Source organism: Citrobacter sp. Cpo037 (assembly GCF_030332945.1).
In the GTDB taxonomy this organism is placed as follows: Bacteria; Pseudomonadota; Gammaproteobacteria; order Enterobacterales; family Enterobacteriaceae; genus Citrobacter; species Citrobacter portucalensis.
Genome location: NZ_JAOWGW010000040.1, coordinates 57,672 through 115,342 on the forward strand (window position 1 = coordinate 57,672; position 57,671 = coordinate 115,342).

The 57,671-nt window shown below is 53.3% G+C and carries 49 protein-coding genes and 1 pseudogene (2 of these 50 cut by a window edge); 20 read left to right on the forward strand and 30 right to left on the reverse strand.

Annotation, left to right across the window (positions count from 1 at the left end; all coding sequences use genetic code 11):
• The 4 genes from feoA to OGX94_RS03910 form a co-directional block, all read left to right on the forward strand.
• Positions 1–182: the 3' portion of a ferrous iron transporter A gene (gene feoA / locus OGX94_RS03895; RefSeq protein WP_003023519.1), read on the forward strand. It extends 46 nt beyond the left edge of the window; 182 of the gene's 228 nt are visible here — the last part of the coding sequence; its start codon lies off the left edge, out of view; it ends in the stop codon at positions 180–182.
• A gap of 18 nt (positions 183–200) precedes the next feature.
• Positions 201–2,519: a Fe(2+) transporter permease subunit FeoB gene (gene feoB, locus OGX94_RS03900; RefSeq protein WP_003827652.1), complete on the forward strand. Its 2,319-nt coding sequence runs from the start codon at positions 201–203 to the stop codon at positions 2,517–2,519.
• 11 nt (positions 2,520–2,530) lie between these two features.
• On the forward strand, positions 2,531–2,767 hold the full coding sequence (gene feoC / locus OGX94_RS03905; protein WP_003023516.1) for a [Fe-S]-dependent transcriptional repressor FeoC: 237 nt from the start codon (positions 2,531–2,533) through the stop codon (positions 2,765–2,767).
• A gap of 245 nt (positions 2,768–3,012) precedes the next feature.
• On the forward strand, positions 3,013–3,963 hold the full coding sequence (locus OGX94_RS03910) for an Rpn family recombination-promoting nuclease/putative transposase (RefSeq protein WP_103014729.1): 951 nt from the start codon (positions 3,013–3,015) through the stop codon (positions 3,961–3,963).
• 44 nt (positions 3,964–4,007) lie between these two features.
• Here the strand turns inward: OGX94_RS03910 and bioH are convergent, their stop codons facing one another.
• On the reverse strand, positions 4,008–4,778 hold the full coding sequence (gene bioH, locus OGX94_RS03915; protein ID WP_257662215.1) for a pimeloyl-ACP methyl ester esterase BioH: 771 nt from the start codon (positions 4,776–4,778) through the stop codon (positions 4,008–4,010).
• Between the two features lie 37 nt (positions 4,779–4,815).
• Here bioH and gntX point away from each other — a divergent pair, with 37 nt between their 5' ends.
• From gntX to gntT, 3 genes are all read left to right on the forward strand, one after another.
• On the forward strand, positions 4,816–5,499 hold the full coding sequence (gene gntX, locus OGX94_RS03920) for a DNA utilization protein GntX (protein ID WP_257662214.1): 684 nt from the start codon (positions 4,816–4,818) through the stop codon (positions 5,497–5,499).
• A gap of 58 nt (positions 5,500–5,557) precedes the next feature.
• A complete protein-coding gene (gene nfuA, locus OGX94_RS03925; protein WP_003023509.1) occupies positions 5,558–6,133 on the forward strand; it encodes a Fe-S biogenesis protein NfuA in 576 nt (191 codons plus the stop codon).
• A 379-nt stretch (positions 6,134–6,512) separates the two neighbouring features.
• Positions 6,513–7,829: a gluconate transporter gene (gene gntT / locus OGX94_RS03930; protein WP_003023507.1), complete on the forward strand. Its 1,317-nt coding sequence runs from the start codon at positions 6,513–6,515 to the stop codon at positions 7,827–7,829.
• Positions 7,830–7,916: 87 nt separating this feature from the next.
• Here gntT and malQ read toward each other — a convergent pair whose 3' ends face one another.
• Both malQ and malP read right to left on the reverse strand, forming a co-directional pair.
• On the reverse strand, positions 7,917–10,004 hold the full coding sequence (malQ, locus tag OGX94_RS03935) for a 4-alpha-glucanotransferase (RefSeq protein ID WP_257662213.1): 2,088 nt from the start codon (positions 10,002–10,004) through the stop codon (positions 7,917–7,919).
• Positions 10,005–10,013: 9 nt separating this feature from the next.
• The gene (gene malP / locus OGX94_RS03940) at positions 10,014–12,407 is read right to left on the reverse strand and encodes a maltodextrin phosphorylase (RefSeq protein WP_257662212.1); all 2,394 of its coding nucleotides are present in this window, start codon (positions 12,405–12,407) and stop codon (positions 10,014–10,016) included.
• Positions 12,408–13,025: 618 nt separating this feature from the next.
• Between malP and malT the strand changes: the two genes are divergently transcribed.
• The gene (gene malT / locus OGX94_RS03945; protein WP_257662211.1) at positions 13,026–15,731 is read left to right on the forward strand and encodes an HTH-type transcriptional regulator MalT; all 2,706 of its coding nucleotides are present in this window, start codon (positions 13,026–13,028) and stop codon (positions 15,729–15,731) included.
• A gap of 41 nt (positions 15,732–15,772) precedes the next feature.
• On the opposite strand, the gene OGX94_RS03950 is transcribed toward malT, so the two are convergent.
• From OGX94_RS03950 to glpE, 3 genes are all read right to left on the reverse strand, one after another.
• Positions 15,773–16,531: a DeoR/GlpR family transcriptional regulator gene (locus OGX94_RS03950; protein WP_003023499.1), complete on the reverse strand. Its 759-nt coding sequence runs from the start codon at positions 16,529–16,531 to the stop codon at positions 15,773–15,775.
• Between the two features lie 95 nt (positions 16,532–16,626).
• Entirely contained in the window at positions 16,627–17,457 is an 831-nt protein-coding gene (glpG, locus tag OGX94_RS03955; protein ID WP_286568755.1) for a rhomboid family intramembrane serine protease GlpG, read from the reverse strand.
• Between the two features lie 170 nt (positions 17,458–17,627).
• Positions 17,628–17,954 carry a thiosulfate sulfurtransferase GlpE gene (gene glpE / locus OGX94_RS03960; RefSeq protein ID WP_003827629.1) on the reverse strand — a complete coding sequence of 109 codons (327 nt, stop codon included), beginning with the start codon at positions 17,952–17,954 and terminating at the stop codon, positions 17,628–17,630.
• 198 nt (positions 17,955–18,152) lie between these two features.
• Between glpE and glpD the strand changes: the two genes are divergently transcribed.
• On the forward strand, positions 18,153–19,661 hold the full coding sequence (glpD, locus tag OGX94_RS03965) for a glycerol-3-phosphate dehydrogenase (RefSeq protein ID WP_286568756.1): 1,509 nt from the start codon (positions 18,153–18,155) through the stop codon (positions 19,659–19,661).
• Positions 19,662–19,803: 142 nt separating this feature from the next.
• Here glpD and glgP read toward each other — a convergent pair whose 3' ends face one another.
• From glgP to asd, 6 genes are all read right to left on the reverse strand, one after another.
• A complete protein-coding gene (gene glgP / locus OGX94_RS03970) occupies positions 19,804–22,251 on the reverse strand; it encodes a glycogen phosphorylase (RefSeq protein ID WP_003827624.1) in 2,448 nt (815 codons plus the stop codon).
• Positions 22,252–22,270: 19 nt separating this feature from the next.
• Positions 22,271–23,704, reverse strand: a complete 1,434-nt coding sequence (gene glgA / locus OGX94_RS03975; RefSeq protein ID WP_191222068.1) for a glycogen synthase GlgA — start codon at positions 23,702–23,704, stop codon at positions 22,271–22,273.
• Complete coding sequence (gene glgC / locus OGX94_RS03980) at positions 23,704–24,999, reverse strand: glucose-1-phosphate adenylyltransferase (RefSeq protein ID WP_003827621.1); 1,296 nt, start codon at positions 24,997–24,999, stop codon at positions 23,704–23,706. The genes glgA and glgC overlap by 1 nt, the downstream gene beginning before the upstream one ends.
• A gap of 14 nt (positions 25,000–25,013) precedes the next feature.
• Positions 25,014–26,990, reverse strand: coding sequence for a glycogen debranching protein GlgX (glgX, locus tag OGX94_RS03985; protein WP_286568757.1), 1,977 nt, complete (start codon positions 26,988–26,990; stop codon positions 25,014–25,016).
• Positions 26,990–29,173, reverse strand: a complete 2,184-nt coding sequence (gene glgB / locus OGX94_RS03990; RefSeq protein WP_003827616.1) for a 1,4-alpha-glucan branching enzyme — start codon at positions 29,171–29,173, stop codon at positions 26,990–26,992. The genes glgX and glgB overlap by 1 nt, the downstream gene beginning before the upstream one ends.
• A gap of 273 nt (positions 29,174–29,446) precedes the next feature.
• Complete coding sequence (gene asd, locus OGX94_RS03995; RefSeq protein ID WP_003827614.1) at positions 29,447–30,553, reverse strand: aspartate-semialdehyde dehydrogenase; 1,107 nt, start codon at positions 30,551–30,553, stop codon at positions 29,447–29,449.
• 190 nt (positions 30,554–30,743) lie between these two features.
• On the opposite strand from asd, the gene yhgN reads away from it, so the two are divergent.
• Together yhgN and OGX94_RS04005 are read left to right on the forward strand one after the other, a co-directional pair.
• On the forward strand, positions 30,744–31,337 hold the full coding sequence (gene yhgN / locus OGX94_RS04000; RefSeq protein WP_003023480.1) for an NAAT family transporter YhgN: 594 nt from the start codon (positions 30,744–30,746) through the stop codon (positions 31,335–31,337).
• 454 nt (positions 31,338–31,791) lie between these two features.
• Complete coding sequence (locus OGX94_RS04005; protein WP_149335481.1) at positions 31,792–32,238, forward strand: hypothetical protein; 447 nt, start codon at positions 31,792–31,794, stop codon at positions 32,236–32,238.
• Between the two features lie 95 nt (positions 32,239–32,333).
• Here OGX94_RS04005 and gntU read toward each other — a convergent pair whose 3' ends face one another.
• The 5 genes from gntU to OGX94_RS04030 all read right to left on the reverse strand — a co-directional run bounded on the left by gntU (position 32,334) and on the right by OGX94_RS04030 (position 37,420).
• Positions 32,334–33,674 (reverse strand): gluconate transporter, encoded by a 1,341-nt coding sequence (gntU, locus tag OGX94_RS04010; protein WP_003827609.1) that lies wholly within the window; start codon positions 33,672–33,674, stop codon positions 32,334–32,336.
• On the reverse strand, positions 33,674–34,204 hold the full coding sequence (gntK, locus tag OGX94_RS04015; RefSeq protein WP_003023475.1) for a gluconokinase: 531 nt from the start codon (positions 34,202–34,204) through the stop codon (positions 33,674–33,676). Before gntK ends, gntU begins: the two co-directional genes overlap by 1 nt.
• A 141-nt stretch (positions 34,205–34,345) precedes the next feature.
• Complete coding sequence (gene gntR, locus OGX94_RS04020; RefSeq protein ID WP_008786351.1) at positions 34,346–35,341, reverse strand: gluconate operon transcriptional repressor GntR; 996 nt, start codon at positions 35,339–35,341, stop codon at positions 34,346–34,348.
• Between the two features lie 222 nt (positions 35,342–35,563).
• Positions 35,564–36,259, reverse strand: a complete 696-nt coding sequence (gene yhhW / locus OGX94_RS04025) for a quercetin 2,3-dioxygenase (protein ID WP_003023472.1) — start codon at positions 36,257–36,259, stop codon at positions 35,564–35,566.
• Between the two features lie 123 nt (positions 36,260–36,382).
• A complete protein-coding gene (locus tag OGX94_RS04030; protein WP_126956395.1) occupies positions 36,383–37,420 on the reverse strand; it encodes an oxidoreductase in 1,038 nt (345 codons plus the stop codon).
• 427 nt (positions 37,421–37,847) lie between these two features.
• On the opposite strand from OGX94_RS04030, the gene yhhY reads away from it, so the two are divergent.
• From yhhY to OGX94_RS04060, 6 genes are all read left to right on the forward strand, one after another.
• On the forward strand, positions 37,848–38,336 hold the full coding sequence (gene yhhY, locus OGX94_RS04035) for an N-acetyltransferase (RefSeq protein ID WP_003827604.1): 489 nt from the start codon (positions 37,848–37,850) through the stop codon (positions 38,334–38,336).
• Between the two features lie 46 nt (positions 38,337–38,382).
• On the forward strand, positions 38,383–39,267 hold the full coding sequence (locus OGX94_RS04040) for a hypothetical protein (RefSeq protein WP_257662209.1): 885 nt from the start codon (positions 38,383–38,385) through the stop codon (positions 39,265–39,267).
• A gap of 320 nt (positions 39,268–39,587) precedes the next feature.
• Positions 39,588–40,802: a PfkB family carbohydrate kinase gene (locus OGX94_RS04045; protein ID WP_003827600.1), complete on the forward strand. Its 1,215-nt coding sequence runs from the start codon at positions 39,588–39,590 to the stop codon at positions 40,800–40,802.
• Between the two features lie 15 nt (positions 40,803–40,817).
• Positions 40,818–41,579: a glutamine amidotransferase gene (locus OGX94_RS04050; RefSeq protein WP_197385449.1), complete on the forward strand. Its 762-nt coding sequence runs from the start codon at positions 40,818–40,820 to the stop codon at positions 41,577–41,579.
• Between the two features lie 53 nt (positions 41,580–41,632).
• Positions 41,633–42,604 (forward strand): DMT family transporter, encoded by a 972-nt coding sequence (locus OGX94_RS04055; RefSeq protein ID WP_126956401.1) that lies wholly within the window; start codon positions 41,633–41,635, stop codon positions 42,602–42,604.
• Positions 42,601–43,635 carry a phosphotriesterase family protein gene (locus OGX94_RS04060; RefSeq protein WP_218667120.1) on the forward strand — a complete coding sequence of 345 codons (1,035 nt, stop codon included), beginning with the start codon at positions 42,601–42,603 and terminating at the stop codon, positions 43,633–43,635. Before OGX94_RS04055 ends, OGX94_RS04060 begins: the two co-directional genes overlap by 4 nt.
• 44 nt (positions 43,636–43,679) lie before the next feature.
• On the opposite strand, the gene ggt is transcribed toward OGX94_RS04060, so the two are convergent.
• Entirely contained in the window at positions 43,680–45,425 is a 1,746-nt protein-coding gene (gene ggt / locus OGX94_RS04065) for a gamma-glutamyltransferase (protein ID WP_286568760.1), read from the reverse strand.
• A gap of 118 nt (positions 45,426–45,543) precedes the next feature.
• On the opposite strand from ggt, the gene OGX94_RS04070 reads away from it, so the two are divergent.
• Entirely contained in the window at positions 45,544–45,984 is a 441-nt protein-coding gene (locus OGX94_RS04070; RefSeq protein WP_003827591.1) for a DUF2756 family protein, read from the forward strand.
• On the opposite strand, the gene ugpQ is transcribed toward OGX94_RS04070, so the two are convergent.
• The 11 genes from ugpQ to livK all read right to left on the reverse strand — a co-directional run bounded on the left by ugpQ (position 45,981) and on the right by livK (position 56,447).
• Complete coding sequence (ugpQ, locus tag OGX94_RS04075; protein ID WP_257662207.1) at positions 45,981–46,724, reverse strand: glycerophosphodiester phosphodiesterase; 744 nt, start codon at positions 46,722–46,724, stop codon at positions 45,981–45,983. The two genes, OGX94_RS04070 and ugpQ, sit on opposite strands and share 4 nt — an antisense overlap.
• Positions 46,721–47,791 carry a sn-glycerol-3-phosphate import ATP-binding protein UgpC gene (locus tag OGX94_RS04080; protein WP_257662206.1) on the reverse strand — a complete coding sequence of 357 codons (1,071 nt, stop codon included), beginning with the start codon at positions 47,789–47,791 and terminating at the stop codon, positions 46,721–46,723. The genes ugpQ and OGX94_RS04080 overlap by 4 nt, the downstream gene beginning before the upstream one ends.
• A gap of 2 nt (positions 47,792–47,793) precedes the next feature.
• Positions 47,794–48,639, reverse strand: coding sequence for a sn-glycerol-3-phosphate ABC transporter permease UgpE (gene ugpE / locus OGX94_RS04085; RefSeq protein WP_003023450.1), 846 nt, complete (start codon positions 48,637–48,639; stop codon positions 47,794–47,796).
• Positions 48,636–49,523, reverse strand: a complete 888-nt coding sequence (ugpA, locus tag OGX94_RS04090; RefSeq protein ID WP_003837841.1) for a sn-glycerol-3-phosphate ABC transporter permease UgpA — start codon at positions 49,521–49,523, stop codon at positions 48,636–48,638. The genes ugpE and ugpA overlap by 4 nt, the downstream gene beginning before the upstream one ends.
• A 110-nt stretch (positions 49,524–49,633) precedes the next feature.
• The gene (gene ugpB, locus OGX94_RS04095) at positions 49,634–50,950 is read right to left on the reverse strand and encodes a sn-glycerol-3-phosphate ABC transporter substrate-binding protein UgpB (RefSeq protein WP_286568763.1); all 1,317 of its coding nucleotides are present in this window, start codon (positions 50,948–50,950) and stop codon (positions 49,634–49,636) included.
• A 247-nt stretch (positions 50,951–51,197) separates the two neighbouring features.
• A complete protein-coding gene (locus OGX94_RS04100; RefSeq protein ID WP_063941400.1) occupies positions 51,198–51,479 on the reverse strand; it encodes a hypothetical protein in 282 nt (93 codons plus the stop codon).
• A 101-nt stretch (positions 51,480–51,580) separates the two neighbouring features.
• Entirely contained in the window at positions 51,581–52,294 is a 714-nt protein-coding gene (gene livF, locus OGX94_RS04105) for a high-affinity branched-chain amino acid ABC transporter ATP-binding protein LivF (protein ID WP_003827581.1), read from the reverse strand.
• Between the two features lie 17 nt (positions 52,295–52,311).
• Complete coding sequence (gene livG, locus OGX94_RS04110; protein WP_003827578.1) at positions 52,312–53,079, reverse strand: high-affinity branched-chain amino acid ABC transporter ATP-binding protein LivG; 768 nt, start codon at positions 53,077–53,079, stop codon at positions 52,312–52,314.
• Positions 53,076–54,353 carry a branched chain amino acid ABC transporter permease LivM gene (gene livM, locus OGX94_RS04115; protein WP_048215381.1) on the reverse strand — a complete coding sequence of 426 codons (1,278 nt, stop codon included), beginning with the start codon at positions 54,351–54,353 and terminating at the stop codon, positions 53,076–53,078. Before livM ends, livG begins: the two co-directional genes overlap by 4 nt.
• Positions 54,350–55,276, reverse strand: coding sequence for a high-affinity branched-chain amino acid ABC transporter permease LivH (gene livH, locus OGX94_RS04120; RefSeq protein ID WP_003827575.1), 927 nt, complete (start codon positions 55,274–55,276; stop codon positions 54,350–54,352). The genes livM and livH overlap by 4 nt, the downstream gene beginning before the upstream one ends.
• Before the next feature lie 61 nt (positions 55,277–55,337).
• The gene (gene livK / locus OGX94_RS04125) at positions 55,338–56,447 is read right to left on the reverse strand and encodes a high-affinity branched-chain amino acid ABC transporter substrate-binding protein LivK (RefSeq protein WP_003023433.1); all 1,110 of its coding nucleotides are present in this window, start codon (positions 56,445–56,447) and stop codon (positions 55,338–55,340) included.
• A gap of 423 nt (positions 56,448–56,870) precedes the next feature.
• Here livK and panM point away from each other — a divergent pair, with 423 nt between their 5' ends.
• Both panM and OGX94_RS04135 read left to right on the forward strand, forming a co-directional pair.
• On the forward strand, positions 56,871–57,254 hold the full coding sequence (panM, locus tag OGX94_RS04130; protein ID WP_003827573.1) for an aspartate 1-decarboxylase autocleavage activator PanM: 384 nt from the start codon (positions 56,871–56,873) through the stop codon (positions 57,252–57,254).
• Positions 57,239–57,365, forward strand: a pseudogene (locus tag OGX94_RS04135) (hypothetical protein). The gene panM and the pseudogene OGX94_RS04135 overlap by 16 nt, the downstream one beginning before the upstream one ends.
• Before the next feature lie 83 nt (positions 57,366–57,448).
• Here the strand turns inward: OGX94_RS04135 and livJ are convergent.
• Positions 57,449–57,671 carry the 3' portion of a branched chain amino acid ABC transporter substrate-binding protein LivJ gene (livJ, locus tag OGX94_RS04140; RefSeq protein WP_139153507.1) on the reverse strand. It continues 881 nt past the right edge of the window, so only the last 223 of its 1,104 coding nucleotides appear in the window; its start codon lies beyond the right edge, outside the window — the gene reads right to left on this strand; the stop codon is at positions 57,449–57,451.

A 57,671-nucleotide genomic window follows, 5' to 3' on the forward strand; every position in this document is an offset into this window, starting at 1 on the left:
GTGAAATCAGCCCGGCTTATCGTCAGAAACTGTTGTCACTTGGCATGCTACCCGGCTCATCCTTCAACGTGGTACGCGTCGCCCCGCTCGGCGATCCTATCCATATCGAAACGCGTCGCGTAAGTCTGGTATTGCGTAAGAAGGATTTGGCGTTATTAGAAGTGGAAGCGGTTTCCTGTTAATACAGTGAGTCTATAAAAATGAAAAAACTAACCATTGGTTTAATTGGTAATCCTAATTCCGGCAAGACAACTTTATTCAACCAGCTCACCGGCGCGCGCCAGCGTGTAGGCAACTGGGCTGGCGTTACCGTTGAGCGTAAAGAAGGCCATTTCGCCACGACGGACCACCAGGTCACGCTGGTCGATTTACCCGGCACTTATTCGCTGACGACAATCTCATCCCAAACCTCTCTCGATGAGCAGATTGCCTGCCACTATATTTTAAGCGGCGACGCGGATCTGTTGATCAACGTGGTCGATGCTTCAAACCTTGAACGCAACCTCTACCTGACGTTGCAACTGCTTGAGCTGGGTATTCCCTGTATCGTTGCACTGAACATGCTGGATATTGCTGAGAAACAGCAAATCCGTATCGATATCGACGCCCTCTCCGCTCGTCTTGGCTGTCCGGTGGTTCCACTGGTTTCCACTCGTGCGCGCGGCATTGAAGCACTGAAGCTGGCGATCGATCGCTACAAAGAAAACGACACCGTTGAGCTGGTCCATTATGCCCAGCCGCTGCTGCAAGAAGCTGATTCCCTCGCCGACGCAATGGCCAAAGATATGCCGCTCAAACAGCGCCGCTGGCTAGGCCTGCAGATGCTCGAAGGCGATATCTACAGCCGTGCTTACGCCGGTGATGCAGCACAAAACCTTGATGCCGCTGTTGCTCGCCTGAGTGAGACAATGGACGACCCGGCGCTACATATTGCCGATGCACGTTACCAGTGCATTGCCGCTATCTGCGATACCGTCAGTAATACCCTGACGGCAGAGCCGAGCCGTTTCACCACAGCGGTAGATAAAATTATCCTCAACCGCTTCCTCGGTCTGCCGATTTTCCTGTTCGTGATGTACCTGATGTTCCTGCTTGCCATCAACATTGGCGGCGCGCTGCAGCCGTTGTTTGATGTTGGCTCCGTGGCGCTCTTTATCCATGGTATTCAGTGGATTGGCTATACGCTGCATTTCCCGGACTGGCTGACTATCTTCCTGGCCCAGGGCCTTGGCGGCGGGATTAACACCGTGCTGCCGCTGGTACCGCAAATCGGCATGATGTATCTGTTCCTCTCTTTCCTTGAAGACTCCGGCTACATGGCGCGAGCCGCATTTGTGATGGACCGTCTAATGCAGGCGCTGGGACTGCCGGGCAAATCATTTGTCCCGCTGATCGTCGGCTTTGGTTGTAACGTACCGTCAGTGATGGGCGCGCGTACGCTGGACGCCCCGCGTGAGCGTCTGATGACCATCATGATGGCGCCGTTTATGTCCTGTGGCGCACGTCTGGCGATTTTCGCCGTCTTTGCCGCCGCGTTCTTTGGTCAGAACGGCGCGCTGGCGGTCTTCTCGCTGTACGTGCTGGGTATCGTTATGGCGGTGTTGACCGGCCTGATGCTCAAACACACCATCATGCGTGGCGAAGCAACGCCGTTCGTGATGGAGCTGCCGGTATATCACGTACCGCACATTAAGAGTCTGATCATTCAAACCTGGCAACGTCTGAAAGGCTTCGTTCTGCGTGCAGGTAAAGTCATCATCATCGTCAGCATTTTCCTCAGCGCATTTAACAGCTTCTCACTGAGCGGGAAAATCGTCGACAACATCAACGACTCTGCTCTGGCTTCCGTTAGCCGCGTCATTACCCCTGTCTTCAAACCGATTGGTGTTCACGAAGATAACTGGCAGGCAACCGTAGGTCTGTTCACCGGCGCGATGGCGAAAGAAGTGGTTGTCGGTACGCTGAACACGCTCTATACCGCAGAAAACATTCAGGAAGAAGAGTTCAACCCGGCAGATTTCCACCTCGGTGACGAGCTGCTCGGCGCGGTAGATGAAACCTGGCAAAGCCTGAAAGACACTTTCAGCCTGAGCGTGCTGGCTAACCCTATCGAAGCCAGCAAGGGCGACGGTGAAATGGCTACCGGGGCAATGGGCGTGATGGGCGAGAAATTTGGCAGCGCCGCCGCCGCGTACAGCTATCTGATCTTTGTTCTGCTATATGTACCGTGCATTTCAGTGATGGGCGCTATCGCACGTGAATCCAGCCGTGGCTGGATGAGCTTCTCGATTCTGTGGGGCCTGAATATCGCCTACTCTCTGTCGACGCTGTTTTATCAGACGGTCAGCTACAAAGAGCACCCGACCTACAGCCTGGTGTGCATTTTAGCGGTCATCCTGTTTAACATCGTGTTGCTGGGCCTGCTGCGCCGAGCTCGCAGCCGCGTGGACCTCGCACTGCTGGCAACCAACAGGACGGCGAGTTCCTGCTGTTCCAGCACGACTGGCGATTGCCACTAAGGTTATCGACAATGGCATCGCTTATTCAGGTTCGTGATTTACTGGCTTTGCGGGGGCGCATGGAGGCTACACAAATTAGCCACACGCTGCATACCCCGCAGCCCATGATTGACGCCATGCTGAATCAGTTAGAAAAGATGGGCAAAGCGGTGCGGATTCAGGAAGATGCCGACGGGTGTCTTTCCGGAAGCTGCAAAAGTTGCCCAGAAGGTAAAGCCTGCCTGCGCGAGTGGTGGGCTTTACGCTAATCAGATGCTCTTTGCCGGATGGCGCTACGCTTATCCGGCCTACAAATGATGCAAACGTCCCGGCCGGATAGCACGTTTACGCTGATATCCGGCTTTTTTGCGTAATGGATTCCACACAGATTTCATTATTTCAGCAAAAAAGATCTATCCTCCAGCCAGCCACGCATCGTTATTAATTCGTGGATGATTACTGGTAACCTGGGAAGTAGAGTCTCGTCATCTTTTTTCTCAGGTGACGGATCGCCATGAATACTGACACGACTGCTACGCCGCATGACGCGATTTTCAAAACGTTCTTAAACCACCCGGCGACCGCACGCGACTTTCTTCAGCTTCATCTTCCAGCCTCTTTGCAAAAACTTTGCGATCTTAAAACGCTGCAACTGGAATCGGGCAGCTTTATTGAGGACGATTTGCGCGCGTACTACTCTGATGTGCTGTGGTCGTTAAAAACTCGCGAAGGCGATGGCTATATTTACACCATCATTGAGCATCAGAGCACCGCTGATAGCCATATGGCATTTCGCCTGATGCGTTACGCCATTGCGGTAATGCATCGTCATTTGGCTGCAGGCCACAAGAAACTCCCGCTGGTGATACCTATGCTTTTTTATCATGGCTCAGCAAGCCCATACCCCTATTCACTTTGTTGGCTGGACGAGTTTGATGACCCAGAGTCCGCCAGACAACTTTATAGCACCGCGTTTCCACTGATCGATATCACTGTTGTGCCCGATGACGAGATTATGCAGCATCGCCGGATGGCGCTGTTGGAGCTCATCCAAAAGCATATTCGTAAACGCGATTTGATGGGGCTGGTAGAAAAACTGGCCATCCTGCTTGTTAAAGGACACGCTAATGACAACCAGTTGAAAGCCTTGTTTAATTATTTAATGCAGGCTGGTAACACCACACACTTTGGCGAGTTTCTTCATGAAGTCGCCGAACGTTTACCCCAACATAAGGACAAGTTGATGACTATCGCCGAAAGATTACGACAGGAAGGGCACCTTAATGGTCTTCAGGAAGGCCATAGGAAAGGGTTGCAAGAAGGGTTACAAACGGGTCTGCAACAAGGCAAACGAGAGGAAGCATTACGTATTGCATCAACTATGCAGGCTGATGGTATAGACCCACTAACCATCTTCAGAATTACTGGCCTGACCGCTGAGGATCTGGCTACGCGCAGCCATTAATCTTAGGCCCGGCGAGCATGGCACCACCGGGCAACACATCAAATTTATAGTTTCTGTTTTAACGCCACAAGCGCTGCACAGAACTCTGCGGGATGCGAGATAAACGGCGCATGCGCCGCTTTGGCAAACACCAAAGACTCGCTCTGCGGCCACAGTGCATCCAGCATCGGGACGACTTTGCGCGGAACCAGCCCGTCAAGATAGCCGTACAACCGCAGGAAAGGCATTGCCACCGCGCACAGCGGTTCTCGCAGATCGACCGTTTTCAGGATCTCCAGCCCGCCATTGAGCACCTCGACGCCCGGCATGGGTAAAGCCAGCACCGTTTTCTTCAACGCTCGCGCATCCTGACGCGCAGTTTCTGTGCCCATCGTTTGCAACGCCAGAAAACGCTCCACCGTACGCTGGAAATCTTCGCTCAGCTGCTGCTGGAAACCTGCCAGCACCTCTGGCTTGATTCCCGGCCACTCATCCCGCGCGCTAAAGCAAGGGGAAGACGCGACGGTCACCAGCGCCTGAACACGCTCAGGATGCGTTAACGCTACCTGACTCGCAACCAGCCCACCCAGACTCCAGCCGAGCCAAATAGCTTTCTCCGGTGCCTGTTTCAATACCCGCTCAGCCATCTCTTCCAGCGGCATTGCACCGAAACCCTGGCTACGACCAAATCCCGGTAAGTCGACAAGATGCAGCGTAAAATGCGAGCTCAGTTCCTCGCTTATGCAATGCCACACTTGCGCATTCAGTCCCCATCCGTGCAGCAGCACAAGATGGCAATTTCCCGAACCCTGGGTCTGCCACCAGATGTCATTCATCAGTTATTGTTCTCTTTTAGCCTGAAAGGATGCATCTATGCTAACAGTACCGGGATTGTGCTGGCTATGCCGAATGCCCCTGACGTTAGGGCATTGGGGGATCTGCTCAGTCTGTACGCGGGCAACGCGTCAACACGCCAGCCTGTGCCCTCAATGTGGACTCCCTGCCGCTCATACCGTCATTCCCTGTGGGCGCTGCCTGCAAAAACCGCCGCCGTGGCAGAGACTGGTTACCGTCAGCGACTATGTTCCGCCGTTGAGCGGGCTTATCCACCAGCTCAAGTTTTCACGACGCAGCGAAACAGCCTCAGCTCTTTCACGTTTGCTATTGCTGGAGGTAATACAGGCCCGGCGCGCCAGCGGCCTTCTTCTACCGGACAGGCTGGTCAGCGTCCCGCTCTGGCAACGCCGACACTGGCGCAGAGGGTTTAATCAGAGCGATTTACTGTGCCGTCCGCTGGCGCACTGGCTGGGTTGCGACTGGGACAGCCGGACCATCTCGCGGGTTCGGGCAACCGCCACACAGCACCATCTCAGCGCCCGATTACGTAAACGTAACCTGAAAAATGCCTTTCGCCTTGAATTGCCGGTGCAGGGACTCCATATGGTTATTGTGGATGATGTCGTCACTACCGGAAGTACCGTCGCGGAAATCGCGCAGCTGCTTTTACGCAATGGCGCGGCGACTGTCCAGGTATGGTGCCTGTGTCGAACCTTGTAGAGCCTCGATGATGGGCGTATTATAACCAAGTAAAATAGTCAACTATTAGGCCATTACTATGATCCATATTTCCGATGCTGCACAAGCGCACTTTGCCAAACTGCTGGCAAATCAGGAAGAAGGGACACAAATCCGCGTATTTGTGATTAATCCCGGCACGCCTAACGCTGAATGCGGCGTTTCTTATTGTCCGCCGGACGCCGTGGAAGCAACCGACACCGCCATTAAATTTGACCTGCTGACCGCATATGTTGATGAACTGAGCGCACCGTATCTGGAAGATGCAGAAATCGATTTCGTTACCGACCAGTTAGGCTCCCAGCTGACCCTGAAAGCACCAAACGCCAAAATGCGTAAAGTTGCCGATGATGCGCCGCTGATGGAACGCGTGGAGTACATGCTGCAATCGCAGATCAACCCACAGCTGGCTGGCCACGGTGGTCGTGTCTCTCTGATGGAAATCACCGATGAAGGCTACGCCATTCTGCAGTTTGGCGGCGGCTGTAACGGCTGTTCAATGGTAGATGTAACGCTGAAAGAAGGTATCGAGAAGCAGCTGCTGGCTGAATTCCCTGAACTGAAAGGCGTTCGCGATTTAACCGAACACCAGCGCGGCGAGCACTCTTACTACTAACGCCTGAACCTGTAGAGTATCCGTAGGCCCGATAAGACGCCCCCGCGTCGCTATCGGGCATTAATGCCGGGTGGTAGCGTAATCGCTGACTCCGGCTTACGTCCCAACATTTTTTCGCATTTATCCTGCAACAATCCCCCGCATAATTTGACCAGCCTCTCATATTTTAAATTTTGCCTGTCCAGGTGATTTTCAAGCGCAGCATGTTACCCGTATCATTCGTATCAGCACCTAACACACACATAATAGCCAGTTAAACTGATTAGTTTTGAAGGCAACCAGAATTGGTGCTGAGAATACTCTGTTCCCGGTCGGGACAATCGGAATTTGTCATCTAAACACTGACGTTACCCATAACAAAGTAAAGGCCAGGTAAATCATGCCATTAGTCATCGTTGCTATCGGTGTAATCTTGTTACTCCTCCTGATGATCCGCTTCAAAATGAACGGCTTCATCGCTCTCGTCCTGGTGGCGCTTGCTGTCGGATTGATGCAAGGGATGCCACTGGATAAAGTCATCGGTTCGATTAAAGCCGGCGTCGGCGGAACCCTTGGCAGCCTCGCCCTGATTATGGGTTTTGGCGCCATGCTGGGCAAAATGCTGGCGGACTGCGGTGGCGCACAGCGCATCGCAACCACGCTGATTGCTAAATTCGGCAAAAAACACATTCAGTGGGCGGTGGTATTAACCGGCTTCACCGTCGGTTTTGCCCTGTTCTACGAAGTTGGCTTCGTGCTGATGCTGCCGCTGGTATTCACCATTGCTGCCGCTGCTAACATCCCGCTGCTGTACGTTGGTGTGCCGATGGCGGCTGCGCTGTCCGTTACTCACGGCTTCCTGCCACCGCACCCGGGTCCAACCGCTATTGCCACCATTTTCCACGCAGATATGGGTAAAACTCTGCTGTTTGGTACGATTCTGGCAATCCCGACCGTTATTCTCGCCGGTCCGGTATACGCGCGTTTCCTGAAAGGCATCGATAAGCCAATCCCGGAAGGTCTGTACAGCGCAAAAACCTTCACTGAAGAAGAGATGCCAGGCTTTGGCGTCAGCGTCTGGACCTCTCTGGTCCCGGTTATCCTGATGGCAATGCGCGCCGTGGCGGAGATGATTCTGCCGAAAGGCCATGCTTTCCTGACGGTTGCAGAATTCCTCGGTGACCCGGTCATGGCAACGTTGATTGCGGTGCTGATTGCGATGTTCACTTTTGGTCTGAACCGCGGACGTTCGATGGATCAGATTAACGACACGCTGGTGTCCTCAATCAAAATCATCGCGATGATGCTGTTGATCATCGGTGGTGGCGGTGCCTTTAAACAGGTCCTGGTTGATAGCGGCGTGGACAAATACATCGCCTCAATGATGCACGGCTCTAACGTTTCTCCGCTGCTGATGGCATGGTCTATCGCTGCAGTACTGCGTATCGCACTGGGTTCCGCAACCGTTGCAGCGATTACTGCAGGTGGGATTGTGGCACCGCTGATTGCAACGACCGGCGTAAGCCCTGAGCTGATGGTTATTGCGGTTGGCTCCGGTTCCGTCATCTTTTCCCACGTGAACGATCCTGGGTTCTGGCTGTTCAAGGAGTATTTCAACCTGACCATCGGTGAAACCATCAAGTCATGGTCAATGCTGGAAACCATTATCTCCGTCTGCGGTCTGGTAGGGTGTCTGCTGCTGGGTATGGTGGTCTGATAAAACTGTGTCTGATGGCGCTACGCTTATCAGGCCTACGTACTACGAGCCATTACCATAAGAAAGCCGGGGAATTCCCCGGCTTTCTTACTTCTTCTTCGCGGCCGCTTTTCGCCGCTTATCCAAATCCTTAATCAGCTTATTCACGCCCTCATCGGCAAACATCTGCTCCAGCGTGGCGGTGAGTTTTCGCCGCCAGTTCTTGTACTGGTCGCTGGTCCCCGGAATGTTGACCGGCTCAGCCATATCCAGCCAGTCTTCCGGTTGCAGGCCCAGCAACGCACTGTTGCTGTCAGCGATATAGCGTTGCATGCCGCGATTCAGAATCGGCGTCATCGACATCAGGGAAGCCTTGTGACCGGCACGTTTTGGCAGGCAGCCGTATTTGTGCAGCGCGTCCAGCAGCCCCTGTTTCGCCAGTTCCCGGTCCTGATACAACCCGCGCAGCACGACTTCATCCGGGTACAGGCCCAGTGCTTTACCCAGCGTCAGATCGCCGCTATCCCAATAACCTTTAAGCGTAGGAAGGTCATGCGTCGCCGCGACTGCCATTGATTGTTCCGGGTACGCTTTCGGCGCACGGAAGTTTTTCTCATGGTCATTCTCAAAATAAAGCACTTTGTAGGAGTAGACGCCGCTGTCACGCAGCTTGCTGACGATCTCCACCGGCACGGTACCCAGATCTTCACCAATCACCATGCAGTGGTGACGTTTACTTTCCAGCGCCAAAATTGACAGCAGATCGTCGACCGGATAATGCACGTAGGCACCGTGATCGGCAGTTTCACCGTAAGGGATCCACCACAGACGCAGCATCGACATGACATGGTCGATACGCAACGCGCCGCAGTTCTGCATATTGGCGCGCAGCAGTTCGATAAACGGTTCGTAAGCACGTGCCGCGATGATGTGCGGATCCATCGGCGGCAGTCCCCAGTTTTGCCCAAGCGGACCGAGAATATCCGGCGGTGCGCCAACTGAAGCTTTCAGGCAATACAACTCGCGGTCACACCAGGTTTCCGCCCCGCCTTCGGCCACGCCAACGGCCAGGTCGCGATACAGCCCTATCGGCATTGCAAAGCCCTGGCTGGTTTTCCAGCAGTCAGCAAACTGGGTATACGCCAGCCACTGTAACCACAGGTAGAAATCTACGTCATCACGATGTTCTTCGCAGAAGCGTTTTACCTCTGGCGAGTCCACTGACTGGAAAGCTTCTGGCCACACCGGCCAGCCCCAGCGCAATGCGTCCTCTTTCACCTGATGCGCATGCAGCGCATCAAAGGCCGCCTGCCAGTAGAGGCTATCCCCTTCCTGAGTCACAAACTGGCGAAATGCCGCCATCTGCTCATCATCACGCTCAGAGAAGCTTTTCCACGCCATACGTAGCGCCGTCATCTTCAGTGCGGTAACAGCAGAATAATCAACCCACTCGGCATCGCGCGCGCGTTGCAGAGCTTGCTGAGTCGCGGGTTTCTGCCACCACGCCTGCGCCTCTTTACTCAGACGGAAATCATCTACGGCGTTTACATCAATATAAATAACGTTCAACCAGCGACGTGACGACGGGCTGTACGGGCTGGCGCTCTCCGGATTCGCCGGATACAGCGCGTGAATCGGATTAAGCCCGATAAACGCGCCGCCGCGTTGCGCCACATCCACCAGCATGGTGCGGAGATCGCCGAAGTCGCCAATCCCCCAGTTCTTTTCCGATCGCAGGGTGTAGAGCTGAACACATGCCCCCCACAGCTTCTGCCCGGCTAACAACGCCTGCGGTTCATAGCAGCGCTTTGGTGCCACGATGATACGACAATGGGAACGCAGCTCGCCCTGGGTCAGGGTCAACGTGTGATACCCCTCCGGCAGCTTCGCCGGAAGGTTAAAAGATTTACCGCCGACGGCATGCCCTTTGTGCTGCACGCCCTCTTCGGTGGTCAGCAGCCAGTTAAACTCTCCGCTTCCCTCAACCGCCAGCGACATTTTCTTGCCAGCGGTATAGACCATGACATTCGGCACCGGGGTTACCGCCACCTGAGTGGCAGCGGTGGTGCGATGCATGGCGTCAAGCAAACGCCGTTTGGTTTCGGCGCCAATAGACTGCGGTTTACCGTGGGCATTAATGTAATTGGGGCTGATCCCCGCCGCCAGCGCGGCATTATCCAGACGTTTGCTTTCCATCGCGATTCCTTAACGTTTCGCCTGCCAGATACGAGCCTGATAATCGCGGATGGAGCGATCCGAGCTGAACATGCCGCAACGCGCGGTATTCAGAATCGCCGCCCGGGTCCAGGCGTCCTGGTCACGATACAACACGTCAACCTGCTTCTGAGCTTCAACGTAGGCCGCGAAGTCCGCCATCACCAGATACGGGTCGCCGCCCTGCTTGCCGATACTGTGCAGCATCTGGTCAAAGGCATGCTTGTCGCCATCGCTGTATTTCCCGCTTTCCAGCTCTTTCAGGACAGCATCCAGCACTTTGTCTTTTTTACGCCATTTCACCGGGTCGTAGCCTTTGGCTTTGAGCGCCTTCACCTCTTCCACGGTATGACCAAAGATAAAGATATTCTCGTCACCCACCTTCTCGGCGATTTCGACGTTTGCTCCATCCAGCGTACCTACGGTTAACGCACCGTTCAGCGCCAGCTTCATGTTACCGGTGCCGGAAGCCTCTTTCCCTGCGGTTGAAATCTGTTCAGAGATATCCGCCGCCGGAATCAGCATTTCCGCCGCCGAGACACAATAATCCGGCAGGAAGACGACCTTCAGCTTGTCGCCGACTTTCGGGTCGTTATTGATGGTTTGTGCAACCTGGTTGATGGCGAAGATGATATTTTTCGCCAGGTAGTAACCCGGAGCAGCTTTTGCGCCAAACAGGAATACGCGCGGCACGCGATCTGCCTGCGGGTTCTCACGGATTTCTTTGTACAACGCCAGAATATGCAGCAGATTCAGGTGCTGGCGCTTGTACTCATGCAGACGTTTAATCTGAATATCAAAGATAGCGTTAGTCGTTATTTCAATACCGGTACGCGCTTTAATAAACTTCACCAGACGCTCTTTGTTCGCCAGTTTGATGTCACGATACTGCTGGCGGAACTTCGCGTCGTCGGCGTATTTCTCCAGGTTGATCAACTGGTCAAGATCGTTAGCCCACTCTTTTTTCAGCGATTTATCCAGCAGTGCGGCAAGCGCCGGGTTGCATTGCTTAATCCAGCGACGCGGAGTAATCCCGTTGGTGACGTTATGGAATTTGTTCGGCCAGAGCTGGTGATATTCCGGGAACAGATCTTTCACCACCAGATCGGAGTGCAGCGCCGCCACACCGTTGACCGCAAAACCGCTGACCACGCACATGTTGGCCATACGCACCTGTTTACTGTGCACCACTGCCAGCTTCGCCCAGACTTCAGCATCACCCGGCCAGGTTTTATCAACCAACGTCTTAAAGCGGTCGTTAATCTCTTTGATGATTTGCATGTGGCGCGGCAGGAGTGCTTTCACCAGTTTCTCATCCCAGCACTCTAACGCTTCCGGCATCAGGGTGTGGTTGGTGTAAGCGAAGGTCTTGCTGGTAATCGCCCACGCATCGTCCCAGCTCATCTGGTGCTCATCAATCAGCACGCGCAGCAGTTCAGGGATCGCGATAGTCGGGTGAGTATCGTTAAGTTGAATGACTTCGTAATCAGCCAGTTCGTGCAGGTTACGTCCTGCCAGATGATGGCGGCGCAGAATGTCGGCTACGGAGCAGGCGCACTGGAAGTACTGCTGCATCAGGCGCAGCTTTTTACCCGCGGTGTGGTTATCGTTCGGGTACAGCACTTTCGTCAGTTTTTCAGCGTCGATGCCCTGCTGCTCTGCGCGCAGGAAATCGCCGTCATTAAATTTGGTCAGGTTAAACGGGTGCGCATGGCTGGCCTGCCACAGACGCAGCGGTTGCGCTACGCCGTTACGGTAGCCGAGAACCGGCAGATCCCATGCCTGGCCGGTGATGGTAAACCCTGGCTCCCAGTGCCCTTCTTTGGTGACCTTGCCACCAATCCCAACCTGCACATCCAGCGCCTCGTTGTGACGGAACCACGGGTAGCTGCCACGATGCCAGTCATCCGGGGCTTCCATCTGTTGGCCATCGGCAAACGACTGACGGAACAGGCCGTACTGGTAGTTGAGGCCATAGCCCGTCGCCGACTGGCCGACTGTCGCCATCGAATCAAGGAAGCAAGCCGCCAGGCGTCCCAATCCACCGTTACCCAACGCCGGATCGATCTCTTCTTCCAGCAGGTCTGTCAGGTTGACGTCATGCGCTTTCAGCTCATCGCTCACCACCTGATACCAGCCGAGGTTGAGTAAATTGTTGCCGGTCAGGCGACCAATCAAAAACTCCATCGAGATGTAGTTAACGTGACGCTGATTTTTTGCCGGTTTTGCCGCAGGCTGGGCGCTGAGTAACTCAGCCAACGCCCCACTCACTGCCTGCCACCACTGGCGCGACGTCATTTCTTGAGCCGACAGTAAACCGAAGCGCTGCCACTGACGCGTCAGGGCAGCCTGAAATTGATCTTTGTTGAAAGTAGGCTGTGACATAGGGGTTCCAGATCCTTAGGTAATAAAACAACGTTATCGCTAGTTTGCCTGGCTCGTTGTTGACATTCCTCATCCTGGCACGGATTAGGGAGGGAGGAGGAGCGGGGATGAGCATAAAAGTGTGATCTCCGCCACTTAAAGGGGAGGTAATTGCCCGTAAATTCGCGCAAACCCCGCATAACGCTCTTCGAATGACGCATTAGTAACAAAGGATTAATCGACAATATCAAATAGCGATATGACGATGAGAAACAATGTGTAAATAGGGAAATAGTTTCTAACCTGAAATATCTGTGCCCGATAAGATAATTCACATAAAACTTTTAAGTCGGCCACAAAATTCGGTGATATTCATTAGCTATTTGAGTAACCATATAAAAAGAGAGGGATTTTTCGACATAGTCAAAATTACAACGGATCCAGTCGCCACGCCTGTTGCGACTCTTTAAAGCATTTATTGCAATAGATGTATAGATTTGTGACATAGTGCAAAATCAGACACACAAAAAGTCCGCTTAGCTTGCATAAAACACCAATCTGGCCGACCTTATATCTATTAATTACGAAGCGCAAAAAAAATCATTCTTCCCTATTTTCACACAGTGAAGTGACTAACTTATGCTGATTCCGTCTAAATTAAGTCGTCCGGTTCGACTCGACCATACGGTGGTTCGTGAGCGCCTGTTGGCTAAACTTTCCGGCGCGAACAATTTCAGGCTTGCCCTGATAACAAGTCCTGCTGGTTATGGAAAAACGACGCTGGTTTCACAATGGGCGGCAGGGAAAAATGATTTAGGCTGGTATTCTCTGGATGAGGGCGATAATCAGCAAGAGCGCTTTGCCAGTTATCTGATCGCCGCTATCCAACAGGCAACAGGTGGACACTGCACCACCAGTGAAGCAATGGTGCAAAAACGTCAGTACGCCAGCCTGACGTCACTGTTTGCCCAGCTATTTATCGAACTGGCCGAGTGGCACCGCCCGCTCTACCTGGTAGTAGATGATTATCATCTGATCTCTAACCCGGCCATTCACGAAGCGATGCGTTTCTTCCTGCGTCACCAGCCTGAGAACCTCACGCTGGTCGTGCTGTCGCGCAATCTGCCGCAACTGGGTATTGCCAACCTGCGGGTACGCGATCAACTGCTGGAGATAGGCAGCCAACAGCTGGCCTTTAACCATCAGGAAGCCAAACAATTTTTCGACCGACGTTTGTCCTCTCCCATTGAAGCGGCAGAAAGCAGCCGGATGTGCGATGACGTTGCTGGCTGGGCCACGGCGTTACAACTGATCGCCCTTTCCGCCCGCCAGAACAATCATTCCGCGCACCAGTCAGCACGACGCCTCGCGGGGATCAACGCCAGCCATTTGTCCGATTATCTGGTTGATGAAGTGCTGGACAGCGTCGACCTCGGCACCCGTCACTTCCTGCTGAAAAGCGCCATTCTGCGTTCCATGAACGATGCGCTAATCGTCCGCGTTACCGGGGAAGAAAACGGCCAGATGCGGCTGGAAGAAATTGAGCGTCAGGGGTTATTCCTGCAGCGGATGGATGACGTTGGCGAGTGGTTCAGCTATCACCCGCTGTTTGGCAGCTTTTTACGCCAGCGCTGCCAATGGGAGCTGGCGAACGAACTGCCCGAAATACACCGCGCCGCCGCCGAAAGCTGGATGGCGCAAGGCTTCCCCAGCGAAGCTATCCACCACGCGCTTGCAGCCGGCGACGCCCATATGCTACGCGATATCCTGCTTAATCATGCGTGGGGACTGTTTAACCATAGCGAGCTGACGTTACTGGAAGAGTCGCTGAAAGCCCTGCCGTGGGAAAGCCTGCTGGAAAATCCGCGTCTGGTTCTGTTGCAAGCCTGGCTGATGCAAAGCCAGCACCGCTACGGAGAGGTTAACACCTTGCTGGCGCGCGCAGAGCAGGAAATGAAAGGCGACATGGAGCCGACACTGCACGCCGAATTCAACGCTTTACGGGCGCAGGTAGCGATTAACGACGGCAACCCTGACGAAGCCGAACGCCTGGCGAAACTGGCCCTGGATGAGTTACCCATCGCCTGGTTCTATAGCCGGATCGTCGCCACCTCGGTGCACGGCGAAGTCCTGCACTGTAAGGGCGATCTCACGCGCTCTCTGGCGTTAATGCAGCAAACCGAGCAAATGGCGCGCCATCATGACGTCTGGCATTACGCGCTGTGGAGCCTTATCCAGCAAAGCGAGATTTTGTTTGCCCAGGGCTTTTTACAGGCCGCCTGGGAGACTCAGGAAAAAGCGTTTCAACTGATCAAAGAGCAGCATCTGGAACAACTGCCGATGCACGAGTTCCTGGTACGCATTCGCGCGCAGCTACTGTGGGCATGGGCGCGTCTGGACGAGTCCGAAGCGTCTGCCCGCTCGGGTATTGAACTGCTTTCCACTTTCCAGCCGCAGCAACAGCTACAGTGCCTGGCATTGCTGATTCAATGTTCGCTGGCGCGGGGCGATCTGGACAATGCGCGTAGCCTGCTTAACCGTCTGGAAAACCTGCTGGGCAACGGCCACTATCACAGCGACTGGATCTCAAACGCCGATAAGGTGCGGGTGATTTACTGGCAAATGGTAGGCGACAAAAACTCGGCCGCCAACTGGCTGCGCCATACGCCGAAACCGGAATTCGCCAATAACCACTTCCTGCAAAGCCAGTGGCGCAACATCGCTCGCGCGCAAATCCTGCTCGGCGAGTTTGAACCGGCTGAGATTGTGCTGGAAGAGTTGAATGAAAATGCGCGCAATCTGCGCCTGATGAGCGATCTGAACCGTAACCTGTTGCTACTTAATCAGCTCTACTGGCAGGCAGGGCGCAAAAATGACGCCCAGCGTGTGTTACTCGACGCCCTACAGCTGGCGAACCGCACCGGATTCATCAGCCACTTTGTTATCGAAGGCGAGGCCATGGCGCAACAACTGCGTCAGCTAATTCAGCTCAATACCTTACCGGAACTCGATCAGCACCGCGCCCAGCGCATTTTGCGTGAGATTAACCAGCACCACCGCCATAAATTTGCCCACTTCGATGAAGGGTTCGTTGAGCGTCTGCTTACTCACCCGGAAGTGCCGGAGCTTATCCGCACCAGCCCGCTGACCCAGCGCGAATGGCAGGTTCTGGGACTGATTTATTCGGGCTACAGCAACGAGCAGATCGCCGGAGAGCTGGCCGTCGCGGCAACGACCATCAAGACGCACATCCGCAATTTGTACCAAAAGCTCGGCGTCGCACATCGCCAGGATGCGGTGCAACATGCGCAGAAGCTGCTGAAGATGATGGGGTACGGCGTTTAGTTAATGCCTGATACGCAACGCTTATCAGGCCTGGGATTACCTTAGCACAGCTCTAACTGGATATGATGGTCAGCAATCACCTGCATCACACCAGCAGGCGGCAGCGTGTCGGTATACACCGCATCCACCATGCTGATGCTGCCCATATTCACCATCGCGTTACGCCCAAACTTCGAGTGGTCCACCACCAGCATCACATGCCGTGAATTCTCAATGATCGCGCGCTTGGTGCGAACTTCGTGATAATCAAACTCCAGCAGGGAACCGTCGCTGTCGATGCCGCTGATCCCTAAGATGCCGAAGTCCAGACGGAACTGAGAAATAAAGTCGAGGGTCGCTTCGCCCATAATACCGCCGTCGCGGCTACGCAGTTCACCACCGGCGAGTATTATGCGGAAATCCTCTTTCGCCATCAGCGTGTTCGCCACATTGAGGTTGTTGGTCACAATACGTAAATTGCTGTGATTAAGCAGCGCGTGAGCCACCGCTTCCGGCGTGGTTCCGATATCAATAAACAGCGTAGAGCCGTTCGGGATCTGCGTGGCAACTTTGCGGGCAATGCGCTCTTTTTCCGCAGTCTGCGTCGCTTTACGGTCATGCCACGGGGTGTTGACCGAGCTGGATGGCAGCGCCGCGCCGCCGTGATGGCGCAAAATCATGTTCTGATCGGCCAGATCGTTAAGATCGCGGCGAATCGTCTGCGGGCTGACGGAGAAATGCTCCACCAGCTCTTCAGTACTGACATATCCCTGTTTTTTTACCAGCTCGATGATCGCGTCATGTCGTTGTGTTTGCTTCATTATGGTTCCCTGAAATTTTGCCGGATGCGCTGACGCTTATCCGGCCTACAAATTGGTCCAAACGCACACCGCCTTCCGGCATCACAAAACTTGAGTCAAGTTCGTTTTCGTACATTTATAGTATCGGCAAACGCCATTGCCAGACCCACGGCCAATCCGGCGATATGAGCGCCATTCGCCATCGACATGCCGAATAGATCAAACCAGCCGGCAACAATCCAGATCAAAGCAAAGATAATCAAACCACGCTGCAGGAAAATACCGCTTTGCGGATCGCGCTCGCCGCGCAACCACACGTAGCCCATCAGCGCATATACCACGCCAGACAGTCCACCAAACCACGGGCCGCTAAATTTCTGCTGAACATAGCCGCTCAACAGGGCGCTGATCACGGTAATTACAATCAGTTTTCCACTGCCCAGACGCTTTTCAACCGCACCGCCGAGATACCACCACCACAACAGGTTGAACATAATATGCATCAGCGAGAAGTGCATAAAAGCGTGGGTGAAATAACGCCAGAATTCAAATTTCAGCGAAGGATCAAACGGCCATGCCAGCCAGAGCATCACCGCCTGGTCGCCCAGCACGTTCATCGCAATAAACACCAGCACACACGCGGCCATCACCAACCAGGTTACCGGACCTGCGCGTTCGCGCAATGTGGCCAGGAACGGATAACGTTGGTAGTGCAGACCGCTGTCGGTCTGACCCGACTGCCAGCTTGCCGCGAGGTAGCGCGGATCGCCCGGATTCTCCAGAAATCGCGCCAGTTCAGCATGCACGCGCTCGGCCTGGGACTCATCCGCCAGCCAGACATCCGTTTGCTGATGTTGTTGAATCGTCAGGATAACGCCTTGTGTCGCCATATAATCAACAAATGCCTGCGCCACGCGGGGGTTAGCAAAAGAGGTAATCATCAACATGGTTGCTGTCGCTTCATCCACACAAAAGAGGACAGTATATATACCCTTCTTACTTCGAGCTGCATCTTTGTTGGCTTTCCTCGCTCACTCCGGTCACGTACTGTTCGTACGCTCCCGGAGATTCGCTGCGTCGCCGTCGCGATGCAACTCGAATTAATTTGGGTATAGCCTTACGAACCGTATGCCACTTCTGCCGGAAAATGTCGATGCCAGGCGTCGAAGCCGCCGTCAACGCTGTAAACCGCGTCATAGCCCTGCTGAAGAAGATATTGCGCCGCGCCTTTACTGCTGTTGCCGTGATAACACATCACCAACACGGCGGTGTCGAAATCATGCTCGCGCATAAATGACCCCAGCGTGTCGTTCGTCAGATGAAACGCCTGCGGGGCATGACCCATGGCATAGCTTTGCGGATCACGGATATCCACTAACACCGCGCTCCCCTGATGCAGCTTCTGATGCGCTTCTTCGACATTAATACATTCAAACTGATCCATTGCTCTCTCTTCTTTATATGGCAGGTGACGCTTTTCGGACATGTTACTGCTTAGTGTACGTCCCGACGGCAGTTAAACGCCATAATGTTATATGTATCACTGTAAATTGTTTATCCGATGTTACCAATGGCGTGATTCTTTGCTATTATGCTCGATAACGAACATTAATGAGCTATAACGAAAGTGCGAGAGGCCAGCATGGAAACCAAAGATCTGATTGTGATAGGTGGAGGCATCAACGGTGCCGGTATCGCGGCAGATGCCGCTGGACGCGGTTTATCCGTGCTGATGCTGGAAGCGCAGGATTTAGCCTGCGCCACCTCTTCCGCTAGCTCCAAACTCATCCACGGTGGCCTGCGCTACCTGGAACACTACGAATTTCGTCTGGTAAGCGAAGCGCTGGCCGAACGTGAAGTGCTGTTGAAAATGGCACCGCATATCGCCTTCCCGATGCGCTTTCGTCTGCCCCACCGCCCGCACCTGCGTCCGGCGTGGATGATCCGCATTGGTTTGTTTATGTACGATCATCTGGGCAAACGCACCAGTTTGCCAGGTTCTACCGGTTTGCGTTTTGGCGCAGATTCCGTAATGAAACCTGAGATTGTGCGCGGTTTCGAATATTCTGACTGCTGGGTAGACGATGCGCGACTGGTTTTGGCAAACGCCCAAATGGTCGTACGCAAAGGCGGAGAAGTATTAACCCGCACTCGCGCCACTTCTGCTCGCCGTGAAAACGGTCTGTGGATTGTTGAAGCTGAAGATATCGATACCGGCAAAAAATACACCTGGCAGGCGCGTGGCCTGGTCAACGCCACCGGTCCGTGGGTGAAAGAGTTCTTCGACGACGGTATGCACCTGCCATCGCCGTACGGCATTCGCCTGATTAAAGGCAGCCACATCGTAGTGCCGCGCGTACATACCCAGAAGCAAGCTTATATTCTGCAGAACGAAGATAAGCGTATCGTGTTTGTTATCCCATGGATGGACGAATTCTCGATCATCGGGACGACAGACGTTGAATACAAAGGCGATCCGAAAGCAGTGAAAATTGATGAAAGCGAAATCAATTACCTGCTGAAGGTCTACAACGCGCACTTTAAGAAACAACTGGGTCGTGATGATATCGTCTGGACTTACTCGGGCGTGCGTCCGCTGTGCGATGACGAGTCTGACTCACCGCAGGCGATCACCCGTGATTACACGCTGGATATCCACGACGAAAACGGCAAAGCGCCGCTGCTGTCGGTCTTTGGCGGTAAGCTGACGACCTATCGTAAGCTGGCTGAGCACGCGATGGAAAAACTGGCATCGTACTATCAGGGAATTGGTCCGGCGTGGACGAAAGAGTGCATTCTGCCTGGCGGCGACATTGGCGGCGATCGCGAAGATTACGCAGCCAAACTGCGCCGTCGATACCCGTTCCTGACCGAGTCGCTGGCACGCCATTATTCTCGCACCTACGGCAGCAACACCGAATGGGTCATCGGCGAAGCCACCTCGCTTGCCGAGTTAGGTGAAGACTTTGGCCATGAGTTTTATGAGGCCGAGCTGAAATATCTGGTCGATCACGAATGGGTTCGTCGCGCGGAAGATGCGCTGTGGCGTCGCACGAAAGAAGGTATGTGGCTGAACGCTGAGCAGCAGTCACGCATGACCCAGTGGCTGGCGGAGTATATCGAGAAATACCAGCTGTCGCTGGCGTCGTAAGCAAGTACACGAACGTAGGCCGGGCAAGCGAAGCGCCCCCGGCAACGAGCGCCCTGTAGGCCCGGTAAGCGTCATCGCTATCGGGCCTTTTGCCGGATGGCGGCTAGCGCCTTATCCGGCCTACAGGTAGTCCTATCCCTTATTACAACCGCACCGAATCAATATGCCAGATGTTTTCGGCGTACTCTTTGATTGTCCTGTCCGACGAGAAGTACCCCATGTTGGCGATATTAATCATCGACTTGGTGGTCCACTCTTCCGGGTGACGATACAGTTCATCAACCTTATCCTGGCAATCAACGTAGCTGCGATAATCCGCCAGAACCTGATAGTGGTCGCCAAAGTTAATCAGCGAATCCACCAGGTCACGATAGCGTCCCGGCTCCTCAGGGCTGAACACCCCGCTGCCAATCTGCGTCAGCACCTGGTGCAGCTCTTCGTCTTTCTCATAATACTCACGCGGCTTGTAGCCCTGGCTGCGTAAAGCCTCGACCTCTTCCGCCGTATTACCAAAGATAAAGATATTTTCTGCGCCCACATGCTCCAGCATCTCAACGTTGGCACCGTCCAGCGTCCCGATGGTCAGCGCGCCGTTAAGAGCAAATTTCATATTACTGGTACCGGAGGCTTCGGTCCCGGCCAGAGAAATCTGCTCAGACAGATCGGCAGCAGGAATAATCACCTGCGCCAGGCTGACGCTGTAGTTGGGGATAAACACCACTTTCAGCTTGTCGCCAATTTGCGGATCGTTGTTGATCACTTTCGCGACGTCGTTGATCAGGTGAATGATGTGTTTCGCCATGTAATAAGCAGAAGCCGCTTTACCTGCGAAGATATTCACACGCGGTACCCACTCAGCGTCAGGATCGGCCTTAATGCGGTTGTAGCGGGTAATCACATGCAGCACGTTCATCAACTGACGTTTGTATTCGTGAATACGCTTTATCTGCACATCAAACAGCGATTTCGGGTTCACCACCACGTTCAGCTGCTGGGCAATAAGCGTGGCCAGACGCTTTTTATTCTCCAGCTTCGCGCGGCGCACCGCCTGATTTACCAGCGGGTAATCGCAGTGCTGCTCAAGCTCACTGAGCTGGCTGAGATCGGTTCGCCAGGTGCGGCCAATGTTCTCATCCAGCACTTCAGAGAGCGACGGGTTGGCCAGCGCCAGCCAGCGACGCGGCGTCACGCCATTGGTGACGTTGCAAAAACGAGTCGGGAAAATCTTCGCAAAATCAGCAAACAGTGACTGCACCATCAGGTTGGAGTGCAGCTCGGAAACGCCGTTAACCTTGTGGCTCACCACCACCGCCAGCCATGCCATACGCACACGACGGCCGTTAGATTCATCGATAATCGACGTCCGCCCCAGCAGAGCGGTATCGTTCGGATACTGTTCCTGTAACGTCTTCAGGAAGTAGTCGTTGATTTCAAAGATGATTTGCAGATGGCGCGGCAAAATTTTGCCCAGCATATCGACAGGCCAGGTCTCCAGCGCTTCGCTCATCAAAGTGTGGTTGGTATACGAGAAGACCTGGCAGCAGACCTCAAACGCATCGTCCCAGCTGAACTTATGCTCATCGATCAGCAAACGCATTAGCTCTGGGATCGACAGCACCGGATGGGTGTCGTTGAGGTGAATGGCAATTTTATCCGCCAGGTTGTCGTAGGTTTTGTGCAGCTGGTAATGACGGCTCAGAATGTCCTGCACCGTGGAGGAAACCAGGAAATACTCCTGGCGCAGCCGCAGTTCACGTCCTGAATAGGTGGAGTCGTCCGGGTACAATACGCGGGAGACGTTCTCGGAGTGGTTTTTATCTTCCACCGCCGCAAAGTAGTCGCCCTGGTTAAATTTACCGAGATTAATCTCGCTACTGGCCTGGGCATTCCACAGACGCAGCGTGTTGGTGGCGTCGGTGTCGTAGCCGGGGATAATCTGGTCGTAGGCGACCGCGAGGATCTCTTCGGTTTCTATCCAGCGCGTTTTCTTACCTTCCTGCTGAATGCGCCCGCCAAAACGCACTTTGTAGCGCGTGTTGTGGCGTTTGAATTCCCACGGGTTACCGTATTCCAGCCAGTAGTCCGGCGACTCTTTCTGGCGGCCATCAACAATGTTCTGCTTGAACATGCCGTAGTCATAACGAATACCGTAGCCGCGTCCCGGCAATCCCAGCGTTGCCAGAGAGTCCAGAAAGCAGGCCGCCAGGCGCCCGAGACCGCCATTGCCAAGACCCGGGTCGTTTTCTTCGTCGATCAGATCTTCAAGATCCAACCCCATTCCTTCCAGCGCATTTTTGACATCGTCATAAATGCCCAGCGATAACAGTGCATTGGAAAGCGTGCGGCCAATCAGAAACTCCATAGACAGGTAATAGACCTGACGAGTTTCCTGAGATAATTGCGCACGGTTAGAACGCAGCCAGCGCTCCACGAGACGGTCGCGCACCGCGAACAACGTGGCGTTCAGCCACTCATGTTTATTGGCAATGACCGGGTCCTTACCAATCGTGAACATCAGCTTATAGGCAATAGAATGCTTAAGTGCCTCTACGCTGAGTGTGGGCGATGCATAAGTAAATGGAGCATTCATATAGGTGATTCCTGGATATCTATTTCAAGCGATAGTAAAGCTCACGGTATGACTTCGCCGCGACTTGCCAGCTAAAATCCATGGTCATGGCCTGACGTTGTACAAACCGCCAAAGCGAAGGCCGGGACCACAATACGAAAGCACGCCGGATCGCGCGTAACAGCGACCAGGCATTACTATCTTCAAATACAAACCCACTGGCGATACCGTCCGCCAGGTTTTCCAGCGAACTGTCAGCGACTGTATCAGCCAGCCCACCGGTGCGCCGCACCAGCGGCAGCGTGCCGTACTTCAGTCCATACAACTGCGTTAAGCCACACGGCTCAAAACGGCTGGGAACCAATATCACATCGGCCCCACCCATGATGCGGTGCGAGAAGGCTTCGTGATAGCCGATCTGCACACCCACCTGTCCTGGATGTTCCGCCGCTGCGGCGAGGAATCCTTCCTGTAATACCGGATCGCCCGCGCCTAGCAATGCCAGCTGTCCACCCTGCTCTAACAACCCCGGCAGCGCTTCCAGCACCAGATCCAGCCCTTTTTGACTGGTCAGACGGCTCACCACAGCAAACAGCGGTACTTTATCGTTGACCTTAAGTCCCATCGCTATCTGAAGCTGACGTTTGTTTTCTGCCTTCTCCTCCAGCGTGTCGCGCGTATATCGCGATGCCAGCAGGAGATCGGTTTCCGGGCTCCAGATTTTTTCATCAACGCCGTTCAGCACGCCGGAAAGGCGCCCTTCGCGATGACGTTGCTGCAACAGACCTTCCATGCCGTAGGCAAACTGCGGCTCGGTAATTTCCCGCGCGTAGGTCGGACTGACCGCCGTAATGTGGTCGGCGTAGTACAACCCTGCCTTCAGAAACGAAATCTGCCCGTTAAACTCCAGTCCGTGCACATTAAAGAACGACCATGGCAATTGGATGTCATCCATATGCTTTGCATAAAACATGCCTTGATACGCCAGGTTGTGGACGGTGAACACCGATTTCGCCGGATGGCCGCGCGCCGCCAGATACGCCGGAGCCAGACCCGCATGCCAGTCGTGCGCATGCACCACATCCGGGCGCCAGAATGGGTCAAGGCCACAGGCCATTTCACAGCCAACCCAGCCCAGCAATGCAAAACGCTGCACGTTATCGGTATAAGCAAACAGGTTAGTGTCGTGATACGGGCTACCGGGGCGGTCATAGAGATGCGGCGCGTCAATCAGGTAAATACCCACGCCGTTGAAATGCCCGAACAGCAGCGTGATACGTCCGGCGAAGGTATCCCGACGCGTCACTACCTGCGCATCGGGAATGCCGCGACGAATATCAGGAAACGCCGGGAGCAGCACGCGGGCATCCACGCCGTCCGCTATTTGCGCTGCGGGTAACGCCCCAATAACATCCGCCAGTCCCCCGGTTTTTAACAGGGGGAACATCTCTGAACAAACGTGTAAAACCTGCATTATCGCTCCTGTTTGATCTGCAGTTTGCGTAGCATTTCACGCGTGACCAGCACAATACCTTCCTCTGAACGGTAGAAACGACGCGCATCTTCTTCCGCGTTTTCACCAATCACCATGCCTTCGGGAATAACGCAGGCGCGGTCGATAATGCAACGACGTAAGCGGCACGAACGTCCCACCCACACTTCAGGTAACAACACTGCCGAATCAATGTTACAGAATGAATTCACCCGCACTCGCGGGAACAGAACGGACTGCACCACCACCGAACCTGAAATTATGCATCCGCCAGAAACCAGCGAGTTCAGCGTCATTCCGTGGCTGCCGGAACGGTCCTGAACAAATTTCGCCGGTGGCAGCGATTCCATGTGCGTACGGATTGGCCAGTCCTGGTCGTACATGTCCAGTTCAGGCGTCACCGAAGCCAGATCGAGGTTCGCCTTCCAGTAGGCCTCCAGCGTACCCACGTCACGCCAGTACGGCTCGGATTCCGGGTCAGACTGCACGCAGGACAACGGGAATGGATGTGCATACGCCATGCCAGCTTCGGTGATTTTCGGGATAATGTCTTTACCGAAATCGTGACTGGAGTTTTCATCAAGGTCATCTTCCGCCAGCAATTCATACAGATAATCGGCGTTGAAAACGTAGATCCCCATACTGGCAAGAGATTTGGTCGGGTCGCCAGGCATCGCTGGCGGGTTGGCGGGTTTTTCAACGAACTCGATAATTTTATCGGTGTCGTCCACGTCCATCACGCCAAACGCGCTGGCCTCTTCAATAGGCACTGGCATACAGGCCACGGTGCAACGCGCGCCTTTCTCGACGTGGTCGATCAGCATGCGTGAGTAGTCCTGTTTGTAGATATGATCGCCCGCGAGGATCACCACATATTCCGCTTTATAGCGTCGAATGATGTCCAGGTTTTGGGTCACCGCATCCGCCGTGCCGCGATACCAGTTTTCACCCTGCATTCTCTGCTGGGCAGGTAGCAGATCGACGAACTCGTTCATCTCTTCGCTAAAGAACGACCAGCCGCGCTGAATATGCTGCACCAGCGTGTGGGACTGGTACTGAGTGATCACGCCAATACGGCGGATCCCGGAGTTAATACAGTTGGATAAGGCAAAATCGATAATGCGGAACTTACCGCCAAAGTGCACAGCAGGTTTGGCACGTTTGTTGGTTAAATCTTTTAAGCGGGTACCGCGGCCACCGGCCAGGATCAGGGCAACAGATTTTAATGGCAGCTGGCGCGCCAACATTACACGATCGTTCTTCTCTAAACTCACCATGACTAACTCCTTTTTTATCTTCTCTGGAACACACACAGTCCGTGCGCAGGTCCCTGCCAGACAGCCGTAAGCACCGGATTATCCTCTCCGGCAAATGGGGGAACGGCGCACCATCCCCCTTCAGGTAAAACGATATCTGTCACCTCAAGCGTGGCATTTATTGCAATCAGAAAACGGTCTGAAAGCAGGATTTGCATCTGCCTCGGGCCGTTTTGCCACTCATCCGCACTTAAGGGTTGTGCGTACTTATTCAGCCAACGAACATTGCCATCGCCCTCTTCCCACCAGCGATCACCCGTTAATGCAGGAATTTGCTGACGAAGATGGATCAGGGCTGCGGTAAATGTGGTTAGTCCGCTGTTTGCCTGCTGCCAGTCCAGCCAGGTTAGGACGTTATCCTGGCAGTAAGCGTTATTGTTGCCGTGCTGGCTATGACCATGCTCATCGCCCGCCAGCAACATCGGCGTCCCCTGGGAGAGCAACAGCGTGGTTAACAGCGCATGAATGCTGTCGCGCCGCCGCTCAATCAGGTCCAGCGTGCCGCCTAATCCTTCTTTACCATGATTGTCGCTGTAGTTATTGCTAGTGCCGTCGCGATTTTCCTCACCATTCGCTTCATTGTGCTTATTTGTGAAGCACACACAGTCGCGTAGCGTAAAACCGTCGTGCGCAGTCACCAGATTGACCGTCGCGCTGGGTTTGCGACCATTGCGTTTAAACACGTCGCTTGATGCGGCAAAACGCCCGGCAAACTCACCCAACGAGAGATTACGCTGGAGCCAGAAGCGTCGGGTCGCATCGCGGAAATGGTCATTCCACTCGGCAAACGGCGGAGGGAAATTCCCCACCTGATAGCCGCCTTCACCAATATCCCACGGTTCCGCAATCAGCTTAACGCGTGAGAGCTGCGGACAGTTTTGGATCGCGGTAAACAGCGGCGCATCCTGACGAAACGCAGGTGTACGCCCCATGACGGAAGCCAAATCAAAACGAAAACCATCCACATGGCAGGTTTCAACCCAGTAGCGCAGGCATTCACATGCGTATTCCACAACGCCGGGATGGCTCAGATTGAGGGTGTTCCCACAACCGGTCCAGTTGTAGTAATCACCATCGTCCCTGATCCAATAATAGCTACGGTTATCAATTCCGCGCAGCGAGAAGACGGGGCCTTCGAGATCCAGCTCGGCGCTGTGGTTCAAAACGATATCGAGAATGACCTCAATCCCCGCTTTGTGCAGCGCTTTTACCGCGTCGCGAAACTCATCAAGCGCACTCTCCGGCGAACAGGCATAGGCCGGATGCAGCGCGAACATCGCTACCGGGTTGTAGCCCCAATAGTTCGACAGCCCCAGCCGCTGAAGCCGTGGTTCGCTGGCAAAATGCGCCACCGGCAGCAGCTCCAGCGCGGTAATGCCGAGGCGCTTGAAGTAATCGATCATCACTGGATGGCCCAGCGCTTTATAGGTTCCGCGAATCTCTTCCGGCAGCTCAGGATGCAAATACGTCAACCCTTTGACATGCGCTTCGTAAATCACGGTATTGCCCCACGGCGTGCGCGGCGGGGCATCATCCTCCCAGTCATAATGATCGGACACCACCACGCCCTTCAGCGCGATGGTGGCATTATCATGATGATCCGGTTCATTTAGCCCACCGTGCAGCAGCGGGTTATCTTTTAACTCGCCATCCACCCGACGGGCGCAAGGGTCAAGCAGCAGCTTGGCCGGATTAAACCGGTGGCCCTGCTGCGGTTGCCATGGGCCATGAACACGATAGCCATAGCGCAGACCGGGCCGGGCGTTGGCCAGATAGCCATGCCAGACATCACCGCTACGCCCCGGCAGGTCATAGCGAAGTTCGCACCCTTGCTCATCGAATACGCATAATTCAACGCGTTCAGCGTGGGCCGAGAAGAGTGTGAAATTGACACCATGGCCGTCATACGTTGCACCATGGGGGGTGGTGTTGCCGGTTGCCAGTTGCGTCATTACCCCTCCCGGACCAGCCAAATCGTTGCCAACGGCGGTAACGTGAGGCTCAGTGAGTGCTGACGACCATGGCTGGCGATTTCATCGCTGTGCACCGCACCGCCGTTACCGGTATTGCTGCCGTGGTAATGCATCGAATCGGTATTGAGGATCTCACGCCATTTGCCTGGCTGATTGATACCGAAGCGATAGCCGTGGCGGGGCACAGGCGTAAAGTTACTGACCACGATGATTTCATTGCCGACCTTGTCACGACGCACGAAAGCCAGCACCGAACGTTCATTGTCATCTACCACCAGCCACTCAAAGCCATAGGCGTCAAAGTCGAGCTCGTGCAGCGCTTTGTGATGACGGTAGGTGTGGTTCAGATCGCGCACCAGACGCTGTACGCCGTGGTGCCAGTTATCGCCACCTTCCAGCAGGTGCCAGTCGAGGCTGGCGTCATGGTTCCATTCACGTCCCTGCGCAAACTCGTTGCCCATAAACAGCAGTTTTTTGCCCGGGAAGGCCCACATCCAGCCGTAGTAGGCGCGCAGGTTGGCAAACTTCTGCCATGCGTCTCCCGGCATGCGATCGAGAATAGATTTTTTACCGTGTACCACTTCATCATGCGACAGCGGCAGGACAAAGTTTTCGGTGTAGTTGTACAGCATGCCGAAGGTCAGCTTGTCGTGATGGTACTGACGATGAATCGGGTCCAGCTTCATGTAGTCCAGCGTGTCGTGCATCCAGCCGAGGTTCCACTTATACCAGAACCCTAAACCGCCCATATCCTGTGGTCTTGAAACGCCGGCAAAGTCGGTGGACTCTTCCGCCATGCTCACCGCGCCCGGAACTTGCTCGCCAAGAATGCGGTTGGTATTGCGCAAAAACTCAATGGCTTCAAGGTTTTCACGACCACCAAATTCGTTTGGGATCCATTCCCCTTCTTTGCGGCTGTAGTCGCGATAAATCATCGACGCCACGGCATCCACGCGCAACGCGTCGATCCCAAAACGTTCAATCCAGTACAGAGCATTACCCACCAGGTAGTTGCTGACTTCACGGCGACCGTAATTGTAGATCAGCGTGTTCCAGTCCTGGTGATACCCTTCGCGCGGGTCGCTGTGCTCATAAAGGTTAGTGCCATCAAACTCTGCCAGACCAAAGTCGTCCGATGGGAAATGGCCCGGCACCCAGTCGAGAATGACGTTCAGCCCCGCCTGATGCGCGGCATTCACGAAATAGCGGAAATCATCGCGAGTCCCGAAGCGACGGGTCGGCGCATACATGCCGGTGGGTTGGTAACCCCAGCTACCGTCGAACGGATGCTCGTTAATCGGCAACAGTTCGAGGTGGGTAAAGCCCATCCACTTGGCGTAAGGCACTAACTGATCCGCCAGCTCGCGGTAGCTCAGCCAGAAGTTGTTATCGGTATGACGACGCCATGAACCCAGATGTACTTCATAGATAGAGATCGGCGCATCAAACTGATTGGCTTTTTTACGCTCCTCGCTTTGCACCACTTTTTCCGGCAGACCGCAAATAAGTGACGCGGTTTCCGGGCGCATTTGCGCTTCAAACGCGTAAGGGTCGGCTTTAATCCGCAGCTTACCGTTGGCATCGATCATCTCGTATTTATACAGCTGACCATGCTGCGCACCGGGGATAAACAACTCCCAGATACCGCTTTCTTTACGCAGGCGCATCGGGTGGCGACGGCCATCCCAGTAGTTGAACTGACCAACCACCGAAACACGCTGGGCGTTGGGTGCCCAGACGGAGAAACGCGTACCGGTGACGCCATCCATGGTATCCGCATGCGCACCCAGCGTTTCGTAAGGTCGCAGATGCGTACCTTCAGATAACAGCCATGCATCCATATCCTGGATCAGCGGACCAAAACGATAAGGGTCATCAATCAGATTCTGCTGTCCATGCCAGACAACGGCCAGCTGATAGCGAAAGAAATTTTTACGGCGGGGAAGTACTGCACAGAAAAAACCGCGAGAGTCGAGGCAATCCAGCTTGCCGACTTTGCGTCCGGTTTTGGGTTCGATCACCCACACTTCGGTGGCGTCAGGTAATAGGGCGCGGACTTCGAGTCCAGCATCAGTTTGGTGCATACCGAGTACGGAAAAAGGATCCGCAAAATGGCCTGCAATTAGCGCATTAATCACGTCTCTATCGATACGAACGGACATGGTTGTCATCCTGTTTTATGGTGTCACCCCTTCCAACTGATTTTCGACATCAGGTAGTGACACTTTTTTTGACCTGAACGGCGCAGCACAATTGTGCATCCTCTCTGCGTCGTCCCACCTTCAGGCAACAACTTAATACCTCCGGTACTAAGTCACCCTTAAAGAATAGCCAATGCTTTATCTTACTCCTGGTAAAAAATGAAACATCTGCGCTTACTCCTGTATTACGCAAAAAAAGGGGTGATTCCTCACCCCTTGATCGTTAACAAACTATTACGCCAATTGGCGCAGCATACGGCGCAATGGCTCCGCAGCACCCCACAGCAACTGGTCGCCCACGGTAAAGGCTGACAGGAACTCCGGTCCCATGTTCAGCTTACGCAGACGGCCTACTGGCGTGGTCAGCGTGCCGGTGACGGCCGCCGGGGTTAGCTCACGCATGGTGATATCCCGATCGTTTGGTACAACTTTGGCCCACGGATTGTGCGCCGCCAGCAGTTCTTCTACGGTCGGAATAGACACATCTTTTTTCAGTTTAATGGTGAACGCCTGGCTGTGGCAGCGCAGCGCGCCGACGCGCACGCACAGACCATCAACTGGGATCACGGAAGACGTGTTGAGAATTTTGTTGGTTTCCGCCTGTCCCTTCCACTCTTCGCGGCTCTGACCGTTATCGAGCTGTTTGTCGATCCACGGAATCAGGCTACCGGCCAGCGGTACGCCAAAGTTATCAACCGGCAGTTCGCCGCTGCGGGACAGGGTCGTCACTTTACGTTCGATGTCGAGAATAGCAGAGGAAGGGGTCGCCAGTTCCTCGGCCACATGGCCATACAGATGACCCATCTGAGACAGCAGCTCACGCATATGGCGCGCGCCGCCGCCGGAAGCCGCCTGATAGGTTGCCACGGAAACCCAGTCAACCAGGTCATTGGCAAACAGGCCACCGAGAGACATCAGCATCAGGCTAACGGTACAGTTGCCGCCGACAAAGGTCTTAATACCTTTATTCAGGCCGTCGGTGATGACATCCTGGTTAACCGGATCGAGAATAATGATGGCATCGTCTTTCATACGCAGCGAAGAGGCTGCGTCAATCCAGTAACCCTGCCAACCGCTTTCACGAAGCTTTGGATAGATTTCGTTGGTATAATCGCCGCCCTGACAGGTCACGATGATATCGAGCGCCTTCAGCGCATCCAGATCAAAAGCGTCCTGAAGTGTGCCGGTCGCGGTGCCACCGAACGTCGGTGCCGCCTGCCCAAGCTGGGAAGTAGAAAAGAAAACAGGGCGAATGGCGTCGAAGTCACGCTCCTCAACCATGCGTTGCATGAGAACAGAGCCGACCATACCGCGCCAGCCGATAAAACCAACATTTTTCATAGCGTTTTTTCCTGCAGAGATGTGTGCTGTGTATGCTAACCAGTATCCTACTGGCCTATCCTTCACCATACAAAAAGCAGCCAAAGTCGCAAGTGAAATTAATCAATGATAGCGAAGCCATCAGTAATGCGACTTATCCCGCTGCGCAAGCAAGCAGAAAGTCCGCGGTAATTATCAGGGAATTTGAGTTATGAATGAAATCATTTCAGCGGCAGTTTTATTGATCCTGATTATGGATCCGCTCGGAAATCTGCCCATTTTCATGTCCGTATTGAAACATACCGAACCAAAACGTCGCCGCGCGATTATGATTCGCGAGCTGTTTATTGCGCTGTTGGTGATGCTGATATTCCTGTTTGCGGGCGAGAAAATTCTGGCATTTCTTAACCTGCGTGCAGAAACCGTATCGATCTCCGGGGGCATCATTCTGTTCCTGATCGCCATTAAGATGATTTTCCCCAGCGCCACCGGGAATAGCACCGGGCTTCCGGCTGGTGAAGAGCCATTTATCGTACCGCTGGCGATTCCGCTGGTTGCCGGGCCGACAATCCTGGCCTCATTAATGTTGTTGTCGCATCAGTATCCAAACCAGATGGGGCACCTGGTGATTGCGCTGCTGATCGCCTGGGGCGGCACATTCGTGATTTTGCTGCAGTCTTCGCTATTTTTACGCCTGCTGGGAGAGAAAGGGGTTAACGCGCTGGAGCGCCTGATGGGGCTGATTCTGGTGATGATGGCAACCCAGATGTTCCTCGACGGCGTTCGGATGTGGATGAAGGGGTAACGCACTCACTTTACGCCGGGTGGCGGCTTCGCCTTACCCGGCCTACGGTGTTGATATATGCTCGTTTGTAGGCCCGGTAAGCGCAAGCGCCACCGGGCAATCAGCGCCGTGAATGTGTTTATGAGAAACACCTCAATCATTTAACTCTCTGAAAAATCGTATTTTCATTTCTGCGAAGCGCCTTCCGGAATGCCCTCTTGTCAGCATCACGGATAAGCATTATCTTCTCGCTGCACCTGCAAAATCAGGTGCCAGGATTGGTCCCCTGATTACCTCATTCGCGATAAAATTCACTTTTGTCGTGCGACCAGCTACACCTCAATGGTGGGCTCGACGGTGGCGTCACAAGACGCACCGGTATCCAATGAGGCCGGTAGGACCAACTCCGTTCAGCCCGCCACCAAAAGGTTGGTCCCTTCGGTGGTGGTAAATTTCACTCATCGGAGGCTGCCCTATGGCAACGACCCCTCTCTTTTCACACTCTTTATTTACCCTGCCCTTTAGCCATGCCACGGACTTCACCGAGTTGGCGGATAACTGTGAGCGTTTTGTCGAAGGGCTTGTTGAATGTCATGACCCGGTTGAAAAACTGGCGATGTGCGCGCGCCTGTCGGCCTGTCTGGCACTATTGCAACCAACCTTAACGGAGCCTGTACCGCAGCATCTACAGGCCAGCCTGACGGTAGAAACCTTACCGACCCGCTCTCCCCTCTTTGAACCCGAACCAGATCAGATGGGGCGTTACTGCCAGCTTTTGACGCATTTACTGATGAGTAAAACGCTGTCTGACGAGATGGAACGCGTGGCGGGTGATTTACTGCAGGATTTAGTGGGCTATTTCGCCGATACGCTAAAAGCGCCGCGTTGGTTGAAAACCGAGGATGGGGTGATGGTGCTGTAAAAAAGCCGGGTGGCGGCTTCGCCTTACCCGGCCTACGGTGTCGATATGTGCTCGTTTCCAGGCCCGGTAAGCGCAAGCGCCACCGGGCAATTCCATCAGCTCAACAGCTGGAAAGCAATCATACCGACAATCGCGCCAACCGTACCGAGGATGGTTTCCATCATCGTCCAGGTCTTCAGCGTTTGCGCTTCAGTCGCGCCGGTAAATTTACCGAACAACCAGAAACCAGCGTCGTTAACATGGCTGACCACGATAGAGCCGCCCGCGATACAGATAGACAGCGCCGCCATCTGAGCACCGGAGTAGTTCAGTTGCTCAATCACTGGCATCACCAGACCGACCGCCGTTAAGCAGGCCACTGTCGCGGACCCCTGAATGATACGCACCGCCGCCGCCAGCACGAAGCAGGTGATAGCGATCGGCAAGCCCATACCGGTTAACGCTTCGCCCAGTGCAGGACCAACACCGGAATCTACCAGCACCTGTTTGAACACGCCGCCCGCGCCAATCACCAGCAGAATAATCCCCGCTGGCTGCAGCGCATGGCCGCAGATCTCCATCACGCGGTCTTTTGGCATGCCCTGGCGCACCGCCAGACCATAAATCGCCACCAGACAGGCAACCAGAATCGCGGTAAACGGATGACCGATAAACTCGAACCATTCGTAGGTTGAAGAACCGACCGGAACAAAGCGTGCGGCGATGGTTTTCAGACCAACCAGCACCAGCGGCAGCAGGATAAGCGATAAGCTGAAGCCAAAGGAGGGCATTTTGCCTTCGCCCAGATGCGGCTCGGTAATGTCTTCCGGTACGTGCAGCTCAACGTAACGGCTGATGAAATTACCCCACAGCGGCCCGGCGATAATCATGCCCGGAATCGCGGCGCACAGGCCAATCAGGATCATCCAGCCAAAGTCGGCGTGCATCTGAGAGGCCAGCAGCATCGGCGCAGGCCCCGGCAGCAGGAACGCTGCGGCAGCCGCCACGCCCGCAAACAGCGGAATGACCAACTTAACCAGGTTAGTACCGGTATGGCGTGCCATTGAAAACGCTACGCTAATCAGTAGCACAATCGCCACCTCAAAGAACAGCGGCAGCGCGCAAATCAGACCGGCCAGGCCAATCGCGTAATGTGCGCGGCTGTGACCGAAGGATTTCAGCATTTTGACGGCAATCTGATCGACCGCGCCGGTCTCATGCAAAATCTTGCCGAACATCGCCCCCAGCGCCACCACAATCGCCAGGAAACCGAGCGTGCCTCCCATCCCTTTTTCCATGGTCGCCGCGATTTTATCGAGCGGCATACCGGAAAAGAGACCTGCACCAATGGATACCACCATCAAAGCAACGAAGGCGTGCATACGCGCCTTCATCACTAAAAACAGCAGTAATAAAACGGACCCTACTGCTGTTAAAACAAGCGTTAATGTGCTCACTACTTACTGCCTTGGTTAATAACCTCAATGGTGCTGGCGACCACACCGTCCAGTGGTTGATCGATATCGACCACCAGTACATCGTTTTCATTCGCACCCGGTTCTTCCAGCGCTTCAAACTGGGTAACCAGCATCTGTGTTTTGAAGAAGTGGCCTTTACGCGCCTTCAGACGGCTTTCGATAACGTCAAAATCCCCTTTCAGATAAATGAAAGAGAGGTTCGGGTTACCGTCGCGCAACTGGTCGCGGTAGACTTTTTTCAAGGCAGAACAGACGATCAGCGAAACCTTGTTGGTACGCTGCATCGCAAAAGCGGCGTCATTCAGCGCCTGTAGCCACGGTTTACGGTCGTCATCGTTGAGTGGCTCACCGGAAGCCATTTTCATGATGTTGCTGCGCGGATGGAGAAAATCGCCATCAAGAAACGCGGCCTGCAGTTGATGCGCCACTTCGCTGGCGACAGCAGATTTACCGCTGCCCGATACGCCCATCAGAACGTAAACGTGGTGATCATGATTAGTCGTGCTCAAAGCGTTGCCCCCACTGGTACAAGAATCAGGAAATTGTTACGGGTAACTGTTATCGGTAACATTGTCCAGCCGGATAAATAGAGAAGCAATATCCATTCGTGCTCGAAGTGTATAAGTGTGAGCTACTTCAAAGTTGTTGGCTTAAATAGATCCGCCCGGTGACAAGGTGAAACCTAAATCTAACATTTTAGGCGTGACTGCTTCACCACGAATGCGCGCCAGCAGGCGTTCTGCACCAATGCTTCCCATCCGTTCACGCGGCGTGAGCACACTCGCCAGACGCGGCTCCATCACCTGCCCGATGTCGTGACCGTGGAATCCGGCAATCGCCATGTCATCCGGGATTTTCAGCCCTAAACGCTGGCATTCGAAGGCCGCCCCTACCGCCAGGTCATCGTTGGTACAGAAAACGCCGTCGAGCTGCGGGTATTCGCGCCGCGCCTGACGGATGAGTTCAATACCGGAGGAGTAGGAAGAAGACTGTTCCACCATCACGCTGTACGGCACCAGGTTGGCATCGCGCATTGCCTGCTCGTAGCCTCTCTGTTTGATGATAGTACGTTCATCAAGACGAGCGCCAAGATAGGCTACATGACGGTGCCCGCGGGCGATAATAGCGGCAGTCATCTGACGCGCGGCTTCGAAGTTGTCGAAACCGACGGCGATATCCAGACACGGAGACTGGCTGTCCATCAATTCAACCACCGGGATACCAGCAACCTCAATCATTTTCAGCGTACGGGGCGTATGGCTACGTTCGGTGAGGATCAGGCCATCGATATTCCACGACAGCATCGATTCCAGGCGCTCTTGTTCCATCTCAGGCTTATAGCCGTAGTGCGCGAGCATGGTTTGATAACCATGGGCGTCGGTGACGGCCTCAATGCCGCGTAGCACTTCAGCAAAAACCTGGTTAGTGAGAGACGGTAACAGCACGCCGATAGCGCGGCTGGTGGCGTTAGAAAGGATATCAGGAGCGCGATTGGGAATATAACCCAGCTCATCAAGTGCAGCGGCAATTTTGCCCCGCAGCGCCACGGAGACCTGCTCCGGATTACGCAAAAAGCGACTGACCGTCATTTTGGTCACGCCCACGCGGTCGGCTACATCCTGAAGTACGGGTCTTTTCTTTTTCATCGTCCTGAAGCGTTAAAAAGGGATAGATTCTCCCAGTTTACCACGGACGTGCGTGAACCTTTGCAGAGAAAAAAAGGAGTTTTTATTGTGATAAATACACAAAATCATTCGAGTTGCATCAAGGCGGCGACGCAGTGAATCCCCGGGAGCGTACATTAAGTACGCGACCGGGGTGAGCGAGGAAAGCCAACACAGATGCGGCTTGAAGGATGACGTGTATTTTTATACTGGCGGCAGGTCAAACAGTAACACTTCACTGTCGCTGTCGGCATGAATAGAAATTGCCTGTTCATCCCAGATTGCCAGACCGTCGCTGGTGGTCGCTTTAGTCCCGTTAATCGTCACGTTACCTTTTACCACCTGGATCCAGACGCGGCGTTCAGCAGCAATTTGATGCACTGACTGCTCATCTTTGACCAGCGCCCAACGGTACAGCTCCATATCCTGGTACACTTTCAGTGAACCATCACGAGCATCCGGCGACAGCACCAGTTGTTTACCCTGAGCGGCATCGAAACGACGCTGTTCATAACGCGGAGTAATACCGTTCTCCTGCGGCATGATCCAGATCTGATACAGATGCAGCTTCTCAGTATTGCTCGGGTTGTACTCCGAGTGACGGATCCCCGTCCCGGCGCTCATAATCTGAAACTCACCGGCCGGAACCTGCTCTTTATTGCCCATGCTGTCCTGATGCTCTACCGCGCCTTCCAGCACGTAGGTCAGGATTTCCATGTCTTTATGGGGGTGAGTACCAAATCCCTGACCTGCATCGATCACGTCATCGTTAATCACGCGCAGTGCCGAGAACCCCATAAAGTTCGGGTCATAGTAGTTGGCAAAAGAGAAGGTATGCCATGAATCAAGCCAGCCATGATTAGCGTGGCCACGGTCGTTAGCTTTGCGTAAGTAGATCATTGTGTTCACCCCCAGATGTTTTCGATGGAGTAAGTGTGGACTCAATCCGTCTGGAATCATAGAGGGTGAAAATTGACTCCTCTGTTCAAAAAATATGAACAAGACCAGAGGAGTCTGTGCAGGCTATTTGGCGAGGGTTATCGTGGCAGGCGTTGCCTGTTCAAAGGCGCGTTCGAGGATCTCCAGGTTGGTAAGAACTTCAGATTCCTTGACGTAATTAGGCGTACCGGCGGTCAGCGTCTGGTACAGCGAATCATAGACGCGACCGTAGTCCCCCACTTCCGGCTTCACCTCTTCTTTCACCGTGATGCCGTCATCGTTGACATATTCCAGCATTCCAATGGAATCATCGGCAGCGAAACCTGGCTCACCCGGCATGATATTAGCCTTCAGGCTGGTTTCCTGCTGGTCGATACCGTACTTCACAAACGAGCCTTTGGTGCCATGCACGATAAACTTCGGATAGTCGATTTTCACCAGATGGCTGGTTTTAACAATGGCTTTCAGGTCGCCGTAAAACAGCTGCGCTTCAAAGGTATCGTCCGGGTTCGCTTTGTTGCGCAGGCTGCGGATGTCGTAGGCCACATGATCGGGACGTCCGAACAGCGAGATAATCTGATCCATGGTGTGTACGCCCAGACCATAAAACGCGCCGTCCTGCGGCAGTCCCGGCTTGGTTTCTGCTTCAGGACGGTAGTAATCGAAATGGCTTTCAACCTCAACAATCTTGCCGAGCTTGCCGCTCTCAATCGCTTTTTTAGCGGTGAGGAAACAGGAGTCAAAACGACGATTCTGATACGGCGTAACGGTCAGCCCTTTGCTTTGCGCTAGCTCAAACAACTCTTTTGCTTGCGCAAGCGTTGGGGTGAAGGGTTTCTCAACCAGCACATTTTTACCCGCTTCCAGCGCGCGTTTGGCGTATTCAAAATGGCTGTCAGCATGGGTACAGACGATCACCAGCTTCACCTGCGGATCGTTTAAGATCTCGTCGAGATCGCTGGTGAAGTGAATATGTGAATACTGCGGCGCCTGCTCTTCCGGCCTGGCGTTGCGGCGGAAAATATGCGCGACGTGCCAGCTATTTTTGCGGTTGAGGACGTACGGCAAATGGTAGCGGGTGGTGCTTTTACCAAAACCAATAAATGCGCAGTGTAAGGTCATGAGACGATCCTTTTGAAGATGATTGTCTACACCATAGCGCAAAGCGGCTGGAGACTGAATCCATCCTGTCATCATGCCGGATGCGGCGTTGCCTTATCCGGCCTACAAAACCCAGGTCTCAGCTGTAGGCCGGATAAGCGCAAGCGCCATCCGGCATCAGTCGCCCCACCCCGGGGACAAAATGACAAGTAAGCCAGGCTGAAACAAAACCCAAAAAAAAAGCCAGCAAAAGCTGGCTAAAGTAATACTGGAAGCAATGTGAGCAATGTCGTGCTTTCAGGTTCTCCGTAGGGGTTCCCCTGAACGCAGAGCAATAATAATCATTCTCATTCGCACTTGTCTACTTCTTTTTGCAAAAAAATGCAGTTGACGGATTTTTCTTTCTCAGCGAGTGTAAATGCACAATTAACCCTGCAGGAGATAAGGAATGAGTGAGATAGTGATACGCCACGCTGAACCGAAAGATTACGACGCAATTCGTCAGATCCACGCCCAGCCGGAGGTGTACCACAACACGCTACAGGTTCCTCATCCTTCCCTCGAAATGTGGCAAGCACGGCTAACCGAGCAAGCCGGTGTCAAACAACTGGTTGCCTGCATTGACGGTATCGTCGTGGGGCATCTTTGTATTGAGGTCGCGCAGCGTCCGCGCCGCAGCCACGTGGCCGATTTTGGTATCTGCGTGGATGCCAGGTGGCACAATCGTGGCGTTGCCAGCGCGCTGATTCGTACGATGATCGACATGTGCGACAACTGGCTGCGCGTCGAGCGCATTGAGCTGACGGTATTTGTTGATAATGAGCCTGCTGTAGCAGTCTATAAGAAGTACGGCTTTGAAATCGAAGGCACCGGTAAGAAATACGGCCTGCGCAACGGTGAGTATGTTGATGCCTACTTTATGGCGCGCGTGAAATAAATTTAAGGGCGAGTCATATCGCCCTGCTTATTGAAAGGACGCAATAGTGAAAAAGTTTCTTCCCCTGGTGTTGCTGGCCTCGCTCTCCCCTGCTTTTGCCACTACCGTACAAAATCTCGATTCTGTACCCAGTGCCATCCAACATCCGGAAGGTAAACAGATTTTTGCTGAGCAAATGGCAGGAGCAACACCCGCGAAAGGATTTGGTGAGCTTCCTCAGGGCTTATCTGAAAAGCAGTGGATTGCATGGGTTGCACCGAATGAAGATCCTGACAACCTAATCCTGACCGGTGCTAAATCTTGGGGAAAAGACGGTAAATATATTGGCATTGCTTGTTTTGCCGATAATAAGGCTGACGCCGAGCAAGCAAAAAAATACGCGGATAACACCTGCCCGGAAAACTACAGCAACGGGCGCGCTAATAAATTATATCTCGGCGTTTTTTCCTGGCAGAATCCACAGCTAACGCCGATTGCACGCTCGGAAAAACCGTTAAACCAGCTCTCAGAGTGGAATAAAGCCGCTGAAAAAGAGAGCGATGATGAGTCCGTCAGACCGCTGGCTTATTATACAAAGCTGGATCTGGCACCGTACCGGATAGCACCCGATACCCTGGCATTCGGGGTGCGGGGTGGATACTCTGATGCGTATTCCGGCGGCGGCGCATTTTATGAAGTGCTGGAACTCTACACCATCAAAGACAGCAAGATAATCAACGTGTTTTCTGACCTTGTTTATTACTATTCGGACATTGCTGGAGACTGGAATAAAGACGGCACAAGGCAGCACGACATCAGCGAAAGTAAGTACATTCTCAAAATGCGCTCGGCAAAGACGCACGGATTTTATGACTTAGAGCGCGTTAGCCTACAGGATAAAAGCAGCCAAATATTCCGCTGGTCCGAATCACTGCAGCGATATGCGCCATAACCTACCGGTCAGGCCTACATCGTTCAGAACGCTGTAGGCCAATCTATTTTATATCCCACCGAAAAATTCAAGAACGGAAGCGCCATCCAGTCCTGGCATAGAGTTGTTGATTACAGCCTATCGCCTTCCCCCATGTTCCGGCTTAACAACCACCTGAATTATATGGTTATTCAGCTTTTTATCTTCATCGCTATTTTTCGTAACTTTAATAATATTAATATTACATTTTTGTTTTTTTTTTGGTTTCTGCCATCACTTTATGGTGACAATCACAACAATATACTTCCCCTGGGACTAACTTAACCACGGTGAGGTAAAAAATGAAATTTGAACGCCATCATAGAATATTGAAAGAAATCAGTATTTCGGGAGTTGTAAAAGTTTCAAATCTGGCGAAAAGTCTCAAGGTAACAAAGGAAACTATTCGCTCAGATCTCAATGAACTTGCCGGGCAGGGATATCTCACTCGCTGTCATGGTGGTGCATTTATTACCCTTGACTCTCTTGATAACGTTGCAAAAAACGAAATTGCTTATGTGCTGGAAAAATATGAATCAGCGCAGAAAATAAAAAAAGGTCTCTCTGCCATGAAGAATAATGTATGTGTTATTGGCTCGTTCAATGTTGATATTATCAGTTACCTACCGAGGCTACCCTCGACAGGCGAATCATTGCTTGCCGATAAATTTATTTTTTCGCCCGGTGGTAAAGGATGCAATCAGGCATTAGCGGCAAGCTATGCCGATTCTGATGTGCATTTTATTACTAAAGTAGGGTCAGACCATTTCAGTGATTACGCCATTAATTTTATAAACTCATCAAAAATCCATAAAAGCGTTATCTATCAGACCAAAGAAACACAGACAGGTACAGCGACTATTATGGTGAATGGAGATACCGGGGATAACGTCATCGCTATCTATCCAGGTGCTAACATGACAATTTCACCTGATGAAATCACCATACAAAAAGAAGCCATCGTTCATTCAGATATTGTTCTCGTACAACTGGAGACAAATTACGAGGCACTTCAACAAACCATTCGTCTCGCACAGAAAAATGATATCCCGGTCATTATTAACCCAGCGCCATATAATGAAATGGTTAATACCATCATTGATGACATCGATTATATCACGCCAAATGAAACCGAAGCTGGTCTGCTGGCAAACATGTCCGTCAACGATATTGAATCAGCCAAATGTGCAGCAAAGATTATTCATCAAAAAGGTGTCAAAAATACCATTATCACATTGGGTAGCAAAGGTTCTCTCGCTTATGACGGAACGCAATTCATCTATTCTCCGGCATTTCCGGCCGTTGTAAAAAATACGGCTGGCGCTGGCGATGCCTTCAATGGCGCACTCGCGTCTGGCCTTGCTAAAGGAAAATCACTGGCATCTGCATTGTGCTACGCGAGCGCATTCGCCTCGCTTGCTGTTGAAACACCCAATGCCTCTGACATGCCAGAAAACGAATCCGTTCTTCATCGCATTCAGGGCTCACATTACAAACAAACTATCTCTACTCACTAAATCAAGGAGCAGACTATGAACAATACGCAGAAAAAACTAAAGGTGCTCTTTATTGGAGAATCCTGGCATATTCACATGATTCATTCAAAAGGCTATGACAGTTTTACCTCCAGTAAATATGAAGAAGGTGCTACATGGTTGCTTGAATGCTTAAAGAAAGGTGGTGTAGAAATTGATTATATGCCGGCTCACACCGTGCAAATTGCATTTCCAGAAAGCATTGATGAACTAAACCGTTATGATGTCATTGTTATTAGCGATATCGGCAGCAATACGTTCCTGTTGCAAAACGAGACGTTCTATCAGCTAAAAATAAAGCCAAATGCTCTGGAATCAATTAAAGAGTATGTCAGAAATGGTGGTGGTCTGCTCATGATTGGCGGCTATCTGTCATTTATGGGCATTGAGGCCAAGGCTAATTACAAGAACACCATTCTTGCCGAGGTTTTGCCAGTTATTATGCTTGACGGCGATGACCGGGTAGAAAAACCAGAGGGTATCTGCGCTGAGGCCATCTCCCCAGAACATCCTGTCGTTAACGGATTCTCAGACTACCCGGTATTTCTTGGATATAACCAGGCTGTCGCCAGAGAAGATGCCGATGTTGTTTTAACAATAAATAATGACCCGCTGTTAGTGTTCGGTGAATACCAACAGGGTAAAACCGCCTGCTTCATGAGCGACTGTTCGCCACACTGGGGAACACAGCAATTTATGTCCTGGCCGTTTTATACCGACCTGTGGGTTAACACGCTTCAATTCATCGCCAGAAAATAAAAAACAATGGAGTAACGAAAGTTACTCCTTTTATAAAATACAAGGATTGATGTATGAACAAAAATAAGTACTCAACTCCCTTACTGATGCTTGCAACCATCTTAGCCGGTATGCTTTCCCCAATGCAGTCTGCCGTTAATGGGCAATTGGGACACTGGTTGCAAGATGGTAATGCTTGTGCAGTAATCTCGTTCGCCAGCGGTCTGGTCGTCATGTTTTTCATTATTATTGCGCGTAAAGAAACACGCCAGCAATTCGCATCGATCCCGACGCTGATTAAAAAGAGAAAAATCCCGCGGTGGAATTGGTTTGCCGGATTATGTGGAGCGATGGTTGTATTTTCGGAAGGGGCATCAGCCAGCGCGTTGGGCGTTGCCACGTTTCAAACTGCATTAATTTCCGCCCTGCTCCTTTCCGGCCTACTGTGCGACCGTTTTGGTGTCGGTGTGGATGAGAAGAAATATTTCACCCCATGGCGCGTTGCTGGCGCATTGTTCGCGGTTATTGCCACGATTTTTGTCGTGTCGCCACAGTGGCATTCAACCTCCTTTATCCTGCTCGCTATCCTTCCATTTTTGGCAGGATTACTCGCTGGCTGGCAGCCTGCTGGAAATGCCAAAGTTGCCGAGGCCACGGGCTCTATGCTGGTTTCCATTACCTGGAACTTCATTGTCGGCTTTTGTGTGCTGGGCGCTGCACTGGCGATACGTGTCGCATTAGGCCATGTCACCGTCCAGTTACCCGATACGTGGTGGATGTATCTCGGTGGCCCGCTGGGTCTGCTGTCCATCGGGCTGATGGCGATTCTGGTCAGAGGCTTAGGTCTGCTAATGCTGGGTGTAGCATCTACCGCAGGCCAGTTGCTTGGGTCGGTATTGATTGATGAATTGATCCCATCCTTAGGCAATACGGTCTATCTGGTCACCATCATCGGCACGTTGTTCGCGTTAGTGGGCGCAATTGTTACCACCATTCCTGAATACAGAGCATCCAAAATGGCGCAAAAAATGGAGGTGTCAGGATGAAAGGTTTCCTGCAAACCGTGACAGGCCCAGTGGCGCACACTGATATGGGGCTAACGCTCCCGCATGAGCATCTGTTTAACGATCTGTCATCCGTTGTTGATGAACCACATTATGCTTTTTCACAGCAACTGGTAGGAAAAAAAGTCAGTGCTGACCTACAGTGGGGACTGAAACACGACCCATACTGCTGCGCCGATAACATGGACAGAAAAGAGATTGATGATGTCATCTTTGAAATCAATAATTTTATGTCACTAGGAGGCAGGACGATTGTCGACGCGACGGGTTCTGAGTCTATCGGTCGGGACGCTTCATCGTTACGGGAAGTGGCAATAAAAACCGGTTTGAATATCGTTGCTTCATCAGGACCTTATCTGGAGAAGTTTGAAAGCACCAGGATCCATAAACCTGTCGATTCATTAGCCGCACTGATTGATAAGGAACTGAATCAAGGGATTGGCGAGACAGATATTCGCGCCGGTATGATCGGTGAAATTGGCGTGTCACCCGCATTTACCCAAGCGGAGCGTAACAGTCTGCGGGCAGCGTCTCTGGCACAACGTAATAATCCCCATACGGCGATGAATATCCATATGCCAGGGTGGCTGCGACTGGGTGATGAGGTGCTGGATATTGTCCTTGAAGAGATGAACGTCTCTCCGGCAAAAGTTTCGCTGGCACACTCGGACCCGTCAGGAAAAGATGTTGCCTATCAACGTAAAATGCTCGACCGCGGCGTGTGGCTTGAATTTGACATGATTGGTCTGGACATTACCTTCCCTAAAGAAGGTATCGCCCCAAGCGTTCAGGAGACCGCAGATGCGGTAGCTCATCTGATTGAACTGGGTTACGCCGATCAGATAGTTTTAAGCCATGATGTTTTTCTCAAACAGATGTGGGCAAAAAATGGGGGGAACGGTTGGGGGTTTGTCCCGAATGTTTTCCTCGCCTATCTGGCTGCCCGTGGAGTAGACAACGATACTCTTCGCAAGCTCTGTATTGATAATCCAGCGCGGTTACTCACGGCATAGCCAACAAAACGCCCGGTGCCTGACACCGGGCTATTAATCAAAAATCAGTACCCCGCCGTTAAATCATCCACGGAACGCGGGTCAGAAGCGCCATACAGTGCGCCATCCGGTCCAACCATAATGCTCTGCGTGCTGCCCATCGCCTCTTTCAGCGCCACTTTCTGTCCTTTTTGCTCCAGCAGCTTGATTGTATCCGGGCTGAAGCCCTTCTCGATGCGCAGTTCATCTGGCAACCATTGATGATGGAAGCGCGGTGCGTTGGTCGCTTCGGCGACGTTCATCCCGTAATCAATGCTGTTGACCACCATTTGCAGTACGGTAGTGATGATTCGGCTTCCACCTGGGCTGCCGGTCACCAGCCAGGTTTTCCCGTCTTTTACCACGATAGTCGGCGACATCGATGACAGCGGACGCTTCTTCGGCCCAACCGCGTTAGCATCACCGCCCACCAGTCCATAAACGTTCGGCACGCCTGACTTAGCGGAGAAGTCGTCCATTTCGTTATTCAGCAGAATGCCGGTGTTACCCGCCACGATGCCGGTCCCGAAGGTGGTATTCAGGGTATACGTTACCGCCACGGCATTGCCGTCTTTATCCACTACCGAGAAGTGCGTAGTCTGGTTGCTTTCATACGGGGCGAGTTTGCCAGGTTTGATCTGGCTGGAAGGCTTAGCCTTGTTGATATCAATCTGATCGGCAAGCGTTTTAGCATAGGCTTTGTTGGTCAGCGCTTGCCACGGCACTTTCACAAAATCCGGGTCGCCCAGATACTCTGAACGGTCGGCGTAAGCATATTTCTCCGCTTCAGCCATAACCTGCATGGCATCGGCGCTGCCAAATCCGTACTTCTTCATATCGAAGTTTTCGAGAATATTGAGGATCTGCACGATGTGAATACCGCCAGAGGACGGCGGCGGCATGGAGAAGACCTGATACCCGCGATAGTCACCGCTTATCGGCGTGCGCTCCACGGCTTTATAGCTGGCTAAATCCTCTTTGGTCATCAGCCCGCCGTTCTTCTGCATTTCCCCGGCTATCTGATCGGCAATCGCCCCTTTATAAAACGCATCCGGGCCATTCTCGGCAATCATTTCCAGGCTTTTCGCCAGATTCTTTTGCACCAGCTTGTCGCCCTTTTTCAGCGGCTCGCCGTCCTTCCAGAAAATGGCTTTGCTGTTCTCGTGATTAGGGAGCACTTCGCTGCCATAGGTTTTCAGATCGTCGGCCAGCGCGTCATTAACCACAAAGCCCTCTTCCGCTAGCTTCATCGCCGGGCGCACCACTTTGTTCAGCGGCATCGTGCCGTATTTCTCCAGCGCCAGCGAGAAACCCGCCACGGTACCCGGCGTACCGGATGCCAGATGCGACGTCAGCGACTTTTTCGCATCGGCGTTGCCCTGCTCATCGAGGAACATGTCACGGGTCGCGCCAGCAGGCGCCATTTCACGAAAATCGATCGCGGTGGTGTTACCGTCTTTGGTACGCAGTAGCATAAAACCACCGCCGCCCAGATTGCCCGCCTGGGGATGCGTCACCGCCAGCGCATAGCCAACGGCCACGGCGGCATCGACGGCATTCCCACCCTGTTTAAGAATGTCCACACCAACCTGGGTAGCTAAAGCATCCACAGAGGCCACCATCCCATGCTTAGCACGTACGGGATGGAACACATCTTCCTCGACTCCGTAAGATACCGGCGGTGGCGCAGCCGGCGCGGCAGCAACGCTAAAACAACTTCCTGAGAGCAGAGCAGCAATGGCTACCCGGCGTAAAAACGTCGGTTTTATCATCGTTATTCTCCAGATGTATGGGGGTCTGCCCCCACTAAGCCTGGTGCATAACTCTGAAATAATCATCGTAACGGCGAGAAAGGAGTAAACTTAAGAGATCCCCGAGAGGAGAAAAGCGATGAAACGACTCTTACTTTTAGCCATGCTGTTGCCGTTTGCAGGCTTTGCACAGCCCATCAACACCATGAATAACCCGAACCAACCCGGTTATCAGATCCCGAGTCAGCAGCGTATGCAAACCCAAATGCAAACGCAGCAAATTCAGCAGAAAGGGATGCTCAACCAACAGTTGCAAACGCAGACGCGTATGCAGCAACAGCATCTGGAAAACCAAATTAACACCAACTCCCAGCGGGTCCTTCAGTCTCAGCCAGGCGAGCTAAATTCCGGTCAGCAGCAAATGCTGCCCAACAGCAACGGTGGGATGTTGAGTGGAACCCGTAACCCGGACAGCTCTCTGAATAAGCAACATATGCTGTCAGAGAAAAAGAACGGCGACATGCTGAAGCCCTCCAGCACGCCGCAGCCTAACGTTCCGTTAAAAACGATTGGGCCTTAAAAAGGTTGGAAATCCGGACCAATCGTATCAATGGCATCGGTACAGATGCAGTCCACGCCCCAGCGCAGCAGTTCCGCCGCGCGCTGGGGTCGGTTGACGGTATATACCAGAATACGTAGCCCCGCATCGCGCAGCGCATCCACACGCGCTTCATCCAGCAGTTTGTGATTAAGATGAATAGAGACGCATCCAAGCCGTGTGGTCAGCTCGCGCCAGTCCTCGCGCCATTCATCAAGCAGCAAGCCTCTCGGCAGTTCAGGTACCGCCTGCTGCGCCGCTTCAAGTGCATCAATTTCAAAGGATGACAACAGTGGCGGCGTCATTCCCGCCCACAGTTCCCGCGCGGCCAGCGCCACGACTTTGCCGGTTAGCGTTCCGGTGCCGTTTGTGGGTTTAATTTCAATATTTGCCATCATTCCATGCTGACGGCAGCGCTCGGCCACTTGCGAGAGCAGCGGCAGCGGTTCACCTTTAAACTCACCGCTAAACCAGCCGCCGGCGTCCACGCGCAATAAATCCTGCCAGTTCAGCTCGCCTGCCACGCCCCAGCCGTTGCTGGTTCGCTCCAGGTTGTCGTCATGCAGTAAGAAGATCTCACCGTCTTTCGACAATTTAGCGTCAAACTCGATCATGGTATGCCCGTATCGCGCCCCCACGTCGATCGCCGCCAGGGTGTTTTCCGGGGCCAGCTTACCGCCGCCACGATGGGCGACAATATGGGGGTAAGGCCAGTTACTCATACGCGTTGTCCTGTTTCGCCATCAAAAAGATGCTGATGATTTTCTGGCAAATGCAGCCACAGCGTGCTGCCTGCCGTTGGGCGATGCTGATGCGCCAGTCGCACCACCAGCTTTTGCTCGCCCCAGCGTCCGTGTGCCAGGTTATCTGCGCCCAGCATTTCCAGTGTATCAACAACCAACGGCACACCGCCTTCGGCCTGCGAGCTTAGCGCAATATGCTCCGGGCGGATACCCAACGTCATTTTACGGCCAATAGACTCTCTCGCGCTTCTGCCGATGGGTAGCGTCATGCCACCCTCCAGTTCAAAATGGGTGCCCGAGGTACTGATGCGCCCGTCCAGCAGGTTCATTGCCGGGCTGCCGATAAAACTCGCCACAAAGCGGCTGGCAGGTTTTTCATACACTTCAACCGGCGTACCTACCTGCTCGGCAATGCCTTTGTTCATCACCATCACCCGCTGGGCGAGGGTCATCGCTTCAACCTGGTCGTGCGTCACGTATAGCGAAGTGGTTTTCAGGCGGCGATGCAGATGTTGTAACTCCAGACGCATCTGTACGCGCAGCTTGGCATCAAGATTAGAAAGCGGCTCATCGAACAGGAATACCGCCGGGTCGCGCACAATCGCTCGTCCCATCGCTACGCGCTGGCGCTGACCGCCAGAAAGTTCGCGCGGACGACGTTTGAGCAGCTCACCCAGCTCGAGAATACGCGCCGCCTCATTTACCCGCTCAGCAATGTGTTCCTTACCCATCCCGCGGATTTTCAGTCCCCAGGCCATGTTTTCTTCCACGCTCATATGCGGGTAGAGCGCGTAGTTTTGAAAGACCATCGCTATGCCGCGATCCTTCGGCTCCATCTCGGTGACGCGTTTATTATCAATCCAGATATCGCCACCGCTCACCCGCTCCAGCCCGGCGACCATCCGCAGCAGCGTAGACTTTCCGCAACCGGATGGCCCAACCATCACGATAAATTCCCCGTCCGCGACGTCCAGCGTCAGCGGTTTAATTACCTGGGTTTTGCCGTCCCAGCTTTTGGTTACTGCCTGTAGTTTTAAACCAGCCATTTTTATTTCTCACTATCGACCAGACCGCGTACGAAGGCGCGCTGCATGGCTAACACGATGATTACCGGAGGGATGAGCGTCAGCAGCATGGCAGCCATTACCTGGTTCCACTGCGTGGTGCCTTCACCGGTGGCGATCATGCCTTTGATACCCGCCACCGCAGTGCCCAAATTGACGTCGGTAATAATTAACAACGGCCACAAATACTGGTTCCAGCCGTAGATAAAGGTGATAACGAACAGCGCCGCCAGATTGGTTTTTGACAGTGGTAGTACGATATCGCGGAAAAAACGCATCGGTGACGCACCGTCAATTCGCGCGGCCTCAACCAGCTCATCCGGCAGGGTCATAAAGAACTGTCGGAACAGGAAGGTCGCAGTAGCCGATGCCATCAACGGCAGCGTCAGACCCGCATAGCTGTCGAGCATTTTCAGGTTGGCGATAACCTCCACGGTGGGGAAGATTCGCACCTCAACCGGCAGCATCAGGGTGATAAAAATCATCCAGAAGAACAGGTTGCGCAGCGGAAAACGGAACCAGACGATGGCGAATGCGGAGAGCATGGAGACGGTGATTTTCCCTACCGTAATACTGAACGCCATGATGAAGCTGTTAAGCATCATCAACCAGAACGGCGCGCTGTTGACGCCCACGCCGTTGACCCAGATGTATTTCATGTTCTCCAGCAACTGCGTGCCGGGAACCAGCGTCATCGGCGTTTCAAACACCGCTTTGTTGTCCAGCGTCGCCGCGACAAACGCGACGTACAGCGGAAACAGGATCACCATGATCCCCATAATCAACATGGCATGGCTGAATATTGTCAGCCCACGACGGTTCTCAATCATTGGTAACGCACCTTACTTTCCACATAGCGGAACTGCACCACCGTCAAAATAATGACCAGGAACATCAGCACCACCGATTGTGCGGCGGAAGAAGCCAGATCCAACCCGACAAACCCTTCACGGTAGATCTTATAAATCAGCGTGGTCGTCGCCTGCACCGGCCCACCCGCCGTGGCGGCATCAATAACCGGGAAGGTATCAAAGAAGGCATAAACCAGATTCACCACCAGCAGAAAGAAGCTGACCGGGGCTATCAACGGCAGCGCCAGCTTAAAGAAGCGGCGAACCGGCCCTGCGCCATCAATCGCGGCGGCTTCGATCAGCGACCGCGGGATAGACTGCAGTGCGGCAAAGAAGAACAGGAAGTTGTAACTAATCTGCTTCCAGACCGATGCAAACACCACCAGGAACATCGCCTGACCGCTGTTTTGCGCATGGTTCCAGTCATAGCCAAACTCACCGAGAAAATGGGTAATCAGCCCACGTCCTGGGTTAAACAGGAAGATCCACAATACGGCGGCGACGGCAGGCGCGACGGCGTATGGCAACAGCATCAGCGTCTGGTAAAAACGGCTGCCGCGCACCACGTAATTCACCAGCGCCGCAAAAAATAACGACACCAGCAGACCACTTACCGTGACTAACGTACTGAACTTAATGGTGGTCCAAAATGAGTCGAGGTAGTACGGGTCATGAAACAGCGCGACAAAGTTTTCCAGTCCGACAAACTGGCTGGAAAGACCAAACGGATCAACGGATTGTAGCGAGTACCACAGCGCTTCACCGGCGGGCCAGATAAAGAAAATAACGGTGATAACCAGCTGCGGAGCCACCAACAAATAGGGAAGCCAACGCGAGCGGAATACCGGACGGGATGAAGACATGTAGGTTCTTTTCCTGGAAGGTGCCGGATGGCGGTGCAAGCACCTTATCCGGCCTACAAACTACGAACTTGTAGGCCTGATAAGCGCAGCGCCATCCGGCACTTATACACTTAAGACTTGGTCGATTGCTCAAAGCGGCGCAGTAACTGATTGCCACGCTCAACGGCGGCATCCAGTGCCTGCTGCGGGGTTTTCTTCCCGGTCCAGACGCTTTCCAGCTCTTCATCCACAATAGTGCGGATCTGCGGCATATTGCCCAGACGCAGTCCTTTGGTGAATGGCAACGGCGGCTTGTTCAGCATCTGGCGGGTGGCGATATCAGCCCCAGGGTTCTTCTCATAGAAGCCCTGTTCACGGGTCAGGTCGTAGGCAGCGGTGGTGATCGGCAGATAGCCGGTCTTCTGGTGCCATTCGGCAGCAATTTCAGGCTTCGCCAGGAAGTTGAGGAACTGCGCCACGCCTTCGTAGGTTGCTTTATCTTTACCCTGCATCACCCACAGGCTGGCCCCACCGATAATCGCATTCTGCGGCGCGCCCTTCACATCGGCATCGTACGGCATCATCCCGACGCCATAATTGAATTTAGCGTAGTGGCGGATGTCGGCCAGCGAACCGGAAGAGGCGGTGGTAATGGCACAATCCCCGTTGTAGAACTTCTCAGTGGATTCGTCCTTACGCCCGAAGTAGCTGAAATCACCTTTTTTGTTCAGCTCTTCCAGCAGAGCGATGTGTTTCACCTGTTCCGGTTTATTGAACTCCAGCACCGCGTCAGTACCGTCCAAGCCATTGTTTTTGGTTGCTACCGGCAGACCGTTCCAGGCGCTGAAGTTTTCAATCTGAATCCATCCCTGCCAGCCGCTGGCGTAACCGCACTTCATGCCTGCGGCTTTCAGCTTCGCGGTGTACTCCGCCAGATCCTGCCAGGTTTTCGGCGGCTGCTCCGGGTCTAAACCGGCTTTTTTGAAGGCATCTTTGTTGTAGTACAGCACCGGAGTGGAGCTGTTAAACGGCTGGGAGAGCAAGTGTCCGCTTTTAGAGTCGGTGTAGTAACCGGAAACGGTCGGTACGAACTGAGACTCATCGAAGTTAATGCCAGCCTCTTTGAATACTTCATAGACCGGTTTAATGGCTTTTGAGGCCATCATGGTTGCCGTGCCCACTTCATAAACCTGCAGCAGCGCAGGCGCGTTTCCGGTACGGAAAGCAGCAATTCCTGCACTCAGGCTCTGCTCATAGTTGCCTTTGTACTGCGGAACAATTTTGTAGTCGGGATTGGCTGCATTAAAACGTTGCGCCAGTGAATCAACTTCTTTACCCAGTTCGCCTTCCATTGAGTGCCAGAACGGGATAGTGGTGACCGCCAGTGCCTGACCTGCAAATGCCAGGCTAAGTGCCAGTCCTAAAGCTGTATGTCGTAACGATATCATCGGTTATCTCTCTTGTTGTGCCGGATGCGCGATATCACGCGTTTTATGCTCGCGGGGGTAACATGACATGCTCGAATGACAGAAAAATAACTTTTTTATTACAAAAAAAAGATAGTAAGGCGACAAACAGATGGCAAGGCAGTGAAAGCGTAGTGACAGGAAAATGCGGGGTGGTGCACAACAAAGCCGGATATCGCTATACCTTCTCCGGCCTGGATGGCGTTATCTGCAGCTCCAGCAAGGAAGATTAATCCCGACGCCAGCGTCGTTCATATTCATTCTGTAAACGCTGCTGCTCTCGCCGCTCACGTTCACGTTGGATATCCGATTTATCATCATCCCAGCCTGGGCATACCGAGCTGGTAAACACTTCGCAGGGCGAGTCGGATTGCGCTAACGGGTTGTCCGGTTTCTCTTCCCAGATAGAGGGATCGCGCGGGTCAAACGCTGGCGGTGTTGAGGCCTGGGTGGTTAGTGAAAGCGTCAAAAACAAACTGCCAATCATCATGCAGGTACCTGAACGAATCATCCTTTCTCCATGTTCATTTTTATTATTGATAACTATTCTCAATAATAACATAGAGCAATAAAAAGGGGCCACAGCAGGCCCCTTGTCTATTCAGAGAATGATTAACCGCCCAGATACGCGCTTCGCACCGCTTCGTTAGCCAGTAGCGCATCACCGGTGTCTTCCAGCACCACATGACCGTTTTCCAGCACGTAGCCGCGATCGGCGAGCTTCAGCGCCTGGTTAGCGTTCTGTTCGACGAGGAAGATGGTCATCCCCTGTTCGCGCAGCTGTTCGATGGTGTTAAAAATCTGCTGGATGATAATCGGCGCCAGACCCAGCGACGGTTCATCAAGCAGCAGCAGCCTCGGCTGGCTCATCAGCGCACGGCCTATCGCCAGCATCTGCTGTTCACCGCCGGACATCGTTCCCGCACGTTGAATACGACGTTCATGCAGACGGGGAAACAGGTCATACACCCATTTGATGCGTTCCTGAAACTGGTCCTTTTCGGCAAAGAAGCCGCCCATCGCCAGGTTCTCTTCCACCGTCATACGGGAAAACACGCGACGCCCTTCCGGCACAATCGCTACCGCTTCGCGCATGATTTTCGCCGTCTGCCAGTCGGTAATGTCTTTACCATCAAAGACGATTCGCCCACTGGTCGCTCGCGGGTCGCCACACAATGTGCCGAGCAGCGTGGTTTTTCCCGCGCCGTTGGCACCAATCAGAGTAACGATTTCACCCTGGTTGATATACAAGCTGACGTCGTGCAGCGCCTGTATTTTGCCGTAGTGGGCGTTGACTTTGTCGAACGATAACATCGCTTTATCCATATTAAGCCTCGCCACCATTATGCTTCACCTAAATAGGCGCGGATAACATCCGGGTTATTACGAATCTGTTCCGGCGTCCCATTCGCCAGCGGCGTGCCCTGGTTCACCACGTAAATACGGTCAGAAATCCCCATCACCAGCTTCATGTCGTGCTCAATCAACAAAATGGTGGTGTTGTGATGGTTACGCAGTTCAGCAATCAGCTCGTCCAGCTCTTTGGTCTCTTTCGGGTTGAGTCCAGCAGCGGGTTCGTCGAGCATCAGGATTTCCGGCTGGGTCACCATGCAGCGCGCAATTTCCAGACGGCGCTGATCGCCATAGGCCAGGTTACTGGCCTGACGGTTGGCATGCTCCAGCAAGCCAATACGCGCAAGCCAGGTGGCGGCGCGATCCAACGCTTCACTCTGCGCGCGACGGAACGACGGGGTTTTCAACAGGCCGGAGAAGACGCCGGTTTTCAGTTGCTGATGTTGCGCCACCAGCAGGTTTTCAATCACCGTCATTTCGCGAAACAGACGCACGTGCTGGAAAGTACGTACCACCCCCATACGCGCGATTTGCTGACCCGGCAGCCCTTCCAGGTGCTGGTCGCGCAGCTTAATCGTCCCGCCGGTCGGCTTATAAAAACCGGTCAGACAGTTAAAGACCGTGGTTTTCCCCGCACCGTTCGGGCCGATTAACGAAACGATCTCCTGCGGTCGCAGTTCCAGTTCAACGTTGTTTACCGCCAGCAGACCGCCGAAGCGCATCATCAGGCCGTTAACGGATAATAATGGCTGACTCATGCCTGCTCTCCTTTTGCTTCCCCGTTTTTCAGCTTCAACTGTGGACGGGTCATCGGCAACAAGCCCTGCGGACGCCAGATCATCATCAGTACCATTAAACCACCCAGCATTAACATGCTGTATTCGTTGAAATCACGCATCAGCTCGCGTGACACCACCAGCAGGATGGCCGCGAGGATCACCGCAAACTGTGAGCCCATTCCGCCCAGTACCACAATCGCCAGCACAAAGGCCGACTCGGCAAAGGTGAAGGACTCCGGGCTGACGAAGCCCTGGCGCGCGGCAAACAGCGTACCGGCAAAACCGGCAAACGCGGCGCTGATGGTAAAGGCTGTCAGCTTGATACGCGTAGGGTTTAAGCCCAGAGAACGACAGGCAATTTCATCTTCACGCAGCGCTTCCCACGCGCGACCCAGCGGCATACGCAGCAAACGGTTGATAACAAAAAGCGAGAAGACCACCAGCAGCAGCGCCACCAGATAGAGGAAAATGACGCGGTCAGACGGATCGTACTTGACGTTAAAGAAGTTGCTGAAGGTATCCCAGCCGCCTTCACGGGCGGTACGGCTGAACTCCAGACCGAAAAAGGTCGGTTTCGGGATCTGGCTAATACCGTTTGGACCGCCGGTTACTTCGGTGTTGTTGAGCAGCAGAATACGGACGATTTCGCCGAAGCCTAAGGTCACAATCGCCAGATAATCACCACGCAGGCGCAATACCGGGAAGCCGAGCAGGAAGCCTGCTGCAGCGGAAACCAGCCCCGCCAGCGGCAGACAGGTCCAGAAGCCCAGACCGTAATAGTGGTTCAGCAGCGCGAAGGTGTAAGCGCCGATGGCATAGAAGCCGCCGTAGCCCAGCACCAGCAGGCCGGAAAGCCCCACCACCACGTTTAAGCCGAGGCCGAGGATGATATAAATCATCGTCAGCGTGGCGATATCCACCGTACCGCGTGACACCATAAACGGCCACGCCACGGCAATCACCAGCAGCGCCACCAGGAACAGCTTCTGTTTAACGGTGGAGCCGTCAATCGCCGGCAGAATAAATTTCGGTCCGGAGACGCTCTTCAGGCCTTTCTGGAAGGCTGGACGTAGCAGTTGGAAAAGAAAGACCACGCCAGTGCCGATAAACACCCACTGCCAGCGGATATCCGCGGCGGTATCGACTACCAGCTTGGTACCGTCCAGCTCTAACTGAACACCCATAAAGACGCCCGCCAGGACGAAGAACATAGCGGCAGAGAGCAGCGCCATTGCAAAATGCATCGGTTTCATACTTTCTCTACCTCCGGGCGACCCAGAATACCGGTCGGCATCACCAGCAGCACCAGAATCAGCAGCGCGAATGAAACGACGTCTTTGTATTCAGTACTCAGATAAGCAGAGGAAAGCGCTTCCGCAACGCCCAGAATCAGGCCGCCGATCATCGCCCCTGGAATGCTGCCGATGCCGCCCAGTACCGCCGCGGTAAAGGCCTTCATCCCGGCCATAAAGCCGATGTATGGGTTAATTACACCATAGAACTGACCGAGCAGCACGCCCGCTACCGCCGCCATTGCCGCGCCAATCACAAAGGTCAGCGCAATCACGCGATCGGTATTGATGCCGAGCAGGCTGGCCATCTTCAGGTCTTCTGCACAGGCACGGCAGGCGCGGCCCATACGGGAGTAACGGATAAACAGCGTCAGCGCCAGCATCGCCAGGAAGGTTACGATCCAGATAACCAACTGCATGGTGGTGATGGAAGCAGAGAAGTTATCGCTACTGCCGACAGTCCACTGGCCATTAAACAGGCTGGGCAGCGCCACGTCGCGCGAACCTTCTGTCAGGCTGACGTAGTTTTGCAGGAAGATGGACATCCCGATAGCGGAAATCAGCGCGATCAGGCGCTTGGAGCTGCGCACGGGCCGATACGCCACGCGTTCAATGCTCCAGCCGTAGGCGCTGGCAATCACAATCGCGCCGACGAAGCCCGCCGCGACCAGTAGCCAGCTGGAATCGATGCCCATCATCATTAGCGCTGCGATGATCATAAAGGAGACATAGCTGCCGATCATATACACCTCGCCGTGGGCGAAGTTGATCATGCCGATAATGCCGTACACCATCGTGTAACCGATGGCGATCAGCGCGTAGGTGCTTCCCAGCGTGACGCCGTTAAACATCTGCTGCAAGAAATAGAGGAACTGCTCGGACATAAGGTAACCTTTTTAAACCCGCCCGTTTTGCACGGGCGGTGGGATAACTCGTCTTCAGGTATTACTTCGCAACGGTCGAAGAACCGTCTGCATGCCACTGGAAGACACCAAACTCAAATCCCTTCAAATCGCCTTTTTCGTCCCATTTCAGCGGCCCAATCACGGTATCAGCCCCGTGTGCTTTCAGATCTTTCACCAGGTCCAACGGCTCTTTGCTACCGCTGCGATCCATTGCTGTCGCCAATGACTGGACGGCTGCATAAGTGATCCACACGTATGGTCCGGTTGGATCTTTCTTGTCAGCTTTGAGCGCATCGACGATAGCCTTATTCGCCGGATCCTGGTCATAGCGTTTTGGCATGGTTACCAGCATGCCTTCAGCAGCATCACCGGCGATGTTAGACAGCGACGCATTGCCGACGCCCTCAGGTCCCATAAACTGGGTTTTCAGCCCGACGGAACGCGCCTGGCGCAGCATTTGCCCCATTTCCGGGTAGTAGCCGCCGTAATAAACAAAGTCGATATTTTCTTTTTTCAGGCGAGCGATCAGCGCAGAAAAATCTTTTTCCCCGGCGGTGATACCGTCAAAGAAAACGATGTTGGCTTTGCCCGCTTTCAGGCTGTCCTGCACCGAACGCGCCAGGCCTTCACCGTATTGCTGTTTATCGTGAATGATGGCGATACGCTGTGGCTTCACCTTCTCCAGAATGTATTTCGCGGCGGTCGGCCCCTGAGAGGAGTCCAGGCCCGCTGTACGCATAATGTGAGCGTAACCGCGCTGGGTCAGTTCCGGGTTTGTGGCACCCGGAGAAATCATCAGAATGCCTTCATCTTCATAGATATCTGATGCGGGCTGCGTGGAAGATGAGCACAGATGACCAATAACGTACTGAATGCCGTCATTGACGATTTTGTTCGCTACCGCAACGGCCTGTTTCGGATCGCAGGCATCGTCATATTCCACAGCGACCAGTTTGTCGCCTTTGACCCCGCCTTTGGCATTGATATCTTTAATGGCCTGACGTGCGCCATTAAATTCCATATCGCCCCACTGCGCGACCGGACCTGACATCGCGCCGACAACAGCGACCTTGATATCTTCCGCCATGACCGCGTGTGACATTGCCAGTGCTATCACCCCTGCGATGATTGTTTTCGCATTCCGTTTCATTACCTGAATCCCCATTCGTGACGTAATTAATATTTTGTATTTATGTGGTTAAAAAGCAGTCTGTGCTTTTTTTGAACTGCACTATTTTTACCAGTCTCATTAATGGTTTAGCGCAGTTTTTTAAGCAAAATCAGGCTAAAATCTCTATTTTTCAGTCGATTAAGAAAAGATAATATTCTGCTTTTCACTATAGATAAACAAAAAAAAGCACGTTTGTCAGCATAAAATAACGGCACAAAGAGCCGAATAAAATGCTGCATCCCAGGGTATTATTCTGCCTATTTTTCAATCTCTACGGTTTCAAACTGTCATTACCGTTGTTACAAAATTATTAATCTGGTTATTCACATAAAAAAGAGAAAGCATCCGGGTGAATTATTTCGGTACACTCATTCCATCTTTTGTGATTTGGACATGCTGTTAATGAAGCTGACCATCGTTCGTTTAGATAACTTTAGCGACCAGGACCAGATTGATCTGGGCAAAATCTGGCCGGAATATTCCGCCTCATCGTTAAGCGTAGATGAAACGCACCGGATCTACGCCGCACGCTTTAACGAGCGTCTGTTAGGCGCAGTTCGCGTAACCCTGAGCGGCACGCAAGGTGCATTAGATTCATTGCGCGTACGCGATATCACCCGCCGTCGCGGCGTCGGGCAGTATTTGATCGAAGAAGTCATCCGGGAAAACCCTGATGTGAGTTCATGGTGGATGGCCGACGTCGGCGTTGAAGACCGCAGCGTGATGGCCGCGTTTATGCAGGCGTTAGGGTTTACAGCCCAGGAGAATGGCTGGGAAAAAAGATAAAAAAGCCGGATGGCGCTGACGCTTATCCGGCCTACATGCTGGGAGAAAAAATAAAAAACCACCTCGCAATTTTCCAAGAATTTCACGTTGCAGGAAGGCGGCAAGTTATGAAGTCCCCGGGAGCTTACATAAGTAAGTGACCGGGGTTGAATAACGTAACCAACGCATCTGCAGCGCGAAAGGCGCCAGGAAAATTATTTGGCGTCGGTCGCCGTCCCGTTTGCATGCCAGTCAAACACGCCGAATTCGAAGCCTTTCAGATCGCCCTTCGCATCCCATGACAGCGGCCCCATGACGGTTTCCACTGAGTTTGCTTTCAGGTATTTGGCAATTTCAGCCGGGTCGTCAGACTGGTTCAGACCGGCCTGCAAGGATTGCAGCGCGGCGTAGGTGGTCCATACGAATGCACCGCTCGGA

What these genes read in the sequence shown, in the direction of transcription:
- feoB (WP_003827652.1), top strand. Translation starts at nt 201, where the DNA reads ATGAAAAAACTAACCATTGGTTTAATTGGTAATCCTAATTCCGGCAAG.
- feoC (WP_003023516.1), top strand. Translation starts at nt 2,531, where the DNA reads ATGGCATCGCTTATTCAGGTTCGTGATTTACTGGCTTTGCGGGGGCGC.
- OGX94_RS03910 (WP_103014729.1), top strand. Translation starts at nt 3,013, where the DNA reads ATGAATACTGACACGACTGCTACGCCGCATGACGCGATTTTCAAAACG.
- bioH (WP_257662215.1), bottom strand. Translation starts at nt 4,778, where the DNA reads ATGAATGACATCTGGTGGCAGACCCAGGGTTCGGGAAATTGCCATCTT.
- gntX (WP_257662214.1), top strand. Translation starts at nt 4,816, where the DNA reads ATGCTAACAGTACCGGGATTGTGCTGGCTATGCCGAATGCCCCTGACG.
- nfuA (WP_003023509.1), top strand. Translation starts at nt 5,558, where the DNA reads ATGATCCATATTTCCGATGCTGCACAAGCGCACTTTGCCAAACTGCTG.
- gntT (WP_003023507.1), top strand. Translation starts at nt 6,513, where the DNA reads ATGCCATTAGTCATCGTTGCTATCGGTGTAATCTTGTTACTCCTCCTG.
- malQ (WP_257662213.1), bottom strand. Translation starts at nt 10,004, where the DNA reads ATGGAAAGCAAACGTCTGGATAATGCCGCGCTGGCGGCGGGGATCAGC.
- malP (WP_257662212.1), bottom strand. Translation starts at nt 12,407, where the DNA reads ATGTCACAGCCTACTTTCAACAAAGATCAATTTCAGGCTGCCCTGACG.
- malT (WP_257662211.1), top strand. Translation starts at nt 13,026, where the DNA reads ATGCTGATTCCGTCTAAATTAAGTCGTCCGGTTCGACTCGACCATACG.
- OGX94_RS03950 (WP_003023499.1), bottom strand. Translation starts at nt 16,531, where the DNA reads ATGAAGCAAACACAACGACATGACGCGATCATCGAGCTGGTAAAAAAA.
- glpG (WP_286568755.1), bottom strand. Translation starts at nt 17,457, where the DNA reads ATGTTGATGATTACCTCTTTTGCTAACCCCCGCGTGGCGCAGGCATTT.
- glpE (WP_003827629.1), bottom strand. Translation starts at nt 17,954, where the DNA reads ATGGATCAGTTTGAATGTATTAATGTCGAAGAAGCGCATCAGAAGCTG.
- glpD (WP_286568756.1), top strand. Translation starts at nt 18,153, where the DNA reads ATGGAAACCAAAGATCTGATTGTGATAGGTGGAGGCATCAACGGTGCC.
- glgP (WP_003827624.1), bottom strand. Translation starts at nt 22,251, where the DNA reads ATGAATGCTCCATTTACTTATGCATCGCCCACACTCAGCGTAGAGGCA.
- glgA (WP_191222068.1), bottom strand. Translation starts at nt 23,704, where the DNA reads ATGCAGGTTTTACACGTTTGTTCAGAGATGTTCCCCCTGTTAAAAACC.
- glgC (WP_003827621.1), bottom strand. Translation starts at nt 24,999, where the DNA reads ATGGTGAGTTTAGAGAAGAACGATCGTGTAATGTTGGCGCGCCAGCTG.
- glgX (WP_286568757.1), bottom strand. Translation starts at nt 26,990, where the DNA reads ATGACGCAACTGGCAACCGGCAACACCACCCCCCATGGTGCAACGTAT.
- glgB (WP_003827616.1), bottom strand. Translation starts at nt 29,173, where the DNA reads ATGTCCGTTCGTATCGATAGAGACGTGATTAATGCGCTAATTGCAGGC.
- asd (WP_003827614.1), bottom strand. Translation starts at nt 30,553, where the DNA reads ATGAAAAATGTTGGTTTTATCGGCTGGCGCGGTATGGTCGGCTCTGTT.
- yhgN (WP_003023480.1), top strand. Translation starts at nt 30,744, where the DNA reads ATGAATGAAATCATTTCAGCGGCAGTTTTATTGATCCTGATTATGGAT.
- OGX94_RS04005 (WP_149335481.1), top strand. Translation starts at nt 31,792, where the DNA reads ATGGCAACGACCCCTCTCTTTTCACACTCTTTATTTACCCTGCCCTTT.
- gntR (WP_008786351.1), bottom strand. Translation starts at nt 35,341, where the DNA reads ATGAAAAAGAAAAGACCCGTACTTCAGGATGTAGCCGACCGCGTGGGC.
- yhhW (WP_003023472.1), bottom strand. Translation starts at nt 36,259, where the DNA reads ATGATCTACTTACGCAAAGCTAACGACCGTGGCCACGCTAATCATGGC.
- OGX94_RS04030 (WP_126956395.1), bottom strand. Translation starts at nt 37,420, where the DNA reads ATGACCTTACACTGCGCATTTATTGGTTTTGGTAAAAGCACCACCCGC.
- yhhY (WP_003827604.1), top strand. Translation starts at nt 37,848, where the DNA reads ATGAGTGAGATAGTGATACGCCACGCTGAACCGAAAGATTACGACGCA.
- OGX94_RS04045 (WP_003827600.1), top strand. Translation starts at nt 39,588, where the DNA reads ATGAAATTTGAACGCCATCATAGAATATTGAAAGAAATCAGTATTTCG.
- OGX94_RS04050 (WP_197385449.1), top strand. Translation starts at nt 40,818, where the DNA reads ATGAACAATACGCAGAAAAAACTAAAGGTGCTCTTTATTGGAGAATCC.
- OGX94_RS04055 (WP_126956401.1), top strand. Translation starts at nt 41,633, where the DNA reads ATGAACAAAAATAAGTACTCAACTCCCTTACTGATGCTTGCAACCATC.
- OGX94_RS04060 (WP_218667120.1), top strand. Translation starts at nt 42,601, where the DNA reads ATGAAAGGTTTCCTGCAAACCGTGACAGGCCCAGTGGCGCACACTGAT.
- ggt (WP_286568760.1), bottom strand. Translation starts at nt 45,425, where the DNA reads ATGATAAAACCGACGTTTTTACGCCGGGTAGCCATTGCTGCTCTGCTC.
- OGX94_RS04070 (WP_003827591.1), top strand. Translation starts at nt 45,544, where the DNA reads ATGAAACGACTCTTACTTTTAGCCATGCTGTTGCCGTTTGCAGGCTTT.
- ugpQ (WP_257662207.1), bottom strand. Translation starts at nt 46,724, where the DNA reads ATGAGTAACTGGCCTTACCCCCATATTGTCGCCCATCGTGGCGGCGGT.
- OGX94_RS04080 (WP_257662206.1), bottom strand. Translation starts at nt 47,791, where the DNA reads ATGGCTGGTTTAAAACTACAGGCAGTAACCAAAAGCTGGGACGGCAAA.
- ugpE (WP_003023450.1), bottom strand. Translation starts at nt 48,639, where the DNA reads ATGATTGAGAACCGTCGTGGGCTGACAATATTCAGCCATGCCATGTTG.
- ugpA (WP_003837841.1), bottom strand. Translation starts at nt 49,523, where the DNA reads ATGTCTTCATCCCGTCCGGTATTCCGCTCGCGTTGGCTTCCCTATTTG.
- ugpB (WP_286568763.1), bottom strand. Translation starts at nt 50,950, where the DNA reads ATGATATCGTTACGACATACAGCTTTAGGACTGGCACTTAGCCTGGCA.
- OGX94_RS04100 (WP_063941400.1), bottom strand. Translation starts at nt 51,479, where the DNA reads ATGATTCGTTCAGGTACCTGCATGATGATTGGCAGTTTGTTTTTGACG.
- livF (WP_003827581.1), bottom strand. Translation starts at nt 52,294, where the DNA reads ATGGATAAAGCGATGTTATCGTTCGACAAAGTCAACGCCCACTACGGC.
- livG (WP_003827578.1), bottom strand. Translation starts at nt 53,079, where the DNA reads ATGAGTCAGCCATTATTATCCGTTAACGGCCTGATGATGCGCTTCGGC.
- livM (WP_048215381.1), bottom strand. Translation starts at nt 54,353, where the DNA reads ATGAAACCGATGCATTTTGCAATGGCGCTGCTCTCTGCCGCTATGTTC.
- livH (WP_003827575.1), bottom strand. Translation starts at nt 55,276, where the DNA reads ATGTCCGAGCAGTTCCTCTATTTCTTGCAGCAGATGTTTAACGGCGTC.
- livK (WP_003023433.1), bottom strand. Translation starts at nt 56,447, where the DNA reads ATGAAACGGAATGCGAAAACAATCATCGCAGGGGTGATAGCACTGGCA.
- panM (WP_003827573.1), top strand. Translation starts at nt 56,871, where the DNA reads ATGAAGCTGACCATCGTTCGTTTAGATAACTTTAGCGACCAGGACCAG.